Origin of the sequence: Janthinobacterium sp. BJB401 (assembly GCF_013372745.1) — a bacterium.
In the GTDB taxonomy this organism is placed as follows: Bacteria; Pseudomonadota; Gammaproteobacteria; order Burkholderiales; family Burkholderiaceae_D; genus Janthinobacterium; species Janthinobacterium rivuli.
The window spans coordinates 1-57,671 of sequence record NZ_JABXFH010000028.1 but is presented as its reverse complement, the minus strand read 5'-3'; the positions used below and the strand labels follow the sequence as shown (position 1 = coordinate 57,671).

General features: G+C 61.2%; 48 protein-coding genes and 2 pseudogenes (1 of these 50 running past the window's edge). 10 read left to right on the top strand and 40 right to left on the bottom strand.

The features are described 5' to 3' along the window. From HWE17_RS18045 to HWE17_RS18015, 7 genes are all read right to left on the bottom strand, one after another. A protein-coding gene (locus HWE17_RS18045; RefSeq protein WP_176389674.1) for an NAD-glutamate dehydrogenase domain-containing protein crosses the window boundary here: on the bottom strand, positions 1–3,390 show its 5' portion. Its footprint begins 1,338 nt before the window's first position; only the first 3,390 of its 4,728 coding nucleotides appear in the window; it begins with the start codon at positions 3,388–3,390; the stop codon falls past the left edge of the window. Between the two features lie 152 nt (positions 3,391–3,542). Then, on the bottom strand, positions 3,543–4,883 hold the full coding sequence (gene astB / locus HWE17_RS18040; protein ID WP_176389673.1) for an N-succinylarginine dihydrolase: 1,341 nt from the start codon (positions 4,881–4,883) through the stop codon (positions 3,543–3,545). 11 nt (positions 4,884–4,894) lie between these two features. Next, the gene (gene astD, locus HWE17_RS18035) at positions 4,895–6,391 is read right to left on the bottom strand and encodes a succinylglutamate-semialdehyde dehydrogenase (RefSeq protein WP_176389672.1); all 1,497 of its coding nucleotides are present in this window, start codon (positions 6,389–6,391) and stop codon (positions 4,895–4,897) included. Beyond that, entirely contained in the window at positions 6,384–7,448 is a 1,065-nt protein-coding gene (astA, locus tag HWE17_RS18030) for an arginine N-succinyltransferase (protein WP_099376232.1), read from the bottom strand. The genes astD and astA overlap by 8 nt, the downstream gene beginning before the upstream one ends. Before the next feature lie 13 nt (positions 7,449–7,461). Next, a complete protein-coding gene (locus HWE17_RS18025) occupies positions 7,462–8,493 on the bottom strand; it encodes an arginine N-succinyltransferase (RefSeq protein ID WP_099376231.1) in 1,032 nt (343 codons plus the stop codon). Positions 8,494–8,600: 107 nt separating this feature from the next. Further along, the gene (gene astC, locus HWE17_RS18020) at positions 8,601–9,842 is read right to left on the bottom strand and encodes an acetylornithine/succinylornithine family transaminase (RefSeq protein ID WP_099403994.1); all 1,242 of its coding nucleotides are present in this window, start codon (positions 9,840–9,842) and stop codon (positions 8,601–8,603) included. A gap of 139 nt (positions 9,843–9,981) precedes the next feature. Then, positions 9,982–10,926, bottom strand: a complete 945-nt coding sequence (locus tag HWE17_RS18015; RefSeq protein ID WP_176389671.1) for a GlxA family transcriptional regulator — start codon at positions 10,924–10,926, stop codon at positions 9,982–9,984. 131 nt (positions 10,927–11,057) lie between these two features. On the opposite strand from HWE17_RS18015, the gene HWE17_RS18010 reads away from it, so the two are divergent. The 3 genes from HWE17_RS18010 (at position 11,058) to HWE17_RS18000 (ending at position 12,816) form a co-directional block, all read left to right on the top strand. After that, positions 11,058–11,486 (top strand): MarR family winged helix-turn-helix transcriptional regulator, encoded by a 429-nt coding sequence (locus tag HWE17_RS18010; RefSeq protein ID WP_176389670.1) that lies wholly within the window; start codon positions 11,058–11,060, stop codon positions 11,484–11,486. 45 nt (positions 11,487–11,531) lie between these two features. Then, positions 11,532–11,816, top strand: a complete 285-nt coding sequence (locus tag HWE17_RS18005; protein WP_034745526.1) for a hypothetical protein — start codon at positions 11,532–11,534, stop codon at positions 11,814–11,816. A gap of 151 nt (positions 11,817–11,967) precedes the next feature. Then, positions 11,968–12,816: an HDOD domain-containing protein gene (locus tag HWE17_RS18000; RefSeq protein ID WP_035822834.1), complete on the top strand. Its 849-nt coding sequence runs from the start codon at positions 11,968–11,970 to the stop codon at positions 12,814–12,816. A gap of 4 nt (positions 12,817–12,820) precedes the next feature. Here HWE17_RS18000 and HWE17_RS17995 read toward each other — a convergent pair whose 3' ends face one another. From HWE17_RS17995 to HWE17_RS17970, 6 genes and pseudogenes are all read right to left on the bottom strand, one after another. Further along, positions 12,821–12,985 (bottom strand): hypothetical protein, encoded by a 165-nt coding sequence (locus HWE17_RS17995; RefSeq protein ID WP_158300282.1) that lies wholly within the window; start codon positions 12,983–12,985, stop codon positions 12,821–12,823. 186 nt (positions 12,986–13,171) lie between these two features. Then, a complete protein-coding gene (locus tag HWE17_RS17990) occupies positions 13,172–13,798 on the bottom strand; it encodes a glutathione S-transferase family protein (RefSeq protein ID WP_176389669.1) in 627 nt (208 codons plus the stop codon). Between the two features lie 74 nt (positions 13,799–13,872). Continuing rightward, positions 13,873–14,574, bottom strand: a complete 702-nt coding sequence (locus tag HWE17_RS17985; RefSeq protein WP_176389668.1) for a YafY family protein — start codon at positions 14,572–14,574, stop codon at positions 13,873–13,875. Between the two features lie 55 nt (positions 14,575–14,629). Next, positions 14,630–14,977, bottom strand: a pseudogene (locus HWE17_RS17980) (ATP-binding cassette domain-containing protein); the annotation flags it as partial. Positions 14,978–15,118: 141 nt separating this feature from the next. Beyond that, positions 15,119–15,205 (bottom strand): annotated as a pseudogene (locus HWE17_RS28725) (biotin/lipoyl-binding protein); the annotation flags it as partial. A 452-nt stretch (positions 15,206–15,657) separates the two neighbouring features. Continuing rightward, positions 15,658–16,059 (bottom strand): hypothetical protein, encoded by a 402-nt coding sequence (locus HWE17_RS17970; RefSeq protein WP_176389667.1) that lies wholly within the window; start codon positions 16,057–16,059, stop codon positions 15,658–15,660. A 613-nt stretch (positions 16,060–16,672) separates the two neighbouring features. Between HWE17_RS17970 and HWE17_RS17965 the strand changes: the two genes are divergently transcribed. After that, positions 16,673–17,032 carry a transposase gene (locus HWE17_RS17965; RefSeq protein WP_176389666.1) on the top strand — a complete coding sequence of 120 codons (360 nt, stop codon included), beginning with the start codon at positions 16,673–16,675 and terminating at the stop codon, positions 17,030–17,032. A gap of 218 nt (positions 17,033–17,250) precedes the next feature. On the opposite strand, the gene HWE17_RS17960 is transcribed toward HWE17_RS17965, so the two are convergent. From HWE17_RS17960 to queA, 6 genes are all read right to left on the bottom strand, one after another. Then, a complete protein-coding gene (locus HWE17_RS17960; RefSeq protein WP_176389665.1) occupies positions 17,251–18,000 on the bottom strand; it encodes a hypothetical protein in 750 nt (249 codons plus the stop codon). 74 nt (positions 18,001–18,074) lie between these two features. After that, positions 18,075–19,097 (bottom strand): protein translocase subunit SecF, encoded by a 1,023-nt coding sequence (gene secF, locus HWE17_RS17955; RefSeq protein WP_035822841.1) that lies wholly within the window; start codon positions 19,095–19,097, stop codon positions 18,075–18,077. Between the two features lie 90 nt (positions 19,098–19,187). After that, entirely contained in the window at positions 19,188–21,053 is a 1,866-nt protein-coding gene (gene secD, locus HWE17_RS17950) for a protein translocase subunit SecD (protein ID WP_035822844.1), read from the bottom strand. 97 nt (positions 21,054–21,150) lie between these two features. Further along, positions 21,151–21,483, bottom strand: a complete 333-nt coding sequence (gene yajC, locus HWE17_RS17945; protein WP_035822846.1) for a preprotein translocase subunit YajC — start codon at positions 21,481–21,483, stop codon at positions 21,151–21,153. Between the two features lie 196 nt (positions 21,484–21,679). Beyond that, positions 21,680–22,819, bottom strand: coding sequence for a tRNA guanosine(34) transglycosylase Tgt (gene tgt / locus HWE17_RS17940; protein WP_035822848.1), 1,140 nt, complete (start codon positions 22,817–22,819; stop codon positions 21,680–21,682). A 1-nt stretch (position 22,820) separates the two neighbouring features. Continuing rightward, positions 22,821–23,876 (bottom strand): tRNA preQ1(34) S-adenosylmethionine ribosyltransferase-isomerase QueA, encoded by a 1,056-nt coding sequence (gene queA / locus HWE17_RS17935; protein ID WP_176389664.1) that lies wholly within the window; start codon positions 23,874–23,876, stop codon positions 22,821–22,823. A gap of 178 nt (positions 23,877–24,054) precedes the next feature. Between queA and recG the strand changes: the two genes are divergently transcribed. Next, positions 24,055–26,157: an ATP-dependent DNA helicase RecG gene (gene recG, locus HWE17_RS17930; RefSeq protein WP_176389663.1), complete on the top strand. Its 2,103-nt coding sequence runs from the start codon at positions 24,055–24,057 to the stop codon at positions 26,155–26,157. A 109-nt stretch (positions 26,158–26,266) separates the two neighbouring features. Here the strand turns inward: recG and HWE17_RS17925 are convergent, their stop codons facing one another. The 15 genes from HWE17_RS17925 to HWE17_RS17860 all read right to left on the bottom strand — a co-directional run bounded on the left by HWE17_RS17925 (position 26,267) and on the right by HWE17_RS17860 (position 43,007). Beyond that, positions 26,267–26,758, bottom strand: coding sequence for a transposase (locus HWE17_RS17925; protein WP_176389662.1), 492 nt, complete (start codon positions 26,756–26,758; stop codon positions 26,267–26,269). 214 nt (positions 26,759–26,972) lie between these two features. Beyond that, positions 26,973–27,098, bottom strand: coding sequence for a hypothetical protein (locus HWE17_RS28720; protein ID WP_255206293.1), 126 nt, complete (start codon positions 27,096–27,098; stop codon positions 26,973–26,975). After that, the gene (locus tag HWE17_RS17920) at positions 27,098–28,312 is read right to left on the bottom strand and encodes an MFS transporter (RefSeq protein ID WP_080698372.1); all 1,215 of its coding nucleotides are present in this window, start codon (positions 28,310–28,312) and stop codon (positions 27,098–27,100) included. Before HWE17_RS17920 ends, HWE17_RS28720 begins: the two co-directional genes overlap by 1 nt. An 11-nt stretch (positions 28,313–28,323) precedes the next feature. Beyond that, positions 28,324–29,313, bottom strand: a complete 990-nt coding sequence (locus HWE17_RS17915; RefSeq protein ID WP_176389661.1) for a Gfo/Idh/MocA family protein — start codon at positions 29,311–29,313, stop codon at positions 28,324–28,326. A gap of 1 nt (position 29,314) precedes the next feature. Next, positions 29,315–30,133, bottom strand: coding sequence for a DUF3025 domain-containing protein (locus HWE17_RS17910; RefSeq protein WP_176389660.1), 819 nt, complete (start codon positions 30,131–30,133; stop codon positions 29,315–29,317). A 6-nt stretch (positions 30,134–30,139) separates the two neighbouring features. Further along, positions 30,140–31,204 carry a dihydroorotase gene (gene pyrC, locus HWE17_RS17905; protein WP_035822857.1) on the bottom strand — a complete coding sequence of 355 codons (1,065 nt, stop codon included), beginning with the start codon at positions 31,202–31,204 and terminating at the stop codon, positions 30,140–30,142. 119 nt (positions 31,205–31,323) lie between these two features. Next, complete coding sequence (locus HWE17_RS17900; RefSeq protein WP_176389659.1) at positions 31,324–33,459, bottom strand: dynamin family protein; 2,136 nt, start codon at positions 33,457–33,459, stop codon at positions 31,324–31,326. Positions 33,460–33,506: 47 nt separating this feature from the next. Further along, complete coding sequence (locus tag HWE17_RS17895; protein ID WP_176389658.1) at positions 33,507–34,346, bottom strand: hypothetical protein; 840 nt, start codon at positions 34,344–34,346, stop codon at positions 33,507–33,509. A gap of 24 nt (positions 34,347–34,370) precedes the next feature. After that, a complete protein-coding gene (locus tag HWE17_RS17890) occupies positions 34,371–35,864 on the bottom strand; it encodes a dynamin family protein (protein ID WP_176389657.1) in 1,494 nt (497 codons plus the stop codon). Continuing rightward, the gene (locus tag HWE17_RS17885; RefSeq protein WP_176389656.1) at positions 35,861–37,531 is read right to left on the bottom strand and encodes a dynamin family protein; all 1,671 of its coding nucleotides are present in this window, start codon (positions 37,529–37,531) and stop codon (positions 35,861–35,863) included. The genes HWE17_RS17890 and HWE17_RS17885 overlap by 4 nt, the downstream gene beginning before the upstream one ends. 186 nt (positions 37,532–37,717) lie before the next feature. Further along, entirely contained in the window at positions 37,718–38,443 is a 726-nt protein-coding gene (locus tag HWE17_RS17880; RefSeq protein WP_176389655.1) for an amino acid ABC transporter ATP-binding protein, read from the bottom strand. Between the two features lie 19 nt (positions 38,444–38,462). After that, positions 38,463–39,155, bottom strand: coding sequence for an amino acid ABC transporter permease (locus HWE17_RS17875; RefSeq protein WP_035822860.1), 693 nt, complete (start codon positions 39,153–39,155; stop codon positions 38,463–38,465). Between the two features lies 1 nt (position 39,156). Beyond that, entirely contained in the window at positions 39,157–39,906 is a 750-nt protein-coding gene (locus HWE17_RS17870) for an amino acid ABC transporter permease (RefSeq protein ID WP_035828381.1), read from the bottom strand. A 98-nt stretch (positions 39,907–40,004) separates the two neighbouring features. Then, positions 40,005–40,961, bottom strand: coding sequence for an amino acid ABC transporter substrate-binding protein (locus HWE17_RS17865; RefSeq protein ID WP_176389654.1), 957 nt, complete (start codon positions 40,959–40,961; stop codon positions 40,005–40,007). A 195-nt stretch (positions 40,962–41,156) separates the two neighbouring features. Then, positions 41,157–43,007 carry an ABC transporter ATP-binding protein/permease gene (locus HWE17_RS17860; protein ID WP_176389653.1) on the bottom strand — a complete coding sequence of 617 codons (1,851 nt, stop codon included), beginning with the start codon at positions 43,005–43,007 and terminating at the stop codon, positions 41,157–41,159. A gap of 136 nt (positions 43,008–43,143) precedes the next feature. On the opposite strand from HWE17_RS17860, the gene HWE17_RS17855 reads away from it, so the two are divergent. Next, entirely contained in the window at positions 43,144–43,509 is a 366-nt protein-coding gene (locus HWE17_RS17855; RefSeq protein WP_223278886.1) for an acyl-CoA thioesterase, read from the top strand. A gap of 36 nt (positions 43,510–43,545) precedes the next feature. Continuing rightward, positions 43,546–45,138, top strand: a complete 1,593-nt coding sequence (locus HWE17_RS17850) for an alkaline phosphatase (RefSeq protein WP_176389652.1) — start codon at positions 43,546–43,548, stop codon at positions 45,136–45,138. Here the strand turns inward: HWE17_RS17850 and HWE17_RS17845 are convergent. Beyond that, complete coding sequence (locus HWE17_RS17845) at positions 45,135–46,001, bottom strand: LytTR family DNA-binding domain-containing protein (protein WP_176389651.1); 867 nt, start codon at positions 45,999–46,001, stop codon at positions 45,135–45,137. The two genes, HWE17_RS17850 and HWE17_RS17845, sit on opposite strands and share 4 nt — an antisense overlap. A gap of 158 nt (positions 46,002–46,159) precedes the next feature. Between HWE17_RS17845 and HWE17_RS17840 the strand changes: the two genes are divergently transcribed. Next, positions 46,160–47,341, top strand: coding sequence for an acyltransferase family protein (locus tag HWE17_RS17840; RefSeq protein ID WP_176389650.1), 1,182 nt, complete (start codon positions 46,160–46,162; stop codon positions 47,339–47,341). A 112-nt stretch (positions 47,342–47,453) separates the two neighbouring features. Here HWE17_RS17840 and HWE17_RS17835 read toward each other — a convergent pair whose 3' ends face one another. From HWE17_RS17835 to HWE17_RS17820, 4 genes are all read right to left on the bottom strand, one after another. Continuing rightward, positions 47,454–49,136 carry a long-chain-fatty-acid--CoA ligase gene (locus HWE17_RS17835; RefSeq protein ID WP_176389649.1) on the bottom strand — a complete coding sequence of 561 codons (1,683 nt, stop codon included), beginning with the start codon at positions 49,134–49,136 and terminating at the stop codon, positions 47,454–47,456. Between the two features lie 55 nt (positions 49,137–49,191). Then, on the bottom strand, positions 49,192–50,874 hold the full coding sequence (locus HWE17_RS17830) for a long-chain fatty acid--CoA ligase (protein WP_035822872.1): 1,683 nt from the start codon (positions 50,872–50,874) through the stop codon (positions 49,192–49,194). A gap of 276 nt (positions 50,875–51,150) precedes the next feature. Next, on the bottom strand, positions 51,151–52,200 hold the full coding sequence (locus HWE17_RS17825) for an aminopeptidase (protein WP_176389648.1): 1,050 nt from the start codon (positions 52,198–52,200) through the stop codon (positions 51,151–51,153). 2 nt (positions 52,201–52,202) lie between these two features. Continuing rightward, on the bottom strand, positions 52,203–54,278 hold the full coding sequence (locus tag HWE17_RS17820; protein ID WP_176389647.1) for a molybdopterin-dependent oxidoreductase: 2,076 nt from the start codon (positions 54,276–54,278) through the stop codon (positions 52,203–52,205). Between the two features lie 206 nt (positions 54,279–54,484). On the opposite strand from HWE17_RS17820, the gene HWE17_RS17815 reads away from it, so the two are divergent. Beyond that, positions 54,485–55,678, top strand: a complete 1,194-nt coding sequence (locus tag HWE17_RS17815; protein WP_176389646.1) for a M20 aminoacylase family protein — start codon at positions 54,485–54,487, stop codon at positions 55,676–55,678. A 1-nt stretch (position 55,679) separates the two neighbouring features. Here the strand turns inward: HWE17_RS17815 and HWE17_RS17810 are convergent, their stop codons facing one another. Next, a complete protein-coding gene (locus tag HWE17_RS17810) occupies positions 55,680–56,564 on the bottom strand; it encodes an NAD(P)-dependent oxidoreductase (RefSeq protein ID WP_369681746.1) in 885 nt (294 codons plus the stop codon). A gap of 280 nt (positions 56,565–56,844) precedes the next feature. On the opposite strand from HWE17_RS17810, the gene HWE17_RS17805 reads away from it, so the two are divergent. Continuing rightward, a complete protein-coding gene (locus tag HWE17_RS17805) occupies positions 56,845–57,405 on the top strand; it encodes an acyloxyacyl hydrolase (protein ID WP_176389644.1) in 561 nt (186 codons plus the stop codon). The last annotated feature ends 266 nt before the right edge of the window (positions 57,406–57,671 follow it).

Genomic DNA, 57,671 nt, shown 5'->3' with positions numbered 1-57,671 from the left:
GGTGAAGATGCGTCCACCGGCCAGCGCGAACTCGATACGGCCCGCCTGCGTCGCACCGAGGTTACCGCCTTCGGCCACGACTTTTACGCGCAGCTCATTGCCGCTGACGCGGATGTGGTCATTCGCGCGGTCCTTCACTTGCGCGTGGCTCTCCGTCGACGCCTTGATGTAGGTGCCGATGCCGCCGTTGTAGAACAGGTCCACAGGCGACTTCAGGATGCGATGCATCAGTTCTTCCGGCGCCAGCGCAGTTTCCGCGATATCGAGCGCGGCGCGGATCTGCGGCGACAGTTCGATGCTGCGGGCGGAGCGCGGATACACGCCGCCGCCTGCCGAGATCAAGTCCTTGTTGTAGTCATCCCACGAGGAACGCGGCAAGGCGAACAGGCGTGCGCGTTCCTCGAACGAGACGGCGACGTCCGGTGTCGGATCGAGGAAGATGTGGCGATGGTCGAATGCGGCCACCAGTTTCAGCTGGCGCGACAGCAATACGCCATTGCCGAACACGTCGCCCGACATGTCGCCCACGCCGACCATGGTGATCGGGGTGGTATTGAGGTCGTGGTCCATTTCATAGAAGTGGCGCTTGACGGCTTCGAATGCACCCTTGGCGGTGATGCCCAGCTTCTTGTGGTCATAGCCGTTCGAGCCGCCCGAGGCGAACGCGTCGCCGAGCCAGAAACCGCGCTGCACTGCGATGCCGTTGGCGATGTCCGAGAACGTCGCCGTGCCCTTGTCGGCGGCGACCACCAGGTAAGGATCGGCTTCATCGAAGCAGACGGTGTCGACCGGCGGGACGATATTGCCCAGCGAGCGGTTGTCCGTCACTTCCAGCAGGCTGGAAATGAACAGACGGTAGACGGCTTCGCCTTCGGCCGCGATGGTTTCACGCACGGCGTCTTTCGGCATCATCTTGCAGACGAAACCGCCCTTCGCGCCGGCCGGCACGATGACGGCGTTCTTGACCATCTGCGCTTTCACCAGGCCAAGCACTTCGGTGCGGTAGTCTTCCATCCGGTCGGACCAGCGCAAGCCGCCGCGGGCGACGGGGCCGCCGCGCAGGTGCACGCCTTCGAAGCGGCGCGAGAAGACGAAAATCTCGCGGTAAGGACGCGGTTCCGGCACCAGCGCCAAGCTGCTGGTGTCGAACTTGAAGATGATCTTGTCGCCTTGTTGATTGTTCTGGAAGTAGCTGGTGCGCAGGGTGGCGGCCATCAGGTCGGCCAGCGCGCCGAGGATTTCCTCGGTATCGGCATGGTTCACGGAGGGCAGGCCGGCCTTGATGGCGGCGATGCTTTCCAGGGCTTGCGCGTGCTGCGCGTCGGACAGCGAAGGATCGAAGCGCTGCAGGAAGGCTTCGACCAGGGCTTTGACCTGGGCCGGCTGCTTGCGCAGGCTTTCGGCGATGTAGCGCACCGAGAAGCGGCTGCCCGTCTGGCGCCAGTAGCTGGTATAGGCGCGTACCAGTTGCACTTCGCGCGTCGACAAGCCGCCTTCGATGACGAGGCCATTCAGGCGGCCATCTTCGGCCGTGTCGTTGAACAAGGCGGCAAACAATTCCTGCGCCACGGCGACGACGGATGGCTGCGCCAGTTTCGCCGCGCTGGCGGCATCAACCGTCAGGCTGGTGATGAAATAGCGCGTGCCGTCGGACAGCGAAACGGAGTATGCCTGTTCGCGGTCGATGGCCACGCCCGCATTGTGCAGGGCCGGCAGGATGGTCGACAGCGGCGGCACCTTGTTGGCCGAGTACAGGCGAATCGTGGTGACGGCGCCCGTCTCGATGCGCACGGCCACGTGCGCCGGATCCGTATTGCGCAGGATGGTGTCGAGGTCGCGGAAGGCGACGGCCGGCGCGGTGGCGGCCACGTAATCGAGCGGCAAAGTCGCGCAAAGTTTGCGCAGGCTGCTGCGCAGGGCCACGTCGGGCACGGCGTCGGCCACGGCGGCAAAGCCGTTATGCCAGCCATCGAGCACGCTCAGCAGCGGCTGTTCGATATCCGTTTCCAGGTCCAGCGGGTAGCGCGCGGCGTGGGCGATCAGGTAGACGCGCGCCAGGGGGCCGTCGGCCACCAGGGTTTGCATACTCACGTGCGTGGCGCCGGAACTGGCTTGCAGGGCTTTCGCCAGGCTCGATGCCACGCTGGCGCTGTAGCGCTCGCGCGGCAGGTAGACCAGCACGTTCAGGTGGCGCGCATACACGTCGCGGCGCGCGAAGACCTTGGTGCGCGGCTGCTTGTACAGCGAGACGACGGCGCCGCACACTTGCGCCAGCCAGTCGAGGTCCGCTTCCAGCGCTTCCGTACGCGGCAGGGATTCAAGGATTTCGCGGAATTTCTCGGCGCGGAAGCCTTGCTGGCGCACGCCGGCCAGGCTCAAAACCTTGGCCACGCGGCCGCGCGCAAACGGCAGCGCCGCCAGCGGGGTGGAGTTGCCGGCACGGGTGAACAGGCCGACGAAGCAATGCTCGCCCAGGATCGCGCCTTGCGCATCCATGTCGCGCACGCCGATGAAGTCCAGCTGCTGGTCGCGGTGCAAAGTGCCCGCCACGTCGGCCTTGACGATGGACAGCGCCGAGTCGCGCTTGGCCAGGGTGTCGAAGTCGCCGGGGATGTTCGCCAGGCAGGTGCCGTAGACCGGGTGCGCCGTATCCTGCAGCACGCCGGCACGGCTAGGAATGTCGCGTTCGAGTTCGCGCACGCCCGGCTTGACGCGGTAGTAGGCGTAGCCGAATACTTCAAAGCCGCCGCTGCGGGCCCACTCCAGGAAGGCCGCCACTTCCGCGCCTTCTTCGCCATGCTGCGATGCAGCCGTGGCGACGGTGGCCAGGCGCTCGCTCATGGCGGCGGCATCGCGGCGCACGATGGCGGCGTCGCGCGCGACCGTCTCCAGGGCGGCGACCAGCGCGGTCTGGGCTTCCGGCGCCAGCTCTTCGTCGAGCAGCACCAGCACATACGATTCGAGCGGGTCGCCCGGCTGGCGCACCGCTTCGACGCTGCCATCAAGAGCGCGGCGCACGGGCAGCACGGTGTTCATCACGCCGCGCACGGCCAGGTGCTGGCGGCGCATGGTCATGACGATGGAGTCGACCAGGTAAGGCATGTCTTCGTTCAGGATCAGCAAGGCGCTCGCCATGCCGCCACGGCCATCCGCATAACGCAGGGTGGCGATCTGGCAGCCGTTGCCGGTGCGCTTGGCCGCTTGCGTGAAGCCGTCCACCAGCACGGGCGCCAGACTGTCGGGCGCGATGTCGGCCAGGTCTTCGGCATCGAGCGAGTCGAGCCATGCCTGCACCAGCTGCACGACAGGCGCCGCCGCCTTGCCTGCATTGCCAGCCGCGTTAATCAACTCCAGCGTTTGTGTACGCAAATCTTGTGGCGTGTGATTCATCTTGCATCTCCATTACGGTAATGTGAATGTCCAACGCTGTCGTTCGGGCTTGTGGCTGGGCGGCAGCGGTGTCAAGAGACGGGGGTCGCCCGTCCAATTCTGTCTGTGCTACGGATAGTTGTCTCGGATTTGTTCTGTGTTTTTTCTATCGCCTACAAGTCGTACAATCCAGGTAAGTTGAGGATGATCGTCAATTCTTCAAGCGCCGCATGCACTTCCAGCGCCAGCTGCGGGTCGGCCAGGTCGCCCGGCTCCAGATGGTCACGGTAGTGTTTTTCCACCCACTGCACCAGCCGATGGTACAGCGTTTCCGTCATGATCACGCCCTGATGCATGGCGCGCGCCTCGGTTTCCATCAGGGCCACGCGCAAACGCAGGCAGGCGGGCCCGCCGCCGTTGCGCATGCTCTGGCGCAGATCGAAATGAATCAGTTCGTCAATCGGACCACCGCTGGCCACCAGACCTTCCAGGTAGCGCGACACGGCGCGGTTTTCCTGACACTCCTGCGGTATCACCAGCGCCATCTTGCCGCCCTCTTTCGTCAGCAACTGGCTGTTGAACAGATAGCTGGTCACCGCATCCTGGATCGGTACCTGGCCCGTGTCCACGCGCAGCGCGTGCAACTCGGCACCCGTGGCGGCGACGGCGCGGTGCAGCTGCGACAAGCTGGCTTCTTCATCGGCAAACGCCTGTTCATGGTAGAACAGCACATTGCCATTGCCGACGGCGATGACGTCGTTATGGAACACGCCCTGGTCGATCACGTCCGGGTTCTGCTGCACGTACACGGTGCGCTTCGCGTCCAGGCCATGCAGGCGCGCCACGGCTTGCGACGCTTCCAGCGTCTGGCGCGCCGGATAGCGCTTCGGCGACGGCGCCGATGGGTCGAACTCCACCCGGCCATACACGAACAGTTCAACGGATGGCGCGCCGTGGCTGGCGCCCAGACGCGTGTGGTTGGCCGCGCCCTCGTCGCCAAAGGCGGGCGTGGACGGCAACGCGTCGTGCACGGCAAAGTGCTTGTCATCGCTGAAAATGGCGCGCAGGCTGCGCGCCGACTGCGCGTGCTCGAAGGCGCGGTGCAGCTTGTTATTCAGATTGGCGGCCGTGAAATGCACGCGGCCATCTTGCGTGTCGGCCGACGGGCTGACCGTGGCGGCATTCGCCGTCCACATGGGCGAGGCGGAATACGCGCAGGCCAGAATCACAGGGGATTCCTTGTAGGCGCGCGCCAGCACCTCGGCATCCGTGCCCGTGAAGCCGATGGAGCGCAGCAGGCGGAAATTCGGCCGGTCCTGCGGCGGCAGCAAGGCTTGCGCAAAGCCGCGCGCGGCCAGGGCGCGCATCTTGGCCAGGCCCTGCAAGGCGGCCTGCTTCGGATTCGAAGCGCTTTTCACATTGCTGAACGAGGCCACGTTGCCGAACGAGAGTCCGGCATAGTTATGCGATGGCCCGACCAGGCCGTCAAAATTGTATTCACGCGTGCTGTGCATGGGGAGTTTCCTTAAAAATTCAGGCCGGGCGACAGCTTGGCCGGCATTTCCAGCGCGCTGTTCTCGATCGAGGCGACCGGGTAGGCGCAGTAATCGGCCGCGTAATACGCGCTCGGACGGTGGTTGCCCGACTTGCCGACGCCGCCGAACGGCGCCGTGCTGGCCGCGCCCGTGGTCGGACGGTTCCAGTTGATGATGCCAGCGCGCGCGCGTACCTGGAAGGTTTGCCACAGGGCCGGGTCGTCGGACAGGAGCGCCGCGGCCAGGCCGAATTCGGTGGCGTTGGCGACCTTCAGGGCCGCGTTGAAATCGGCCACGCGTATCACTTGCAGCAACGGGCCAAACCATTCCTCGTCGGGGATGCCGGTGGCGTTGGTGACGTCGACGATACCGGCCGTGACAAAGCCCGCCTCGGGATTCAACTGACGCATCTGCAGCAAGGTGGTGCCGCCCTTGGCGACCATGTCCGATTGCGCCTGCACCAGGCGCGCGGCCACGGCGCTCGATACCACGGGACCCATGAATGGCTGCGGCTGCGCATCGGACGCGCCGATGCCCAGTTTCGCGGCCACTTCCACCAGGCGCGCGATGAAGGCGGCACCAAAGGCATTATCCTGCACCACCAGGCGGCGCGCGCAGGTGCAGCGCTGGCCGGCCGAAACAAAGGCAGAGAAGATCGCGTGGTGCACGGCCGCGTCCACGTCCTTGACGTCCCACACCACCAAAGCGTTATTGCCGCCCATTTCCAGCGCCAGCATCTTGCCCGGCTGGCCGCCGAACTGGCGGTGCAGGCTGATGCCCGTCTGGCACGAACCCGTAAACAATACGCCGTCGAGGTGTGGATTGGCGCCCAGCGCCACGCCCGTATCGCGCCCACCGTTGACGAGGTTGACGACGCCATTGGGCAAGCCGGCCTGCTGCCACAGCTGCACGGTTTTGATGGCCGTGCGCGGTGCATATTCGCTGGGCTTGAAGACGATGGTGTTACCGGCGATCAGGGCCGGCACGATGTGGCCGTTCGGCAGGTGGCCGGGGAAATTGTACGGGCCGAACACGCCGAACACGCCATGCGGGCGGTGGCGCAGCACGGCGTCGCCATCGGCGATCTTGCTTTGCGTGATGCCCGTGCGCGCGTTGTACGACTGCACCGAGATATCGATCTTGTTGGCCATGGTGGCCACTTCCGTGCGCGACTCCCACAAGGGTTTACCCACTTCTTCCGAGATCAGCAGCGCCAGCGCTTCCGCATGTTCCTTCAGCAGTTCGCGAAAACGCACGCAGATGGCGATACGCTCTTCGACGGGCGTATCGGCCCACGCTTCAAAGGCGGCGCGGGCGGCCTGACAAGCCTGTTCGACTTCATTCTCTGTCGCTTCCAGGCTGGCCCAGGTCTGCTTGCCGGTCGACGGGTCGATGGTGAGCAGTTCGCGGCCCGTGCCCGGCAGCCAGGCGCCGTTGATGAAGTTCGATGCTGCGGTAGATGAATTAAGGTTGGACGATTTAGACATGGGGATGCTTCCTCGGGTTGAGTGACAAGGTGCGCACGGTGTCGCCGTGATGGCAGCGCAGCAGATGCAGTTCATCGTCGTCCAGCGCGATCTTGCCGCTGTGCGGATTGGCGCCGGTGACGATCATGCGGAAATCTTTCAGGTCGGTGTTCGACACCAGGTAAGGTTCGGCCAGGGCCGTGTCGCCGCACACTTCCGGCACAGGCACTGGCACAGTCGCGGCGTCGAGCACGGCCGGCATGCTGTCGCGCATGGCGCGCAACTCGGACACGCGCGCCTGCAGCACGGGACCGGCGTCGAAAATATCGACATAGCCTTCGAAGTGCAAGCCTTCCTGTTCCAGCAGGCGGCGCGCGGGCGCCGTGCTCAGATGCACCTTGCCAATGACTTCCTGCGCCTCGTCGGGCAGGTAGGCCACGTACATCGGTTGGCGCGGCATCAATTCGGCGATGAAGGATTTCTTGCCCAGGCTCGTCAAGTCGTCGACGTGGTGGAAATCCATCTTGAAGAAGTGGCGCCCCAGGCCTTCATAGAACGGCGAGCTGCCGTCCGGCGCCTGGTAGCCGCGCATTTCGGCGATCAGCTTTTCCGTGAACAGGTGCGGGAACTGGGCGATGAACAGGAAGCGGCTTTTCGACAGCAGCTTGCCGTTGTTGCCGCTGCGGTAATCAGGGTGCAGAAACAGCGAGCACAGTTCCGTGCTGCCCGTCAGGTCGTTCGACAGGTACAGCGTTTCCATGCGCGTAAACACATCGAGTTCGCGGCTGGAGTGGACCAGGGTGCCGATGCGGTAGTTATAGAACGGCTCTTCCAGGCCCACGGCGCCCTTGATGGCGCACACGCCGGCCAGGCGGCCCGTATCCGTATCCTCCATGACGAACATGTAGTCGCGCTTTTCGGGCGGGATGGTTTCGGCGAACGAAGCGCAGGCGATGGCCAGGCGGTCGCCCAGCATTTTCATGTCCGGCTTGAGGGTGGTCATGCCGGTGCCGACCTGGCTGGCCAAGCCGTACAGGGCGTCCAGGTCAGAAGCGTTGATGGCGCGTACTACTAGCATAATGTTCTCTCGGTTAAATGCGCACGCAAATGACGCTGTCGCCTTCGGCCACGGCCAGCGCTTCAAGCAGCTCGGGCGGCAAGCCGACGGTGTCCTGCGCTTCGAGCGCATCGCAGGTAAAGGTGACGGCGCGGAAGTTGCGTTCCGCGCCCGATGCGACCGCGTAATGCACTTTCAGGCCCGTGCGGCTGGGCGTGACGCCTGCGACGACGCGGCGCGTGAGCGAGCCCGTAAACGAGCGCAGCGCATGCTTGTGTGCCTGCAGGATCGGACCGCCATCGAAGATGTCGATGTAATCGTCGGCTTCAAAGCCTTCTTCCGTCAGCAAATTGAATGCCAGTTCGCCGCTCGGATGGATCTGGCCCATGGCCGCCTGCGCGTCGCCGGGCAGCAGCGGCACGTACACGGGGTAATGCGGCATCAGTTCCACGATCAGGGTGCGGTTGCGCGCGCCGCCGATGACTTTTTCGGCATCGAGGAAATCCATCTGGAAGAACTTGCGGCCCAGCGCATCCCAGAACGGCGACTGGCCGTTGGCGTCCGTGATGCCGGCCAGCGGCACGAAGAAGCGGTCGCCGAAGCGGTGAGGCGCCAGTACGGCGAACAGCAGCCGCGCGCGCGACAACAGGGCCGCTTCCAGGCCCGCCTGCTCCATGTTGCGCACATAGAAACCGGACAGCTGCGAGTATGCCGTCAACTCCGAGCACAGGGTCAGCGCATGCACGCTGTGGCTGATGTTCAGGTCGCGCGAGACTTGCTGGATGACGTCGTTGCGAAAGGAAAAATAGGTGCCGTTCGAGCCGGCCGAGGCAAAGATGGCGGCCGTGCCGGCAATGCTCTTGTCGAGCAGGGATTCAAGCACGAAGAGATACGACTCTTCGCTGGGGATGTCGACATGGGCGGCAAACGAGGCGATGGAGCGCTCGACGGAGGCGGCGATTTTTTCGCGCGTCTTCGGCAGGGTATGGACACCCGGCATGGTTACCGCGGCCAGCGCTTCGAGGGCTGCGATATCCGCAATTTCTACCGGACGGACAACATACATGGGTACTCCTTCAATGCTGACGATACTTGGGCTAAATACCCGGGTAGAACCAAGCCGGCCCGCAGCAAAGCGGCGGGCCGGTGATCAAACAGGGAGCGGGGCTAGCTTCAGGCTTTCAGCATGCCGTCGATGGCCACGCGCAGCAGACGGCCCGCTTCGGCGATTTGCTCGTCCGAGACGATCAGGGCCGGCGCCAGGCGCACCACGTCCATGCCGGCGATCAGCACCATCAAGCCTTGCGCTTCGGCCGCTTTCTGGATGTCTTTCGCGCGGCCTTTGTAAGCATCGCTGACTACCAGGCCCAGCAGCAAACCGCTGCCGCGCACGATGGAGAACACTTGCGGGTAATCCGTGATCAAGCCTTGCAGCATGGCGATGGTGTTGACGCTCGCTTCTTTCACGCGCGCCAGGAATGCCGGCGTGTTGATCGTCTCCAGCACGGTCAAGGCCACGGTGGCGGCCAACGGGTTACCGCCGTAGGTGGTGCCGTGGGTGCCGACGGCCAGGGTCTGCGCCAGTTCATTCGTGGTCAGCATGGCGCCGATCGGGTAGCCGTTGCCCAGCGCCTTGGCGGCCGTCAGGATGTCCGGCGTGACGCCGTAGCCCATGTAGGCGAACAACGCGCCAGTGCGGCCCATGCCGCTCTGGACTTCGTCGAAAATCAACAGGGCGCCCGTCTTGTCGCACAGGGCGCGCAATTCCTTCAGGAACTCAGGGTTGCCCGGCACCACGCCGCCTTCGCCTTGTACCGGCTCGACGATCACGGCGCACACGTCATCGCCGATGGCGGCGCGCGCCGCTTCGATGTCGTTGTAGGCGATGTGGTCGATCGACGGCGGCAGCGGCTCGAAGCCTTCCGTGTACTTGGCCTGGCCGCCGACGGAGACCGTAAACAGGGTGCGGCCGTGGAAAGAGCTGAAGCACGAGATGATACGCGACTTGTGCGCGCCAAACTTGGTGTGCGCGTACTTGCGCGCCAGTTTCAGGGCCGCTTCGTTGGCTTCCGCGCCCGAGTTGCAGAAGAAGGCGCGGTCGGCGAAGGTCGCTTCCGTCAGGGCCAGCGCCAGGCGCAGGACAGGCTCGTTGGTATAGCCGTTGCCCAAATGCCACAAATTATTGATTTGCTTGGTCAGCACGTCGACCAGGGCCGGATGGCAGTGGCCCAGGCTGTTGACGGCGATGCCGGAGGTGAAATCGAGGTAATGCTTGCCAGTCTGGTCCCACAGATCCAGACCGGAACCGCGCACGGGCACCATGGCTGCAGGGGCGTAGGTAGGAACGAGGACCTGGTCAAAGGTTTCCCGGGTGACTGGACGAGCCGTTACGGTCGAATCAAGCTTGGCATTCATAGCATTTCCCCATCAATATGTTAGGTACTCCGCAGCTACGACAGCTACGTGTGTACTGCATTATAAAAAGCGGGATGCTAAAACTCTTTTGGATCTGCGACAAGGATTTTCACAATTCATCACAGCCAGGCTTGCTTAATTACGCGGGAGGCATGAGCTTGCGCTGCCGCTCTTCCCGCGGCGTATTGCCAAACAGGGTGCCAAAGGCCGTGGAAAAGTGCGAACCGGAAGAAAAGCCGCACATCAGGCCGACTTGCACGATGGAATAATGTGTATCGAGCAACAGTTGCCGTGAGCGCTGCAGGCGCAGCTCCAGGTAGTAGCGCGACGGCAAGCTGCCCAGGTATTGCTTGAACAACCGCTCCAGCTGGCGCCGCGACAAGCCCACCAGGCTGGCGATGTCGTCCGTCGACAGCGGCTCCTCGATATTGGCTTCCATCAAGGTCACCGCTTCGGACAATTTCGGCTGCAGCACGCCGAAACGCGCCTGCAGGGCCACCCTCTGGCGCTCTTCCTTGCCGCGCACCTTGTCCACACACAGCGCTTCCTTGACGAGGGCCTGCACGTCGGCGCCAAAGATCGTTTCGATCAGGGTCAGCGAAAAGTCGATGCTGGCCGCGCCGCCGCAACAGGTGATGTGCGGGCCGTCGATATCGAACAGGTGCGGCGTTAAAATGGCCCGTTCGGCCTTGGCTTCCGCATCCGCGTACAGGGCCCACGGCAAGGCGATGCGCACGCCATCCATGACGCCCGCGTCGGCCAGCCACAGCACGGCCGCGCCCACGCCGCCCCAGAATGGCGCCGAACGGCAGCGTTCGATCACGGCCCGGCACAGCTCGGCGCGCAGCGGCGCCTCCGTTTCGTCGGCCACCAGCAGCGCGATATGCCAGTTGCCGCCCTGCGCGGCCACCTGTTCCGGCGTGCGCACGTCCAGCCGCAGGGCCTCCGGCCCCAGCGCCCGCGCGCACAGGCGCAGCGGCTGCACCAGGCCGGCCCAGGTGATCGACTCGGCATCGCCGGCATGCACCAGCAGCAAACGCAGCGGTTTGTCGAGGCCGATACGGGAAAGATTAGCGAAGGACATCGGCGAGGCGGGCCAGGGGCAAGGGCTGAGTTGCCCACATGATACCGGACTTCCGCTCCATCGAGACCCGCGTGCAAGGGCGCATCCCGGCGCGGCGGAAAAAAGCGGGGCGGAAGGATATAATCACCCCCATGGGTGAACGATATTTAAAAAGTATCCGGCTGCTGGCCGAATGCATGCAAGGCTTCGAGCGGTTTTCTGGCGACTTCGTGCGCCAGTACGGCTTGACGCATGCGCAATTCGACATCATCGCCACGCTCGGCAACACCTCCGGCATGTCCTACAAGGAACTGGGCCAGAAAACCCTGATTACCAAGGGTACTTTGACGGGCGTGGTGGACCGGCTGGAACAAAAGGGGCTGGTAATCCGCGAACGTTGTCCGCGCGACAAGCGTTCCTATTACGTGCGCCTGAGCTGCGAGGGAGAACAGGTGTTCCATGACGTGTTCCCCAAGCTGACAAAACAGGGCCAGCGCCTGTTCGACGGCTATACCGAAGACGATTTCATACGCCTGGAAAGCACCCTGGCGGGCTTGAAACAGGCCATCGCCAACGGCTGACCATTCACCAAGCACAGACATTCAAACAAGACAAAGGAAACCAAGTTGAAAACCTCACTGCTCGAAGGCAAAAAGCCTGCTCATTTCGATAAACACATCATCGGCAACCTGCTGCTCAACGCCAGCACGCCGGAACTGGTGCGCCAGGAAAAACTGATCATCGGCGTGCGCAACGAAGACGGCGAAATCTACCGCCTGATCGGCGCCACCAAGCACAACAGCTTCATGAACGCCGTCGAGGAACTGTTCGATCTGGGCTTGACGGATGAACTGGAAGACAGCGATGAGCTCGTTGAAGGCTGCGACGCGATATTTAGCGAAGCAGACTGATAACGCTCGCGTTATCAAAAGAGGCATGCCACCGATACCGGGGCATGCCTTTTTCCGTTTACGGGGCTTTGCTTGCCTTTTGCTAAGCTGTTTGCGAAAAGATCATGGTTAAAAAGTTCCGTACGGAAATATTGCGAGTATAATTTTTTCAATGAACAGACTCGACGCCTTTAAAAGCATCGCCGCACAAGCCGCTCGTGGCGAGCTGACCTTTCCTGCCAATGTGGACGCTTCGCTCAAGCTGCAAGAGGCGCTGGCCGATCCCGACTGCCATATCGAGGCCGCCGCCAAGCTGGTGCAGGCCGACCCGCTGCTGGCCGCGCGCACGGTGGCCATCGCCAATTCCGTGGCGTTCAACCGTTCCGGCAATGAAATCACCAGCGTGCGCAACGCCGTGCAGCGGCTCGGCGTGCGTACCCTGCAATCGGTGGTGGCATCGCTGATCGTGCGCCAGCTGGGCAGCACCATCACCGATCCCGTGCTGCAAGCGAAGGCCAATCAGCTGTGGGAGCACACGGCCCACGTGGCGGCCCTGTCGCAGGTACTGGCCCGCCGCGTCACCAAGGTGGACCCCGATACGGCCCTGTTTGCAGGCATCATGCATGAAGTGGGCGGGTTTTATCTGCTGTCGCGCGCGGCCGAATTCCCCGGCATCCTCGACGGCGAACCGGAAGACTGGGTCGAACATGGCGAACAGGCCATCGGCCACGGCGTCCTGGCCAAACTGAAGGTGCCGGAAGCGGTGATGGGCGCCATCGGTGCGCTGTGGGAAGGCTTGCGCGCCATTCCGCCCGAATCGCTGGGCGACACCCTGCTGCTGGCGAATGACCTGGCGCCCGTCTCGTCGCCCCTCAACGAAAGCCCGGCCGCCATCGCCGTGCGCGCCGCCCGCGCCGCTGGCAGCATCGATTGCGTGATCGGCGACGATGCGACCCTGTCGAGCATCATGGAAGAATCGGACGATGAAGTGCAGTCGCTGCTGAAGGTGCTGGTGCACTAAGTAATTAGCCTGCAGGCTTCTTGATGACAGGCGGCGGCGCCGCCGGCTTGAGCGTATCGACGATCAGCACATGCTTGTCCATGGCCTGCGTTCCCTGCTTTTGCTGGACGACTTGCGTGGCGACCGCCCTGGTACTCAACAGGGGTTTCGGATGGCGTGGCATGAACATGGCGTACCTGCGGAAGTGGGGTGCGTCCCATCTGCGCAGCGATTGGCAATTTATCAAGCCGCTATTCAAAAAAAAACCCGCTCGAAAGCGGGTAAAGTCCAAAGCTAGGGATGTCCTGAAAGAGACAGCCCTATCTTATGCGTTGCGCCGCACCAGCTCCGTGCGCTGGCACACTTAGCGCGCAGATTATCCCGGCAACAGTTCCACATCCGTTTCCTGCCAGGCGCGCAGCTGCCGCACGCGGGCAAACCACGCCTGGATATGCTGGTACTGCGCCAGCGGCAGCCGCACGGCCTCGCTGTACATCAGCGGCGCGGCCACGGCGAAATCGGCCAGTGTCACATCGTCTCCGTGGATCCAACTGCGCCCCGCCAGATGCGCGTCCAGCACCACGGCGCACTCATGCAGGTCGCGCTCGCCGCGCGCCTCTTCCAGCGGATCCGCCGGACCATTGCCCGTCATGCCCTTCCAGGCGCGTTCCCAGGCCAGCACGCTGATGGCCGGCGCGAAGTGCTGCGCGGCCCAGAACAGCCAGCGGTTGACGTCGGCGCGCGCTTGCGGCGCCTGCGGATAAAGCGTCTGACCCGGCACCTGCTCGGCCAGGTATTGCATGATGGCGCACGATTCCCACAGCAGGAAATCGCCATCGGCCAGCACGGGCACCTTGCCGTTCGGGTTCAGTTCGCCCAGGCGGCGGCGGTCGTCCGCATTCATCAGGTCGACTTCGGCCAGTTCCAGCGACAGGCCGAGGTGGATCGCCGTCATCAGGGCACGGCGGGCATTCGAGGACATGGGGTGGTGGTACAGGCGCATGGTGCATAACTCCGGTGAGTAAGGAAGCCACCATCGTAGTCGCCGTCACTGACAGTTTTTGTCAGGAGCGGATATCAGGATTCCGGATCAATCTCGTGCGCCTTGCGCCAGGCATCGAGCAGCACGTGGCGCCGCGTGGGATAGCGTTCCTCGTGCTGCCGCACGCTGACGATGCGGTCGATGCGGAAATGCCGGTAATCGCCGCGCAGCTCGCACCAGGCGGCCAGCAGGCGCTTGCCTTCGAAAAAGGCCAGCGCAAACGGCCACACCGTGCGCGAGGTGGCGCTGCCCTGCTCATCCTGATAAGCGAGCGTGATTTTCTGTTCGTAGCGGATCGCTTCGCGCACGGGCTGCACGTAACGATCGGCCGCCTGCGTGCCATCGGCGGGGCGCCCCAGCGGCACCCACAAGCTGGTCTCGGCCATGCTGTCGCGCAGGTCGCGCGGCGAGGCGGCCGCGATCTTGGCCAGGGCATTGCTGGCCGCCTGCGCCAGGCCCGCATCGCCCTGCCGACGCACCCAGCGCGCACCCAGCACCAGCGCCTCCAGTTCATCGGGACCGAACATCAGCGGCGGCAGGAAGGCGCCACGGCGCAGCACATAGCCAATGCCGGCCTCGCCCTGCAGGGGCGCGCCCAGTTCGGCCAGGGTCTGGATATCGCGGTAAATCGTGCGCTCGGAAACGCCCAGCTGCTGCGCCAGCTGGGCCGCCGTGACGGGCACGCGCCTGGCGCGCATGGCGTCCATCAGCAGGAACAAACGGCCGCTGCGGCTCATGGCAATCTCATAAAAAAACAATTACTCAATAATCAAACGAAACGGCATACAACAGTTACGCCGTACACTTTACCTCTTGCATAACATCCTGGGAAATTGCCCCTTGACACAATACCACCACCCGCTGCGCCATGGCGATAGTTTCCGGGCGGTGCGCAACGATCACGCGCGTGAGCGCGATTGTTTGGATTGCCGCGTTCACGGCCTGTTCGTTCCGCGTATCGAGGTGGCTGGTCGCTTCGTCGAGCACCAGCAGCTTCGGCTTCTTGTACAGGACGCGCGCCAGCAGAATGCGCTGTTTCTGGCCGCCGGACAGGCCGCTGCCTATGTTGCCCACCAGGGTATTGAAGCCCATCGGCATAGCGGCGATTTCCCCATGCACGGCGGCCAGGCCGCATTCGGCCGCTTCCGTTTGCAGCAGGACGGGCAGGCGCGATTGCAGGCGCGACTGCTGCAATTCCGCGTCATAGCTGTCGCGCCGGCTTTTCAGCAGGTTCGAGACGACTTGCTGGGGCGCCCCCGCATTGGCACTGCTGCGCTCGCCCGACAGCACGAACAGTACCTCGCCCGCGCGCACCACCTGCCCCTCCTTGACGCGTACCCCGGCAATGACGCCCGCCTGGCCCGGCATGATGCGGATCACCCCGCCGGTCGGCAACAGCACGCGCTGCGACTGCGCCTTGCGCGTGGTGCTGAAGAAGATGAAGAAAGCGACGATGGCCAGCGTGATGGCAAGGAACAGCCAGGTCAGGAATACATGGCTGACAGGGCGCGCAAGCAGCACCGTGCCGTATTGTTTATTGCCCAGATGCTCGATGGCTTGCTGGCGGAACAGCGCTTGCATAGGCGGGCTAGGGCTTGGTGCAGTAGCGTTTGATTGGTTACACAAAATAGTTTTTTTGAATAGCAATCAAACTTCGGTTTCGATCGTGATACCTACCGGGAAAGGACTGAAATACGACATCGCCGGAAAGTCTTACTCTGTCTGTTACATTGAATGATCACGCGACAGAACTACGGAATGTGCCGGATGAATAAGTGATATGCCAGCTCTATGGAAGGGCATAATTTTAGATCAATAAACTAGCTTTTGAATGCGGCTTCAGCATTTTGTCCTGCAGCGCAGGCAGCAATAATATGAATGGCACTGACACTTCTTGGTTCGAAACCAAACCATAAAAGCGCCGATATTTCAACTATTGCCAACAGAATTGGTGCTGACAGCAAAAACTTTACTGCTGCTGAGCTTGGATCAATTTTAGCATGGTCATTTTTTTCAAAAATGGTACCGCGAAATCGTTTTGTTATGGCTTTTATGCCAAAGAAGGAAGCCGCCATACCTAAAGCGGCAAAACATGCTGTGTTTAATGTGGGTGTACCTGGTGCAACTAATGAATAGGCCAAGATCCCGGCAAGACAGCATCCTGTATTGATGAACAATGCCAGTTTATTCAGTTTGATACTTGTCATCTTGATTTTTTCCATAGAAGCACCCGGCATTGCCATAAAAATATAATCATTAGATAATTATTATTTTAATTGATTTTGCATCCCACTTAATTGATTTTGCATCCGACTACCCAGCCAGCCACCACCTCCACTGCCGATATAACCGCCTAGCTGACGGCCGATGACATAGCCTGCCATGCCTCGGCAGGGCCAAAGGCGGAGCCGATGACTGCACCTGCGACGCCACCATACATGTGGCCAGCAATACCTCCGGCTACGGCGCCTATCGCAGCTCCTGCATCTCCAGCACCGCTTACTGCATCAATTTCCGCTGATGTCATAACCTGCATTTTTGACTCCGTGTAGTAAGTTAAATGAATCGACTCACGATCTGTGGGACGGTTAAATATTCAGAATTTTCACCAAGACCTATATGGTTTGCAATATTTTTATATAAAAACGATCTTTGAGATGGCGGGTGAAATACGTTTTTATAAAAATATTCCTGGTGAGCTGAACTGAAAATTATTGTCCAAAAGATCATGGGAGTGAGATATAGGATTACTCCTAAAAATGCGTCGCTAGGGAACCTCAAAAAACTGGGCGGATCATGACATGATGCCGGCACAATGATTCTGCCTCAATTTTTATGATCAAAACCAGTTTGTTTGCCAACCAAGAGCGCGAAGCGAAGCTGAACAAGCCTGGCGATACGCTGCGGTTGATGGGGCGGCATCGTGACTTCGCCACGCTGGCGGATGCGGTCAATAGTGCCACGCCACAGCCGCGAGCAAGGCGGCCGCCCACCATTCCCGAGCGGGTGATGATTCGGATTCTGTTGATCGAGCAATTATTTAACCTGAGCGACGAGCAGATGGAGTTCCAGTCAAGCAGGGCCAGAAAAACGTCGATGCGCGCTGGAGCACGAAGCATGGCCGGTCCTGCTTCGGCAACAAGGTCTCGGCCAACGTCGACAAGCATTACAAGCTGGTGTGCAGAATCAAGGTGAGCACGTCAGCAAACACGACACACTGCACTTTGAAGTCGTACTTGATCCGAACAGCTCCATTGGAATGTCGCCGCCCACAATCTACGGCGTCTGATTTCTCTGAAGGAGGTCAGAGCCGAGGCATTCCGACGCCTCCAGTGCGTCTGGGCTGCCAAATGGAAGGTGATGGCCCGAAAATCGCCGAGATAAATGCGTGCTCGAGGCCCTGTGGACTCGTTTCATAAACAGTCAGGCAAGCCCTGGTCACCCATAACGAGCGCCGACAGGGCCGGCACGTACACGTAGCCATCGGGCGCCAGGCGCGCCGCGCGCGTCCCTTCGTCCACATCGCCGATACCGTAGCAGCGCCGCAGCCGGGTGCCGGCCGGCCACCAGTAGACGGCCGCCTCCTGGTCGGGAAAGCGCTGGCGCACGCTCTCGGCCTGCGCCGCCACTTGCCGGAAGTCGCGGTAAAAGGCAGGGGCGATGCCCAGATCCAAGGCAAACGCCGCTTCCAGCGCCGCCGTCTCTGCCAATTGAGCTGCCAGCGCTTGCGTTTCACTGTCCAGGTCCTCGGCCGCCACGCCCGCTTCGACCAGGGTGCGCCGCAGCTGCACCCGGTCCGCCTGCGCGCGAAGGAACGCCGATTCCTGCAGTGCCAGCACGGCGCCCATCGGAATGCGCTTGCCGCGAGCAGCGGGAAAAACGTACAGGGCGCAGCTGCCTGCGCACACGGTGTCGATGGCGATATCGAGCCGCAGCTGGCGCACCAGGCGTCCCAGCTGCATCGCCGCCTGCGCATCGCCAGCATCGCTATTGACGCGCAACAGCCTGGTGTCCGGCGTGGCCAGCCGCCGCAGCTTGTCCACGTCGCCCTCGGCGACCGGGCCGCGCATGGCAATGCTGCCGCTGCCAGTACGGCTGAAATCGGCGGCGCCGGCCAACGCCGTCAGGCCCGCCATCACACCTGCCCATAAAAAACGCTTCATCGTCATCCGCCATAAAAAAAACGACCACCGCAAACGGTGATCGTTCTTCATTCGACCTGAAAAAAAACCTGCGCTTACACCACGGCGCCGTCGGTTTCGTCTTTTTCCTTGATCGGCTTGATCAAGTCTTCGCGCTTGACGCCCAGCCACATGGCGATCGAGGCCGCGACGAACACGGACGAGTAAATACCGAAGCAGATACCGATGGTCAGCGCCAATGCGAAGTGGTGCAGGGTCTGGCCGCCGAAGACCAGCATCGACAGCACCATCATCTGGGTCGAGCCGTGGGTGATGATGGTACGCGAAATGGTGCTGGTGATCGCGTTGTCGATCACTTCATGCACGGTTGCCTTGCGCTGCTTGCGGAAGTTTTCGCGGATACGGTCAAAGATCACCACCGATTCGTTGACGGAATAGCCGAGCACCGCCAGGATCGCCGCCAGTACCGTCAGCGAGAATTCCCACTCGAAGAAGGCGAAGAAGCCCAGGATGATCACCACGTCATGCAAGTTGGCGATAATCGCCGAGACAGCGTATTTCCATTCGAAGCGCACGGCCAGATATGCCATCACGCCCAGAATCACCACCACCAGCGCATTCAGGCCGTTCTGCGTCAATTCGTCGCCCACTTGCGGGCCGACGAATTCGACTTTCTGCAGCACCAGCGCTTCATTGCCGGCAGCATCCATACAGGCGCTCTTGATCACATGCTCACCCTTGTCGGTGACGGTATCGATGCCCTTGGTCGTGCCTTGCTCGACCTTGCACAGGGTTTCGAACACGCGCTGCGAGGTATTCGCGGCAGTCACGCCCTTTTCCACCGGCAGGCGGATCATGACGTCGCGCGCCGTATCGAAGCTGGTCACGCCAGGTTCTTCGTAGCCCATGCCGATCAGGGTGCCACGTATGCCTTCGAGGTTGGCCGCTTTCGGGTACTTCACCTCCAGCACGGTGCCGCCCTTGAATTCCACGGACAGGTGCAAGCCCTTGTGGAACAGGAAGAAGACGGCGGCAATGAAGGTCACGGCCGAAATCACGTTGAAAATCAACGCATGGCGCATGAAGGGAATATCTTTTTTGATCCGGAAAAATTCCATGAAATCCTCTGAGTTCTTTTCTGTGCGTCCGGCGGCTGTGCCACCGGACGCTATCGCTGTTGTCGCTATGGAGTGAGTCTGGGCCGCCGTTTATTTACTGGCGCCCGGTACCCACACCGTGCCGATCGACAAGGTCGTCAGCTTTTTCTTGCGGCCATACCAGAGGTTGACCACGCCGCGCGAGACGAAGACGGAGGAGAACATCGAGGTCAGGATGCCCAGGCAATGCACCACGGCGAAGCCGCGCACGGGACCGCTGCCGAAGGCCAGCAGTGCCAGGCCGACGATCAGGGTGGTCACGTTCGAGTCCAGAATCGTGGCCCAGGCGCGGTCGAAGCCGGCGGCGATCGCCGCTTGCGGCGTATTGCCGGCACGCAGCTCTTCACGGATACGTTCATTGATCAGCACGTTGGCGTCAATCGCCATGCCCAGCGCCAGCGCGATAGCGGCGATACCTGGCAGTGTCAGGGTCACCTGGATCATCGACAGCAAGCCGACCAGCAACAGCAGGTTGGTGGCCAGGGCCAGCACGCTGAAGGCGCCGAACAGCATGTAATAGGCGATCATGAAGATGGCGATGGCGATGAAGCCGTACAGGGTCGAATGGAAGCCCTTGGCGATGTTTTCCGCGCCCAGTTGCGGTCCGATCGTGCGTTCTTCGATGACGGTCATCGGTGCGGACAGGGCGCCCGAGCGCAGCAGCAGCGCCAGTTCGTTGGCGTTTTCCGCGCCGCCCATGCCGGTGATCTGGAAGCGCGAACCGAGTTCCTGCTGGATGGTGGCAACCGACAGCACTTCCGGCTTGCCCTTTTCAAACAGCACGATGGCCATGCGCTTGCCGACTCTTTCGCGCGTCGCTTCGCGCATCTTGCGTCCGCCGTCGCCGTTCAGGTCGATCGACACGGCAGCCTGCTGGTTCTGGTCGAAGCTGGCCGTGGCGCTGGAGATATAGTCGCCCGTCAGGATCACGTCTTTCGCCAGCACGACAGGCACGCCCTTGCCGACGGTGAACAGTTCCGAGTTGAATGGAATGGCGCTCGACAGTTCGGTGCCAGGCACGATGCTTTCATCGACCAGGCGCACTTCCAGGGTCGCCGTGCGGCCGATGATGGCTTTCGCGCGGGCCACGTCCTGCACGCCAGGCAATTGCACCACGATGCGGTCAGGGCCTTGCTGCTGGATCAGCGGCTCGGCCACGCCCAGCTCGTTGACGCGCTTGGACAGGGTGGAGATATTCTGTTTCACGCCTTCGTCGATGGTCGCCTTCAGGGCGGCAGGCTTCAGGGTGATGTTCAGTTTCAGGTCGCTGCCTTCGCCCGCATCGGCAAACGTCAGCTCCGTCATCTGGTCGGACAGGACATTTTTAGCTTTCACACGCGTTTCCGCATCGCGGAAGTTGATCTGCACGCTGTCGCCCACGCGCTCGATGCCGGCGTGGCGGATATTCTTGTCGCGCAACACGCTACGCGAAGCGGACTGGACGCCCTGGACTTTCTTGTTCAGTACTGCTTTCGCATCGACCTGCATCAGGAAGTGCACGCCGCCGCGCAAGTCCAGGCCCAGGAACATGGGCAAGGCATGCAGCTTTTGCATCCACATCGGGGTATTGGCTTGCAGGTTGACCGTCACGATGTACGCGGGATCGGTGGAATCGGGATTGAGGTCCTTTTCCAGCACCAGTTTCGCCTTGAACTGGGTATCGGGATCGGCGAAACGCACGCGCACGGAGGCGAGGTTGCCGGCGCCATCCATGGTGACACCTTCCGACTTGACGTTTTCTTTCGTCAATATTTGCTCGACTTGCGTCATCAGATCGCCCGTCACTTTGACGGTCGACTTGCCGCTGGTTACTTGCAGCGCCGGTGACTCACCGAAATAATTGGGCGCCGTATAAAGTGCGCCCAGCAATAAGGCGACGACGATGATGATGTATTTCCAGGCAGGATAGCGATTCATAGTGATTCAGCGTTCAGTGTTGAGCGTCGGAGGCGTCCCGAGGGGCGGCGGATAGCCGCCCCGGGTCTGTCATTGCAGAAGCAATGACAGCGAGGAATTACAGTGCCTTCAGGGTGCCTTTAGGCAGCAAGGTGGTAATGGAGCTCTTTTGCACCGTGATTTCGGTGCCGGCCGCCACTTCGATGGTGACGTAAGCGTCCACTACCTTGACAACACGGCCCAGCATGCCGCCGGCGGTGACGACTTCGTCACCCTTGGCCAGCGCGTCCATCATCGCCCGTTGTTCTTTGGCGCGTTTTTGCTGTGGGCGGATCATCAGGAAATACATGACCACGAACATCAATACCAGCGGCAGGAAGCTGGTCAGGTTGCCGCCGAGGCCCAGGGCTTCGGTTGGGGCTTGCGCATAAGCGTTGGAAATGAAAAACACGGTGACTCCAGTTCTAATCAGTTTGAAAAAATAGCGCTGTATTCTAGCATTGGCTATACGTCATAACCCGAATTGCAGCCATGGCAACTTTAAATGGGGCTAAAAAAGCATTATGCAATGCTTTATCGCCCCAGTCCAAGCACCAATACACAAAACTTCCGGCCATGCCGCCGCCGGGACGCAAGCTAAGGTTTTCTTAAGTTCCGCGTGCGCGTTCCGCATGGAATTGCAGCGTAAACGCGTGGAAACGGTCTTCGTCCAGCGCTTCGCGCATCTGGCGCATCAGGTCCAGGTAGTAATGCAGGTTGTGGATGGTATTCAAACGCGCGCCGAGGATTTCCTTGGAGCGGTGCAAATGGTGCAGGTAGGCGCGCGAGAAATTGCGGCAGGCGTAGCAGCTGCAGGTCTCGTCCAGCGGCGCCTGGTCTTCCTTGTACTTGGCGTTCTTGATCTTGATGTCGCCAAAACGGGTGAACAGCCAGCCATTGCGGGCGTTACGCGTCGGCATGACGCAGTCGAACATGTCGATGCCGTTCGAGACACCGGCCACCAGGTCTTCCGGCGTGCCCACACCCATCAGATAATGAGGTTTGTTGGCCGGCAGGCGCGGGCCCACGTGGGCCAGCATGCGCATCATGTCTTCCTTCGGCTCGCCGACGGACAGGCCGCCGATGGCGATGCCGGGGAAATCGATTTCTTCCAGCTTGGCCAGCGATTCGTCGCGCAGCATTTCGAACATGCCGCCCTGCACGATGCCGAACAGCGCATTCGGGTTTTCACCGCGGTGGAACTCGTCCTTCGAGCGCTGCGCCCAGCGCAAGGACATGCGCATGGACTTGGCCGCTTCCTCGATGGTGGCCGGGCGGCCCTGGATTTCGTATGGCGTGCATTCGTCGAACTGCATGACGATGTCGGAATTCAAGACGCGCTGCACCTGCATCGACACTTCCGGCGAGAGGAACAATTTATCGCCATTGATGGGCGAATTGAAATGCACGCCCTCTTCCGTGATCTTGCGCATGGCGCCCAGCGAAAACACCTGGAAACCGCCCGAATCCGTCAAAATCGGCTTGTTCCAGCCCATGAAGCCATGCAAGCCGCCGAATTTTTCCATGACGGTGTTGCCAGGACGCAACCACAGGTGAAAGGTGTTGCCCAAAATGATCTGCGCGTCGATCTCGTTCAGTTCCAGCGGCGACATGGCTTTCACGGAGCCGTAAGTGCCCACTGGCATGAAGATCGGCGTCTGCACGACGCCATGGTTGAGTTTCAAGGTGCCGCGGCGTGCCTTGGTCAGGCCGCTCGTATCGGTCTTGAGTAGTTTAAATTCCAGCATGTCAGTCTTTCACGGGAGTATCAAGGTTCAACGGAGCGCGCGATTGCGTGGTGAGCAGCATCGCGTCGCCATAGCTGAAGAAACGGTAATTCTGCGCGATCGCATGCGCGTAGGCGCTGCGGATCGGCGCATAGCCGGCAAAGGCCGACACCAGCATCAGCAGGGTCGACTTCGGCAAATGGAAGTTGGTGATCAAACGCGTCACCGTTTTAAACGCATAGCCGGGCGTGATGAACAGGGCCGTATCGGCGCTGCCCGCCACCAGCTGGCCGCTTTGCGAGGCCGATTCCAGCGCGCGCAAGCTGGTCGTGCCGACGGCCACCACGTCGCGCCCGGCAAGTTGGGCGGCGCGCACGGCGTCGACGGTTTCCTGCGGCATGGTGTACCACTCGGTATGCATCTTGTGTTCGGCCAGCACTTCCGTGCGCACGGGCTGGAAGGTGCCCGCGCCCACGTGCAGGGTCACATAGGCAAAGTTGACGCCCTTGGCCTTCAACTGGTCGAGCAGGGCCTGGTCGAAATGCAGGCCGGCCGTCGGCGCGGCCACGGCGCCGGGCACCTTGTTGAAGACGGTCTGATAGCGCGTTTCGTCGAATTCGTCCGCATCGTGTTCGATGTACGGCGGCAGCGGCAAGCGGCCATGCGCCTCGATCAGCTCGAACACGTCGGCCTCGAAGTGCAAGGTAAAGAATTCGCCGGCGCGCTGGCCGACCGTGACATCGAAGGCATTGGCCAGGCGGATGCGGCAACCGGGCGGCGGCGACTTCGACGCGCGCACCTGGGCCAGCACGGTACGGTCATCGAGCACGCGCTCGACCAGCGCCTCGATCTTGCCGCCGCTTTCCTTGACGCCAAAGAAGCGCGCCTTGAGTACGCGCGTATCGTTCATCACCAGCAGGTCACCCGCCTGCAACAGCCCGACGATGTCGGCAAAGCTGCGGTCGACCAGGGCGTCGCCGTCCAGATGCAACAGGCGCGAGGCGCTGCGCTCGGCCAATGGAGTTTGCGCAATGTTTTCTTGCGGCAAATTAAAATCGAAATCGGAAAGCGAATACATGCGTTTTGCTTCAAAAGTACGTCAAAAATGATTAGGAGTGCGCAATGGAACATCTGGCACTATACTGTGCGCCTATACAGGCATTACAATAATCCGCCGCAACAATTTACAACTGCGGTACGCACAGGGTGTGCCGGACAACCCTCTATTTTACGCTAGCGGCACCAAAACCTTGCATATGTCCGATCCAAAGCCCGATCTTCCTCCCGCAGCCAAGCCGGCCGCGAAGCCGAAAGCCGTCAAAAAAGTGGTCAGCACGGAAAGCCGGCTGGCCAAACTGGGCTTGCGCACGGATATGGACCTGGTGCTGCACCTGCCGATGCGCTACGAGGACGAGACCAAGGTCTACACCATACGCGACGCCTGCCTGCGCGGTGGCGAGTCGTGGCAAGTCGAGGGCATCGTCACCAAGTGCGAAGTCAATTTCAAGCCGCGCAAGCAATTGCTGGTGACGATCGCCGACGAAACGGGCAATTTGCTGCTGCGCTTCATGAATTTTTATGGCAGCCAAGTCAAGCAGCTGGCCGAGGGCACGCGCGTGCGTGCGCGCGCCGAACTCAAACACGGCTTTTTCGGCGCCGAGATGGTGCACCCGACGTATAAGGTCGTCAACGAAGGCGCGCCGCTACCGACGGCCCTGACGCCCGTGTACCCGTCCGGCGAAGGCCTGTCGCAGCACGTGCTGCGGCGCGAGATCGCCGACGCCATGCGTCGCATCGACTGGCAGGACACCTTGCCGGACGAGCTGTTGCAGCAGATGCAGCTGTCGCCGTTCCGCGCCGCCGTGCACCTGCTGCACTATCCGCCGCAGGACATCGATGAAAGCGCGCTGATGGACCGCTCGCACCCGGCCTGGGTGCGCATGAAGTTCGATGAACTGCTGGCGCAGCAGCTGTCGCTCAAACGCGCCCAGCGCGCGCGCCGCTCGAAGGGCGCGGCCTCCCTGCCCATCGTCGGCAATTTATCGAATGCCTTCGGCGCCGCCCTGCCCTTCAAGCTGACGGGCGCGCAGGCGCGCGTGCTCGAGGAAATCCGCGCCGATCTGCACCAGCCGTACCCGATGCAGCGTCTGCTGCAGGGCGACGTCGGCAGCGGCAAGACGGTCGTCGCCGCGTTGTCGGCCACGCAAGCGATCGACAGCGGCTACCAGGCCGCGCTGATGGCGCCCACGGAGATTCTGGCGGAGCAGCACTTCCGCAAGATCGCCGCCTGGATGGAGCCGCTGGGCGTGAAGGTGGCGTGGCTGACGGGCAGCCTGAAGAAAAAGGAAAAGACGGCGGCGCTGGCCCTGATCGAATCGGGCGAAGCGCAGCTGGTGATCGGCACGCATGCGCTGATCCAGGACAACGTGCTGTTTGCCAAACTGGGCCTGGTCATCGTCGACGAGCAGCACCGCTTCGGCGTGGGCCAGCGCCTGACCCTGCGCAACAAGGGCGACAGCGCGGCCGTGCCGCACCAGCTCATGATGTCGGCCACGCCGATCCCGCGCACCCTGGCCATGACGTATTACGCCGACCTGGAAGTGTCCGTGATCGACGAGCTGCCGCCCGGACGCAGTCCCATCGTCACGCGCGCCGTCGACCAGAACCGGCGCGATGAAGTCATCGCCCGCGTGTATGCGGCCGCGCTGGAAGGGCGGCAGGTGTACTGGGTCTGCCCGCTGATCGAGGAGTCGGAAGCGCTGCAGCTGCAGACGGCCACCGACACCTACATGATGCTGGCCGAAGCCCTGCCCGCGCTGCAGGTGGGCCTCGTGCACGGCCGTTTGAAACCGGCGGAAAAGCAGGAAGTGATGGATGCCTTCATCGCCGGGCATATCCACGTGCTGGTGGCCACCACCGTTATCGAGGTGGGCGTCGACGTGCCGAACGCCTCGCTGATGGTGATCGAGCATGCCGAGCGTTTTGGCTTGTCGCAGCTGCACCAGCTGCGCGGCCGCGTGGGCCGCGGCACGGCGGCCAGCGTCTGCCTGCTGCTGTACCAGGGTCCCTTGGGCGGCGTGGCGCGCCAGCGTTTGATGACCATGCGCGAGACGACGGACGGTTTTGAAATCGCGCGCCGCGACCTGGAAATCCGCGGCCCCGGCGAATTCCTCGGCGCGCGCCAGTCCGGCCAGGCCATGCTGCGCTTCGCCGACCTGGAAACGGATCAATGGCTGGTAGACCAGGCCCGCGACGTGGCGCACGATTTGCTGCACGCCACCACGGCCGCCGCAGCGGCCACCGTCGAAGCGCACCTGGCGCGCTGGCTGGGTGGGAAAGAGGAATTTTTGAAGGTGTAGCTCTTACATTGCATGTCGGATTACGCGCTTTGCGCTAATCCGACCTACTCACGACGCAAACGGTAGGTCGGATTAGCGTAGCGTAATCCGACAACATTGTTGACCCCGCCTACTCCCGCCCGACACCCGCCACATCCACACCATCTCCGCCCCAATCCGCGGCACACCATCCCTGCCTTGCATACCGGTGAAAACTGGAATACGGCCAATCGATGGCTTTACTCACAAGACCATGCTTGACGGGGTTGTAGTGGATGTAATCGACGTGGTTTGCGAAGTCGCTCTCGTCACGCAGCACATGCTCCCAGAAGCGGTGCTGCCAAACGTCTTTAAATTCTGCATGCTTGCTGAACCACGTCTTGATCAGCCTCCAGCGCGTCATGAAATCGGCATCACTATCCGGCAAGGTCCAGATGCAGTGCAGATGGTCAGGCAGGATGACGATGGCATCGATAGCGAATGGCCGTTTATGGCGCACGGCGCGGAAAGCGTCGCGCAGCAAATTCACGGCTGTTGTCGATGAAAAAACAGGCCGGCGGTGGGCCGTCACCACCGTGAAGAAAAAGCTGCCGCCTGGCTGGGATGCGCGTCGGTATCGCATGGTTTCGCATAGTTTCCGAGGATTGTCGGATTACGGCCTTCGGCCTAAGCGCCGTTGGTATTGTTTATTTTCGGGTGTTGTCGGATTACGGCCTTTGGCCTAATCCGACCTACGCGATATACGCGGCGGCAGGTCGGGTAGGTCGGATTAGCGTAGCGTAATCCGACTCATAGCGTAATCCGACTTTTCACAAAGCGCATTGCGCCCGCGCAGCCTACATGCACATCCAGAAGCGGTTCGCCAGGTCGAGCATGAAGTCGGGGCGCAGATAGGCCAGGAAGACGAGGGCCAGCAGCGCGGCGCCAGCCAGACGCCACAGCCATGTGCGCCAGCTGGCCATTACGCGGCCACCGCCACGCGCTTGACGGCGCGCTCGTCGATGGGCAGGTTGATCAGCGCGGCCAGCAAGCCCAGACCGATGGTGATCATCCACACGATGTGGTAACTGCCCTGGTGCTCGTACAGATAGCCGCCCAGCCAGGCACCGAGGAAACTGCCCACCTGGTGCGAGAAGAACACCATCCCGGCCAGCATCGACAAATGCTTCACGCCGAAGATGCCGGCGATGATGCCGTTCGTCAGCGGCACGGTCGACAGCCACAGCACGCCCATGCCGGCGGCGAACAGGTACACGGACCACGCCGACAATGGCGCCAGCAGGAACGCAGTGATGACCACGGCGCGCGTCACGTAGATGGCCGACAGCAGGTAGCGCTTGGCGATCTTGCCGCCGAGTTTACCAGCGTAGTAGGAGCCGACGATGTTGAACAGGCCAATCAGCGCCAGCGCCGTGACGGCGACGTTCGGGTTCATCAGGCCTTGATCCTTCAGGTAGGCCGGCAAGTGCACGCCGATGAAGACCAGCTGGAAACCGCAGACAAAATACCCTGCCAGCAGCAGCCAGAACGAACGGCTGGCGATGGCTTCGCTGAAGGCGGCGCCCACGCTTTGCTGCGGGCCGCTGGCGTGTGAGACGGGCGGCTCGCGCAGGTAGAAGGCCATCGGGATCATGGCCAGCAGCACCAGCGCGGCCAGCACATAAAAGGCGTTTTGCCAGCCCACGGCGGAGATCAGCTGCTGCTCCACCGGCATCATCAGGAACTGGCCGAACGAGCCAGCCGCCGACGAAATGCCGAAGGCCCACGAGCGCTGCTCGGGCGGCGCGCTACGGCCGATGATGCCGCTGATGGCGCCAAACGCCGTGCAGGCCAGCGCCAGGCCGATAAAGATGCCGGAACCGACGATGAACAGGGTCGGCTGCGTGACGAGCGCCATCCACACGAGGCCCGCCATGTAGCTGATGGCGCCGACGATGACGACGCGCATGGTGCCGAAACGGTCGGCCGCCATGCCGGCGAACGGGCCGAAGACGCCCCACATCAGGTTTTGCATGGCCAGCGCCAGCGAATACGTTTCGCGCGTCCAGCCATTCGCTTGCGAGATTGGCTGCATCCAGAAGCCCAGGCCGTGGCGCACGCCCATCGCCAGGGTCAGGACGACGCCGCTGGCGATGAGAACAGTTTTCAGGCTGGGACGGGATGAGTGCAATGTCATGGGGTTCCTGTTTACGCCTGGTCGGCTTGGTAGACGAGGCCGATCTGGCGGCGCATGGTGTCAAGGTTGTGCATCAGCGCCACGCTGTCGGCGTGCGGCATGAGGGGGCTTTCCAGCAGGCCGGCGCGGATGCAGCGCATCGCTTCGATGGCCTCGTGCGCATAGCCATTGCCCAGGTGCGGCGCGGCGACAACGCGGCGTGCGCCATCCATCGCTTCGACGATCAGGTGGTCGGGCTTGTAGAAACGGCTGGGCAGGCGGATGCGTCCCAGGCTGCCGGAAATGGTCATTTCCGTCGGCGTCTGCGCGCGCAGGCTGCAGGCGCAGGACGAGGTGCCGCCGCCGGCGTGCAGCAGCGAAAACACGACCTGCTCATCGACACCGGTGGCGCCCATCTCGGCCAGCGCCTGCACCTGCGTTACGGGGCCGAGGAAGAAGGCCGCCATCGACAGCGGATAAATGCCCACGTCGAGCAACGCACCGCCACCCAGTTCCGGGTTGAACATGCGGTGTTCGGGCGGGAAATTGGCGACAAAGCCGATATCGGCCTGCACCTGCTGCAGCACGCCGATCTCGCCGCTGGCGATGATTTGCTGCGCTTCCTGCACGGCGGGCAGGAAGCGGCTCCACATGGCTTCCATCAAAAACAGCTTTTTCTCGCGCGCCATGTCGACCACGGCCTGCGCTTCGCGCGCATTCATGGTGAACGGTTTTTCGCACACGACGTGCTTGCCGGCGGCCAGGCACAGCAAGGCATTTTCAGCATGCAGGGTGTGCGGCGTGGCGATGTAGATCACGTCCACGTCAGGGTCCATGGCCAGCGCCTCGTAGGAACCGTGGCAATGCCCGATGCCGAATTCGGCGCCGAAAGCCTGTGCGCCAGCCTCGCTGCGCGAGGCGACCGCCACCAGTTGCGCACCGGGCGCGTCACGCAAGCCATTGGCCATCGCGCGGGCGATCTTGCCGGTGCCGAGGATGCCCCAGCGGACGGTATTTTCCATGCTATTGATCTCTTTCTGCGCCAGCCACCTTGCGCTTCGGGCGGAACACCGCCGCGTCATTGTAAAAATCGTCGTCCTGGCCTTCGCACCAGCCGGGCAAACCCAGTACGGGCAGCGGCGTGAAGTCCGCCGTGGTGAGGCCTTGCTGCGCCAGGTCTTGCGCCACCCGCTCGTCGAGCCAGGCGCGGCGTGCCGCATCGTCGAGCGCAAAGTAGGCGTCGCCGGCGAAGATCACGCGCGTGTGCGCCGTGATGGCCTTGCGCGGCGCTACCAGTTTTTCCATCAGCGCGTGGCCAAACAGCCAGACATCGGCGTCGCCGCCCGCGCCAAATTTGTCGCGCTGCGCGATGAACGCGCTGCGCCAGTCGTGCCCGCGCAAGGCCGCGTCCAGCGCGCGCCCTGCGTCGCTGTCGCGCAGCACCACCAAGGCGGAGTTCTCGTCAAAGATCGTCGCGCCATCGCGCGCGGGACCACGCGATTTTCCGACGCCGGACAGGGCGATCTGCGCCGCCTGCAGCGCGTTCAATTGCCGCTTGATGCGGGGGAAGGTGAGCCACACGAGCGCGTTGAAAAAATCGTGCAGATTGTCGCGCGTGGGCACGCCGCCCGTCGCGCCGATGAACTCTTCGTAGGCCACGCCTTCGGGCAGGTCCGCTTGCGGCACGAAAGCCAGCGGCAGGCCGGTGGGATTGCGCAAGTCCAGCGCCCGCGCCCGTGCGTTCAGCGCGGCAATCACCGTGTCGCGCTGCAGATCCAGCTGCCGTCGCGCCGGCAGCACCGTGGCAAACCAGGGGCGGGTCCAGTCTATCGATGGCAGCATGAACGCTTAGACCATTTTCCAGTTGATCTGCTCGCCCGCGTTGAGCGGAATGACATGGCTGTCGCCCAGCGGCAGCGAGGCCGGCAAGGTCCAGCTTTCGCGCTTCAGGGTGATGGTGTCCGTGTTGCGCGGCACGCCGTAGAAAGCCGGGCCGTGGAAGCTGGCAAACGCTTCCAGTTTATCGAGCGCGCCGGCCCGTTCGAACGCTTCCGCATACATTTCCATCGCGTGCAGGGCCGTGTAGCAGCCGGCGCAGCCGCAGGCCATTTCCTTGGCGCCCTGCGCATGCGGCGCCGAATCCGTGCCGAGGAAGAATCGCTCATCGCCGCTGGCGGCGGCCGTCATCAGTGCCAGGCGGTGCTCTTCACGCTTCAGGATGGGCAGGCAGTAGTAATGGGGGCGGATGCCGCCCTTGAAAATCTCATTGCGGTTGTACAGCAGATGATGCGCCGTGATGGTGGCGGCGATCGGGCCTTCCGCTTCGGCCACGTACTGCGCCGCATCCTTGGTGGTGATGTGCTCGAACACGACGGACAGGGCCGGGAAGGCGCTGCGCAGCGGACGCATCACGCGCTCGATGAAGACGGCTTCGCGGTCGAAAATGTCGATTTCCGGATCCGTCACTTCGCCGTGCACGAGGAAGGGCATGCCCACTTCCTGCATTACTTCGAGCACCTTGTAGCAATTCTTCAGATCCGTCACGCCCAGGTCGGAATTCGTCGTGGCGCCAGCCGGATACAGTTTCACGGCCTGCACGATGCCGCTATCTTGCGCGCGGCGGATTTCGTCGGGCGAAGTGTTGTTCGTCAGGTACAGCACCATCAGCGGATCGAAGTTTACGCCTTGCGGCACGGCGGCCAGGATGCGCTCGCGGTAGGCGCTGGCATCGGCCGTGGTGGTGACGGGCGGTTTCAGGTTCGGCATGACGATGGCGCGGCCGAACTGGCGCGCGCTGTGCGGCAGCACGCTGGCCATGACGGCACCGTCGCGCAGGTGCAGATGCCAGTCATCCGGCCGGGTGATGGTGATGGAAGATGGAACGGCGACTGGGGTGTGATCGAGTGTGGACATGGCGGCTGCTCTCAGGCGGTCATTGCGAATAGCGCCATTTTACCAGTCGCGGGGCAGCCTTTGCCGGCCAGTCACCCGCCTGGGCGATAAGCGGTTTCAGGTGCCTGACCGCTTGATTGTCAGGCTTGAGTCTCAAGGGTGGCAAGCACGCCGGCCGCGAGCACGGCAATCCTGGCGCCAATCGCGAGCTCATTTTCCTTGTCTGCAAACGCCTGCCGCAAGGACGACAACTCCTGCCGTAGATCCGCCACCATTTGCTGCTCCAGCGAGGCACGAACGCCATCGAGCTGCTGACACAACTGCGCTACGCCAAGCTCAAAAGCACTACCAATATCCTGGAAGACATCCTGCAAGGCTTGGGTCAGCGACGCCCTCAAGCGCGCCATATGCTCGGGGTCACGTATTTCACCCTTGAAACGGCTACCGATACCGGCACCGATACCGCTGACCTCCAGTTGCAGCTCGGGTAACACCAGGCGCTCCATCGACGCTTGCAAGGTTCGGCGAAAGTGGCCTGGATCGAAAGCCGCATCATCGGTATCGAGGGCGCGTAACAATGCGCTGCGCAAGGCAGCCAGCAGTTCCCCGCGGTTGACGACGCGGGCGAAAGCCTGCTCGATATCGGCGGCGCTGGTGCGGCCATACGTCAACACTTGTTCCACAGCATCGGCCGCAGCCATATATGTATAGCTGCTGGTATAGCTGCGATAAACGGTCTCGGTATTGCCCCAGGAAAAAGGGTTATACCAGCGCGAGGTGCTCACTTCATGCGATGTGGTATGGGTTTCCGTTCCCGATTTTTCTTTCAGGTTGGAAAAGTCGGCCATGGCGCCTTTCAATTGCGCCAGCATGGTGTCTCTGGTGCGCCGTGCGGCCTGTGTATGCTTGTCAATTTCCTGTGTCAGGCAGGTGACGATATCGGCGATACGGTGCTCACAGGCCTGGCGCTGGCGCTCCAGGGTGGCAAGATCGCCTGTTTGCAGTTGCTGGGCGCGCCGTTGCACCGCATCCGTCAACTCACGCAAACACATGCCGAGTTCACGCCGTGCACGCGGCAAGACGTCCTGGCGCTGCTGCTCCAGCAGGTCGTGCTTGTCGAGCCGTGCCTGCTCATATGCGGCCTTGAGCGCATCAAAGTTGGCCAGCCGGGCCCAGTCTTCGTTGCTGATGACTGCGCCATTCCAGCATTGCCTTGCCATCGCCTGCATCTGGCCATGCACATGATGCATGTTCTTGTTCCAGCGATGCTCCGGCCAACTGGCAAAGCCATGCGCAAAGGTACTGGCAAAGACGGGCGCACGCAGGCCATGGAGCATGGCCGCCAGTTCGCCACGGCCTTGCGCCTGGCGTTCATTGGCAAGCTTGTCCATTGCCTGCGCCGCACGCCGCGACAGCCGCGACTTGATATTATCTTCGGTGGCGGCGAGCGAGCTGCGGTCATAGCCATCATCGAGCAGCACGGAATCGTACTGCCCGGCGACCAGTACGATGCGCTTGACGCCTTTGCCTGGCAATTGCAGATGCAGCAGATCGGTATCGGACTGATCCAGGAACTGGCTGCAGCGCGACAGGAAAAACACCACGTCGCACTGCGCCATGTATTCCTTGGTCTTTTGCGTGCGGCTGATCACCGGATCATTCATGCCCGGCGTGTCGACAAGATCGAGCCCGCGCAGTTCCTCCATGGGCAGTTCAAGGCTGGTGGCCTTGACCAAGGCCGTATAGCGGCCGTTCTCGCCTGCGTAGTCATTGAGCGGCAGCTGTTCCGCATGCGTGGCGACCAGCCGCTCGCTGCCCTTGTCCAGGGTGGCGGCGATATCGACACCACTGTCACGGGCCATGCTGACCAGTTCACGCGCGACCCTGGCGCCATCGTCTTGCGCCACGCCTGCCGCCATGTCAACGACACCGGCCCATTCCTGCGGGCTGTAGTATTCCACCGTCAGCACCGGCGCCGGGCCATGCGCAATGCGCGTCAGATTGGCCGTCTTCGGCGTGGCAGCTTCGGGCAGCACGGGGCGGCCATCAAACAGCAAGGCATTCAGAAAGCTGCTTTTCCCTGCCTTGACCTGGCCGATGATGCCGATGCTTAAATGCTGCCGTGCCTCGTCGAAGCGTGTCATTTGCGTCAGGAAATCCTGGCGCTGTACGCCAAGCGCACTGATTTCGTGCTGAAAATGCGTGCTGCGCCAGGCTTCCAGCGCTGCGCACACGCCGTTGAGCTGGCGCTCGAAATCCATCAATTGATGATTCATTCAATTCTTCCTGCGATGATAGGTATGGGGAAAGCTGATGCAGCACCTTACGGTGCGACTGCGGGGATCCCCACGGCCTCGCGCCACACCGCATAGGCTGGCGAAAAAGGCAGGAATGAGGCAGCGAGCTCGCCGCCTTTCAGGAAGTCCCCCTTTTTCAATAGTACTTTGTGCAAGTAGCCCGCCCGCCTGCTGCTCGCTTTTCGGACAAGCATTTTTTCACCTTGAGCAATCTCATTGGAGATCAAAATCAGTTGCTCCGCGGCCAGCATTTCGCCGGGTTGAGCAAATTGCTTTTCAACCTCAAAGCCATGAAAAAGCATGCTGCCAGATCCGCCGGAAACGTGGTTTTTTTGCCCGCTGTGCATAGTGACAAAAACGGAAACAAAGCAGTTCTCAGGCAACGCCGTATCAAACGGCAGACCCAATATTTTCGATGCCCAGAAAGTCAGTACCAGCAATTCATCCTCGGGCAGCTGCAACAATTCGGCCAGCTCTGACAGCAAAGTCAGCTGCGGTTGCGACAGCGGGCCGTCCAGCCGGCACAGGACCAGGACGTCGAGCATGAAGCTGGACGCCAGTTGGTGCTGCTGGACCGCCTGCAAGAATTCACGCAGGCTATCCCGGTTCAGATCGGCGGCCATCTGCCAGACGGTATTTCGCCGCTCAGCCAGCCCCAGCGAGGTCAGCAACATATCGAACAAGCGGCCTTCCGTCTCGCTGATGGGTTGATCGGCCAACAGCGTCGCGGCCACGGCGCTGGCATGGCACAGGCGCGTATATTCATCGCAGGCGATTGCAAAATGCGGCGGCAAGGGAAACATTTCCACTTTGAGGGCATCGGTATCGCGCAGCAATCGCGGCAAGTCAAAATGATGGGAATTCATGATTTTTCCTGAGGGTGTAGCGTATTAAAAAGACAGGATGCGCACGGTGGCCGGGCGGCTTCCCAGGTGCAGCAAGCGCGCGGCATTGCTGGCTTCAGCAGCCGCCGAGTAAGGCTGCAGCAGTGGCAGGTAGCGCTGCGACGTACGCCGCAACAGCGACGGCCGCCGTGTCGCGTCAGCCGGGCGGCTGAGCAAGGCAAGATGGCGGCGATGCACTTGCGATGCATGGGCGGGTGCATGCAATGCACGCAACAGCGATAGCAAGTCGAGCGGGGGAAGGCAGCCCTGTCCCGCACCGGCACCGGCCGGCACCGCCATGCCGCTGACCTGCACCAGCGTATGCAAGTGAGCAAAGAAGCGCTGCTGGAACGCCTGCAGGTCCGCCGCCTGCCTGAGCGCCCATTCCAGCGCGAGCTGCATCTCGGCAAGCAGCTCGCCGGCATCGTGCTGCGCTTCCACCTCGGTGGACAAAGCCAGTATCCGCTTCATCAGGCCCAGCTGGCGGCGGCGCTGCTGTGCTTCATGCGCAAGGTAACGCTCATAACGAAAAAACTGGCTTTTGAAGCGCTCGGCAGGACCTATTGCAGGCAGCTCATCATTCCAGCGCTGCAATTGTTCGCGCACGGCTGACAAGGGATAAGCCTGACTGTCCCGCGTGGACACAGGCACCACGGCGAGCACCGCAATGCCGCGTGCCGATACGGCCTCGCCAATACCCTTCACGACCGCCGCCACGGACTGCGGGTCGCGCTTGTCGGCACGGCTGACGACAATCAGGCATGCCATCTCACGGGGCAGCGACGCCAGGAACACCAGGTCTTGTTCCGAGATGCCGCCAGCTTCGACCGATACGACCCAGATCACGGCCTGCGCCGCACTCAGTTGTGCGTGGGCGATCCTGGCATCGGTACGCGCTTTGAGAACGTTGCCATCTGGTTTGGAATAGCCAGGCACGTCAATCAGGGCCAGCTCAGGCCATGGAAATTCCGGTACCGCATACAGGGCGCTTTGCAACATCACCCCTGCATTGCTGCCGTACGCTTCCTGCTCACCATGCGTCAGGCTGAGAAACTCCGACTTGCTCAATTCGACCTTCTGCAACAGGCAATTGAGCGCAAGAATCGCGCTTTGTTGATGTTGCAACAAATAGGTCGGCAGCGCGGTGGTGGGATCGATCTCGACGGCCAGCAATTGCTGACCAAGCAGGGCGTTGATCAGGCTGGATTTACCGGCGCTGAACGAGCCACCGACGCCGACGGTCTTTCTCCCGGCCAGCAGAGGAAAGCCACACAGCTGCTGCAACTGTCCCAATCCCTCTTCCAGTGCCGCGACGATCTGGCTGAAATCAGACGGTGCGCCATGCCGCGCCAGTTCCATCAAATCGTGTCGGACAAGCTGCTGCAGCGCATCGAACTCGTCATTGATGACGGCCGCGCCTGCGGCGGCTGGCTCACCAGCGGTGACGCGACATAACAGACGATATCGCGCTTCGATCTCGTCTGGCGACAGCACGCTCATGCCTGCTCACAAGCGTCGATAATGGACTGGACCGTGTGGCGATCAGTCTCATACTGCCGACGCTTCTGCTGGAACGCCATATCGCCTTGCGCCAGGTCGGCATCAAGCATGGCCAGCGCTGCCTGACGCTGGGCCAGTTGCTGTTCTGCTGCAGCAACAATACCAGCTTTGGCCTGCTGTACATGCGCCTGCAACGTCGTTTGCAAGGCGGTACGCGCGGCCTGCTGTATTTGCGGGAAAACCTGGTTGAGCAGATGCATGCGAATTTCCTCATGACGCTGCGCTTGAGCAACTTCAGCCTTGCCGCGATTGGCAAAGATCCGCTGCAGCATGTCTATCAAACCCAGCAACAATGGCTTGAGCACTTTTGCAACAGGAAACCGGTTTGCAAGCAAATCGATGGCTTGATCCGCCACCATTTGTATCATCGCGCGATCAAGACCCGCATCCGTGTCTTTCGCCACCGAAGCACCTTCAGGAATACGCAGGTCGATATCCAGCACAGCCGGCGTAAAATCTCCGACACGCTCGAAATAGCGGCGCATGACCACATCAAATTCGGCCTGGATGCCACTGGTCATGCCCAGGCGGATGGCCTGGTCAATCTGCACGCTCACGTCACGACCAGCCAATGCGGCAACCGTCCATGCCTCAAGCTGCTCGTGCAAACGATTACGCACATGCAGGAGGATGGCTTCCAGGACGGCAGGCAAGCTGGCGTCGAGCTGTGCGGTTTCTTGCCCCAGCCGCGTTTCAAACAGTTTTATTTCCTCTGCAACACGCATCTTTTCGAGAACGATTTTTTCCCGGTCCAGATCTTCTCGATTGAGCAATACATCCAGATACTGGACCAATGGGCGCAGGCGGGCAACGAAGGGCCTGGTGACCGAATGCAAGAACAATGGCTCAGCCAACGCTTCGAGTTCCTGCAGCGCATCATCGAGCTCGTGCACCATATGCGTGCGCGCTGAAACTGTCACTACCCGTAAAGGTGCCCGTCCAGAAATGCCTTCAATCTCCCGGGCCACCTGGCGCGCCACCTCCTGCACATCGTCAGGCGACTTTTTATCAGCCTTGCTGATGACCGCGATCACCGGCATGTCATGCAACTGCAACTCCGCCAGGGCAGCACGGATACTTGCATGCAGACCACCTTCCTCCGCGCTGACCACGATGCAATAAGCCAGGCTGCGCTCGACGTAATCGTCGATGGCGCGTCCGTGCTGCCCATTGCCCGAGTCCCAGCCTGGCATGTCGACCAGTTTCAAATGGGGCAGCCGAGCCAAGGTATCGCATTCCACATGCAAGTCCAGCCAAGTGCCTGCCGGTGCCTGGCCAGCTTGCAGCTCCAATACCTGGCTGCGCGCCAATGGCCTGACTGTGTTATCAGGAAAACATAAGGTAAAGCGTTCCGGCTTGCCGTATGCGAGTTCCGCAGGAATTGAGGTCTGCGGATCGACATTCGTCGACAGCAAGCTTTCCCCCATCAAGGCATTCAACAAGCTCGATTTTCCGCTACTGAACGCCCCCACGAAAGGTACACGCACCAGGAAATGGCGCGTTTGCTGTTCCACGCCGGCCAACCACTCTTGCGGCTGCTGATAAGTCTGGAGCAATTGCCTGATGGTAGGCAGTACCTCAAGAAGATGGATTTGCGGTGAAAACATGTAATGATCCCATTCAGATGAAATGAAAAAAGTAGCGCGGCATGACGCGCACATTGAAATTTCTTCAATGCAACTAATTTAACATGGGGATACGACAAGATGTGTCGCTGGAGACATAACTCCAGCGACGGACAGAAGAAACGCAGGTACGATCAGGGCCGCCGGTAGCGGACCTGGCTCAATCTGTTAGTGAATGATCTTGGCCAGGAAATCGCGCGCGCGGTCCGAGCGCGTCGTGTTGAAGAAGTCGTCCTTGCTGCAATCTTCGATGATCTTGCCCTGGTCCATGAAGACGATGCGGTTGGCCACGCGCTTGGCAAAGCCCATTTCGTGCGTGACGACCATCATGGTCATGCCTTCCTGCGCCAGGCCCACCATCACGTCGAGCACTTCGTTGATCATTTCAGGGTCGAGCGCCGATGTCGGCTCGTCGAACAGCATGGCAATCGGATCCATCGACAGCGCGCGGGCGATCGCCACGCGCTGCTGCTGGCCGCCCGACAGCTGGCCCGGGAATTTGTCCTGCTGCGACAGCAGGCCCACGCGGTCCAGGTATTTCAAGCCCTTGGCATTGGCTTCGTCGGCGCTGCGGCCCAGCACCTTGATCTGGCCGATGGTGAGGTTTTCGCGGATCGACAGGTGCGGAAACAGCTCGAAATTCTGGAACACCATGCCGATGCGCGCGCGCAGTTTCGACAAATTCGTTTTCGGATCGTTGACGCTGATGCCGTCGACGAAGATCTGCCCCTGCTGGATCGGCTCGAGGCCGTTGACGGTCTTGATCAGGGTCGACTTGCCGGAGCCGGACGGGCCGCAAATGACCATCACGTCGCCCTTGGCGACCTCCGTGGTGCAGTCGGTCAGTACCTGGAACTGGCCATACCATTTGCTGACGTTATTGAGTTCAATCATCTTGTTCTTTCTTTTACGGTTAGCGAATGATGGCGACGCGTTTCTGCAGGCGTTTTACCAGGAACGACAAGGCATAGCACAGCACGAAATACACGACGGCGACAAACACGTACATCTCCACCAGGCGGCCGTCGCGCTGGGCGATCTTCGAGGCGGCGCCGACGAAATCGGGGATCGACAGCACGTACACGAGCGACACGTCCTGGAACAGCACGATGGTTTGCGTCAGCAGCACGGGGATCATGTTGCGGAACGCTTGCGGCAGCACGATGAAGGCCATGGTCTGCGAGTAGTTCATGCCCAGCGCCTGGCCGGCCCAGACCTGGCCGCGCGGGATCGACTGTATGCCGCTGCGCATGATCTCGCAATAGTATGCCGCCTCGAACATGATGAAGGTGATCAGCGCGGAGGAGAACGCGCCCACTTTCACGGGTTCTTCCGCGCCGATGATCCAGGCGGCGATGTACGGCACCAGGAAGTAGAACCAGAAGATCACCAGCACCAGCGGGATCGAGCGTATCAGGTTGACGTAGCTCGACGCCACGCCCGAGATGAGGCGGCTGCCGGACAAGCGCATCAGCGCCAGCAGGGTGCCCAGCACAATGCCGCCCACCATGGACAGCGCCGTCAGTTTCAGGGTGAAGATCATACCGGTCTGGAACAGGTAGACCCACGAGCGGGAGATGACATCGAAGTCGAAATTACCGAACATATCAATGTCCTCCCGTCTTGGCGCCGGCGACGATGAAGCCCGGAATGGCGACCTTTTTCTCGATCAGGTACATCAGCACCACCACCAGCAGATTGACGACGACGTAGATGATGGTGGCGGCCGAAAACGCTTCGAATACCTGGAACGAGAATTCCTGGATGGCGCGCGCGCTGGCCGTCAGTTCGATCAGGCCGATGGTCAGGGCCACGGAACTGTTCTTGATGATGTTCAAAAATTCGCTGGTCAGCGGCGGCATGATGACGCGTGCGGCCATCGGCAGCAAAATGAAGCGGTAGGTTTGCGGCAGGGTCAGGCCCAGCGCCGTGCCGGCCAGTTTCTGCCCGCGCGGCAGCGCCTCGATACCCGTCGTGACCTGCACCGCCACGCGCGAGGAGGTAAAGAATCCCAGGCACAGCACGGCCGTGACGAACGGCGCATTTGGCAGCGACTTGACCCAGGCGCCCAGGTCAGGCGGCAGCAGTTCCGGCATGACGAAATACCAGAGGAACATCTGCACCAGCAGCGGCACGTTGCGGAACAGTTCGACGTAGGCATTGGCCACGCCCACCAGCCATTTGTTCGGCAAGGTGCGGATGGTGCCGATCACCAGGCCCAATATCAGCGCCATGATCCAGGCCGTACCGGCCGTGGCCAGGGTCCAGATCAGGCCGGACCACAGGGTGTCCATATACGTGCCCACGCCATCGGGAGAAATCTCCCAGAAAATGCGCCAATTCCAGTTGTAATTCATGATCATCCTTCGCATGCAGCCCGAGGACAGCGGCCAGCCGGCCACCCGCCCCGCAAATAAAACGGGAGGCTTGCGCCCCCCGATTTGTTACGCAATCTTTACTTTTTCCGCTTGTCCGACGTCTTCTGCGCTTCCGGTACGGCCGCATAGGCCGCCGGGTCACCGGAGTCGGTCGGGTTGGCAAACACGGCCTTCAATTGCGGCGGCATGGGGAATTTCAGGTTGATGTTTTTCGGCGGGATCGGCGAGGTAAACCATTTCGCGTAAATGCGGTTGATGTCGTCGCTCTTGTACAGGCGGGTCAAGGCATCGTCGACCACTTTCTTGAAAGCGGGATCGCCCTTGCGCAGCATGATGCCGTACGGCTCGACGGACAGCGCTTCCTTGGTGATTTCGTAGTCGTTCGGGTTTTTCGAATTGGCCACTTGCGACGCCAGCAAAATGTCGTCGTTGGCTTCGGCCACCGCGCGGCCCGTTTCCAGCATCAGGAACGATTCAGGATGGTCCTTGCCGACGGCGATATTCATGCCCAGGTTTTTTTCCTTGTTCAGGATCGTCATCTGCTTGATGGTCGAGGTGCCGGCAGTGGCAACCAGGGTCTTGCCGCGCAAGTCTTCCAGGGTTTTGATGTTCGAGGATTTTTTCGCCAGCACGCGGTTGCCGATGACGAACATGGTGGGGGCGAATGCCACCTGCTGCTGGCGCTCCAGGTTGTTCGTCGTCGAGCCGCATTCGAGGTCGATGGTGCCGTTGGCCATCAGCGGGATGCGGTTGGCCGAGGTGACGGGGCTCATCACCACTTTCAGTTCGCTCAGGCCCAGATGCTTTTGCAGGGCCGTGACGACTTTCATGCACAGGTCGATCGAATAACCCTGATATTGCTGCTTGTCATCGAGATAGGAGAAGGGCACGGAGCCGTCGCGCACGCCGAGGGTGACGGAACCGGCTTTCTTGATCTTGGCCAAGGTGCCGGTCAATTCCTGAGCCTGGACTGGCGACATGCTGCTGATGACACCGACGCTAAGCAGCGTGGCGATTATTTTGGTCAATTTCATAAATTCTCCTGGGCGGACAAACCGGATGGACTCCGAACGAAACAACTGTGGTGCAGACGCCACCATTGGAATTAATTTTATTTCATTTTCAGCACCGGACCAGCCATTTTCTGCGATTGCCCGCAAATAGGCGCTATACCCGCGCCGGAATCAGCGCGGCTGTAGCATTTTTCCTACTGATTTCACATTCCCGATTTATTTTGCCGGCGCCAGACCCGCCAACTCGTCCTCTTGCGCCTCATCATCCATATTCGCCTGCTGGCGTTGCCACATCTGCGCGTACAGGCCATTCGCGGCCAGCAATTGTGGATGCGTGCCCCGCTCGACGATGCGGCCATGGTCGAGCACCAGGATTTGCTGGGCGTCGGCCACCGTCGACAAACGGTGCGCAATCACCAGGGTGGTGCGGTTTTTGGCGATCTCTTTCAGCTGCGACTGAATCGCCTGCTCGGCCTTTGAATCAAGCGCAGACGTGGCTTCATCGAAGATCAATATCGCCGGGTCTTTCAGCAAGGTGCGGGCAATCGCCACGCGCTGCTTTTCGCCACCCGACAGTTTCAAGCCCCGCTCGCCCACCATGGAGTTGTAGCCATCTGGCAAGCTTTCAATAAAATCATGGATCGATGCCGCCTTTGCCGCCGCCACGATGGCGTCCTTGCTGGCGCCCGGCTTGCCATAGGCGATGTTGTATTCGATGGTGTCGTTGAACAGCACCGTGTCTTGCGGCACGATGCCGATGGCCGCGCGCAGGGAATCCTGCGTGATGCCGCGCAAGTCCTGGCCATCGATGGTGATGCCGCCGCCATCGACTTCATAGAAGCGGAACAGCAAGCGCGACAAGGTCGACTTGCCCGAGCCGCTGTGGCCCACCACGGCCGTCGTCGTGCCTGCAGGAATCTGGAAATCCACGTCGAACAGGATTTGCCGCTTGGCTTCGTAGCTGAAATCCACGTGGTCAAAACGCACGGCCGCGCCCCGCGTGACGAGCGGCTTGGCTTCCGGCGTATCGGCGATTTCACGGTTTTCGTTCAGCAAGGAAAACAGGCGCTCCATGTCGGCCAGGCTTTGCTTGATTTCGCGGTAAATGACGCCCAGGAAATTGAGGGGAATATACAGCTGGATCATGAAGGCGTTCACCAGCACCAGGTCGCCCAGGGTCATCGTACCGGCGATCACGCCCACCGTGGCGCGCCACAAAATCAAGGTGACGGCCGTGGCGATGATCAGGGACTGGCCCGTGTTCAGCAGGGAGAGGGAAGTCTGCGATTTCACGGCCGCCGATTCATAGCGCTGCAAGCCTTCATCGTAGCGCTTCGCCTCGTAATCTTCGTTGCCGAAATATTTCACGGTTTCATAGTTGATCAGCGAATCGATGGCCTTGGTATTGGCTTTCGAGTCGAGGTCGTTCATGGTGCGGCGGAAATGCGTGCGCCAGTTCGTCACCAGCACGGTAAACGCGATGTAGGACACCAGCGCCACGGCCGTGATCACGGTGAACCAGATGTCGTAATGCAAGACCAGGTAACCGAGCACGAGGGTGATTTCCACCAGGGTCGGCAAGATGTTGAACAGGGTGTAGGAAATGAGCGAGCCGACGCTGCGCGTGCCCCGTTCGATGTCGCGCGTCATGCCGCCCGTCTGTCGGTTCAGGTGAAAGCGCAGGGACAGCGCATGCAGGTGGCGGAACACTTGCAGGGCGATGGTGCGCACGGCCCGCTGGGTGACCCGGGCGAACAGGAATTCGCGCAATTCCGTAAACAAGGTGGTCGACAGGCGCAGCAAGCCGTAGGCCACCAGCAAGCCGACGGGCAGCACCAGCAGCGCTTGCGGATGGGCCGCTGTGATCGTCATGGCGTCGACGAGTTTTTTCAGGATCAGGGGCACGCCCACGTTGGCCAGCTTGGCGCCCACCAGGCATAGCAGCGCCAGCAATACTCTCCATTTGTAGACCCAGAGATACGGCAACAAGGTCTTGATGGTGGCGAAATCGCTGTGGCTGGCGGAGGCTGGCGAGCGGGGCGGAGGGGGAGTCTGGGAACGGCGCATGGCGAATGTCGGCTTTTTATGGTTCAATCGGGGCAATTGTAGCCTTTCATGAGAATAAAAGATGAGCACCTCCCCCGACCGCCCCGACAACTGCCTCGCCTCCGGCCTGCCCGCCGGAAAAATGCCGGAATTGCGCATGATGCCCGCGCCATCCGACGCCAATGTGTACGGCGACGTCTTCGGCGGCTGGATCATGGCGCAGGTCGATATCGCCGGTTCCCTGCCGGCCACGCGGCGCGCCAACGGCCGCGTCGCCACCATTGCCGTCAATTCCTTCGTCTTCAAAAACCCCGTCTTCGTCGGCGATCTGCTCTCCTTCTACGCCGACATCGTCAAGGTCGGCAATACCTCGATCACCGTCAATGTCGAGGTATATGCCGAGCGCAACCGCCTGCAGGCGTGCATCGTGAAAGTCACGGAAGCAACCCTGATCTACGTGGCGACGGACTCCGACCGCAAGCCGCGCAAGGTGCCGCCGATCGAGACCTTGCTGTCGTCTTGATTGTCGCAATAATCCCACGTTTTATTTTCAGACGGCATGGATAGCCTGCGCCGCATTTTCCTGCAGAGCGCTGCGCGCATCACGGCGCTGGCCGCCGCCGGCAGCGTGCTGTCCGGTTCCAGTGCGAGCGCCGCCACGCGCATGAATGGCACAGGTTATCCGTTTGCGCTCGGTGTCGCTTCCGGCTCACCGTTACCTGATGCGGTGGTGCTGTGGACGCGCATCTGCTACGACCCACTGCACGCAGCCGCCACGCCCGCCATCGCCCTGAACGTACGCTGGGAAGTGGCCGAAGACGAGGCGTTTCGCCGTATCGCCGCCAAGGGCCAGGCCACGGCCATGCCCGCTCTCGCGCACAGCGTGCACGTCGACGCGGGAGGTCTCGCGCCCGGACGCTGGTACTGGTACCGGTTTATCTTTGGCGACGCCGTCAGTCCCGTGGGCCGCACGCGCACGGCGCCCGAGCCCGGCGCCATGCCTGCCTCGCTGAAACTGGCCGTCGCTTCGTGCCAGCACTGGGAATTCGGCGCGTATGCGGCGCACCGGCACATCGCCGCAGCCGCGCCCGACCTGGTGGCCTTCCTCGGCGATTACATCTATGAATGGGGGCCGTACCAGCTCCAGCATCCAAGCCGGGCCGTGCGTACGCATGAAAGTTTCAGCCTGGACGACTACCGCGCCCGTTACGCGCAATACAAGAGCGACCGCGACTTGCAGGGCGCGCACCTGGCCGCGCCGTGGATCGTCACCTGGGATGACCATGAAGTGGCCAATGATTACGGCAATGACCGCGACGAGTTGCTCACGCCCACCTTTTTGCAGCGCCGCGCGGCCGCCTACCAGGCGTTTTATGAACACATGCCGCTGCGGCTGCTACCGCTGGGACGGCGGGGATTTGTCGACATGCGCATCTACCAGCGCTACGACTGGGGTCGGCTGGCGCGCTTTCACATGCTGGACGACCGGCAATACCGCGCCCACCACGCGTGCGCCAAACCGGGCCGCGGTGGTTCGAATTCCGTCACCACGCGCAACTGTCCCGACTTGCTGAAACCGCAGCGCACCATGCTGGGCGAGGAACAGCAGCGCTGGCTGCAAGCCGGCCTCGATGATTCCCCCGCGCGCTGGAATATCCTCGCCCAGCAAACCCTGATGGCGCAATCGAGCCAGGTGCCCATCGTGCGCCCCGGCGACGAGCGCATCTGGACCGATGGCTGGGATGGCTACCCGATGGCGCGCCAGCACCTGCTCGACGCCTTGCGCAGCAGCAAGGCCAGCAACCCGCTGGTGCTGTCGGGCGACGTGCATACTTTCTATGCCACCGAACTGAGCCGCAATGCCATGCGGCCCACCAGCAAGAGCAATCCTGTGCTGGCCACCGAATTTTGCGGCACCTCCATCACGTCGAGTTCCCGCCCGCAGGCGCGCACGGAGCAGTACGTGGCGATGAACCCGCACATCCGTTACGGGCGCAGCGACAAGCGCGGCTATATGTTGATGGAGATCACGCCGGAGAAAACCACGACCCTGTTCCAGGGCCTGGACAACGTGCGCGACGGCGCATCGAGCATCGCGACACTGGCGCGCTTTACCGTCCAGAATGGCAAGGCTGGCGTGCAACGCTTCTAGCACATGCTTTTCAAGGCATCGCGGTAGCGCCGGCTGACGGGCACTTCACCGCCCGTGGACAGCACGGCGCGCGCATCGCCCGATTCCAGCGGCACGATGCTCTGTACAAATGCAAGGTTGACGATATAGCTGCGGTGCACGCGCACAAAGCGTTTACCATCCAGGCGGCGCTCGATGGCGGCCATGGTCGAGCGCAGCGGATAATCGTGGCCGCGCACGTGCAAATTCACATAATTGCCCCAGGCCTGTATCCATTCGATGTCGCTGGCGGGCAAGAGAAAATCCTTGCCCAGCTTGCGTACCAGGAATCGTTCCGGCTGCTGCACCGGCTCCACGGCCGGGCCGTCATCGGGTTCGCCCAGCAGAGTCGCCTCGCCTTGCCAGCGCATCAGCAGCAGCTGGTAAAAGCCCGTGAACAATAAAATGGAGAAGTAAGTACGCACATCCTTGACGTATTCGTATGGCAATTCACGCCACCAGTTACCGAAATCGTAATCGCTGCCGGCGCTCCAGTAGGCCAACTTGCGCAAGGCCACCATGGCCAGCACATGCACGAGGCTGTAGACCAGCGAGGCGGCCAGGTGCCAGCGCAGGTTCTGGCGCTGGAACACCAGGTGCAGCGGCCGCAGCTGGTTGGCCAGGATCACCAGCGGCACCAGCGCCAGCAACACCAGGTTGCTGCTCCACTCCCACACGGCCACTTCCCAGAAAGGCGTAGCGAGCCCCGCGCGCTGGCGGTCGGTCCAGCTGATCCAGCAGTTGAGCGACGTTTGCAGCAGATACAGGACGATCCAGAAAGCTGGTTCGGCGATCTGGCGCCAGCGTTGATATCGTTGCAACAAATCGGTGGAAGACAGGCGCATGGTGTCGGACGGTGGATGAGTTGCATGATTGTAAGGTCCCAAAGCCGTCCCAGCATCACCGCTCGTCACAAACAGCCCGCAATTGGTCACTTTTCGCTGGTTCGGCCTGCGCGGCCTGCCTATGCTGGGGCCTTCCCTGACCAATGGATCCCGCGACCATGACCACCAATTCTCGCCGTTACGATATCGATGCCTTGCGCTTTCTTGTCTTCAGCCTGCTGATCGTCTACCACACGGCCATGCTGTACCTGGACGGCGCCGCCTTCCACATGAAGAGCAGCTACCTGACGGAAACGTTGAACTATCCCATGGTCTTTATCAACCGTTGGCGCATGGAAATCGTGTTCCTCATTTCCGGCGTGTCCTGCGCCATGATGACGCAATCGTCCAGGCGGGCCTTCCTGTGGCGCAGGGTCAAGCGCCTGTTGCTGCCCCTGCTGTTTGGCGTGCTCGTGGTGATACCCGTGCAGCCGTATTGCGAAGGCGTCACGAACGGCCTGGTCGAGCCTGGCTATGGACAATTTCTGCTGGATTACTTTGGCGGCCATGCCTGGCCGGCCGGCGCATTTACGGGCTGGAAGACCAGTTTTACCTGGAATCATCTGTGGTATCTCGTGTATTTGTTGCTGTACACCATCGTGCTGGTGGCGCTGCAGCCCCTGCTGGCCAGGGCAAGGCCGCTGTTTACGGGGTTGCGCGGCTGGCGCCTGTTGATCCTGCCAGCCCTGCCGGCGCTGGCGGCAACGGCCTTCCTGAAACTGCGCTATCCGGAAAACCACGCGCTGGTGAAGGACTGGTACGCGCACGCCATCTATTTCACCATGTATCTGTATGGCTGGTGGCTGGGCAATGACAAGGGAGCGTGGCAAGAGCTGGCGCGCTTGCGCTGGCATGCGCTGCTGCTGGCGCCCTGCGCGTTTGCCGTGTATCTGGGCTTTGACCTGGTGTATTCGGAGAACCTGCTGACCTGGGCCTCGTTCGGCTCCTGGCCCATGCGCAACCTGTACATGTGGCTGGCCATCTGCGCCATCCTGGGCTGGTCGCACACCTTGCTCAATACACCGTTTGCCTGGCTGCCATGGGCGCGCCAGGCCGTCTTTCCCTGGTACATATTGCACCAGAGCGCGATCATCGTGCTGGCCTACTGGCTCGTGCCCCTGAAGCTTGGGCCAGTGGCGGAACCGCTGCTGATACTGGCCGGCACGGTGGCGACTTGCTGGCTGGGGACGTCGCTGCTGATCAGCAAGGTGAACTGGTTGCGCCCCTGCTTCGGCTTGCCCGCCCGCCCAGGCCAAAACCTGGCGGCAGACACGGCCCTGGCAGCGAATCAGAACGCCTAACAAAACCGTAGCGAGCGGATGCGCGTCGTGGTTGAGAAGCGGAACTGTGCGAATGCACAGTGAGCATCAGAAACCGCGACCCGCGACGCGCAGTAGGTTTTGATAGGTGTTCTTAGGCAACCTTCTTTTCGTCGCGTAATTGACGGCGCAAGATCTTGCCAACGTTGGTCTTCGGCAATTCATCGCGGAACTCGATGTATTTCGGTTTCTTGTAAGCCGTCAATTCATGCTTGCAATGCTCGCGGATCTGTTCCACCGTCAGGTTTGGATCCTTGCGCACGACAAACACTTTCACGGCTTCGCCAGCGTTGGCGTCCGGCACGCCGATGCAGGCACATTCCAGCACACCAGGGCAGGAAGCGACCACGTCTTCCACTTCGTTCGGATACACATTGAAGCCGGAGACGATGATCATGTCTTTCTTGCGGTCCACGATTTTTACGTAGCCGCGCTCATCCATGACACCCACGTCGCCCGTCTTGAAGTAACCGTCGGCCGTCATCGATTTGGCCGTCTCGTCCGGACGCTGCCAGTAGCCGGCCATCACTTGCGGGCCGCGCACGGCGATCTCGCCCGGCTCGCCCAGCGCCACTTCCACGCCATCGTCGTTGAGAATCGCCACTTCCGTCGAGGGGAAAGGCAAGCCGATGGTGCCCGTAAATTCCGTGATATCGACGCGATTGCCCGTCACCACGGGTGACGTTTCTGACATGCCATAGCCTTCGATCAGCGGGCAGCCCGTCAGTTTCAGCCAGCGCTCGGCCACGTTGCGCTGCAAGGCCATGCCGCCGCCATTGCACACTTTGTAGCTGGAAAAATCGAGCTTGGCGAAGTCGGCATTGTTCAGCAGCGCGTTGTACAAGGTGTTGACGGCCGGGAAGACGACGATCTTGTGCTTGGACAATTCCTTGACGAAACCGGGAATGTCGCGCGGGTTGGGAATCAGCACGCTCATGCCGCCCAGGCGCATACCCATCAGGGCGCTGACGGTCAGCGAATAGATGTGATACAGGGGCAAGGCGCACATGAATCCCATCGAGGTGGCGCGCATTTCAGGCGTCATCACGGGCGACATCCACGCCTCGTTTTGCAGCACGTTGGCGATCACGTTACGGTGCAACAACATCGCGCCCTTCGACACGCCCGTCGTGCCGCCCGTGTATTGCAGGAAGACGATGTCGTCATGGCCCTGCTGCACCGGCGTCAGGCTCAGGCGTGCGCCTTCAGCCAGCATCTTGTTGAAACTGATGGCGCCCGGCAAAGAAAACGCGGGCACCATTTTATTGATCTTGCGCACGACGAAGTTGACGATGGTACCCTTCAGTCCACCGAGCATGTCGCCCATGGTGGCGACGATCACATGCTTGACCTGGGTATGCGGCAACACCTGCTCGACCGTGGTGGCGAAGTTTTCCAGCACGATGATCGCTTCGCTGCCCGAATCGGTCAGCTGATGCTGCAATTCTCGGGGCGTGTACAGCGGATTGACGTTCACCACCGTATAGCCGGCGCGCAAAATCGCCGCCATCGCCACCGGATACTGCAGCACGTTCGGCAGCATGATCGCCACGCGCGCGCCCGTCTTCAGGCCCTTGCTTTGCAGCCATGCGCCCATCTGCAGCGACAGCTTGTCCAGCTCGCGGTAGGTCAGGAATTTATCCATGCACACGAACGCGTTGCGGTCCGCATATTTCTGGAACGACTCTTCCAGCAAATGCGTGACGGAACGGTATTGCGTGCAATCAATCTCTGCGGGAACGCTGTCCGGGTACGAATTCAACCAAATCTTGTCCATCTCGCCTCATCTTTATCTGTAAAAGGGACGCGCCTCCTGGCGCATCCCACACTGTTTATGCTGCTGTCTTCGTTTCGTCACGCAGGGCGCGACGCAAAATCTTGCCGACGTTGGTCTTCGGCAGTTCATCGCGGAACTCGATGTATTTCGGCCGCTTGTAGCCTGTAAATTGTTCCTTGCAGTACGCGGCCAGCACGGCCTGGGTCAGGTTCGGATCCTTGCGCACGACAAACACTTTCACGGCCTCGCCCGAGTGCTCATCTGGCACGCCCACGCAAGCGCACTCGAGCACGCCCGGATGGGCCGCGATGACGGCCTCGACTTCGTTTGGATACACATTGAAGCCGGAGACGAGAATCATGTCTTTCTTGCGGTCGACGATCTTCACGTAGCCGCGCTCGTCCATGATGCCCACGTCGCCGGATTTGAAGTAGCCGTCTGGTGTCATGACCTTGGCCGTTTCATCGGGACGGTTCCAGTAGCCGCTCATCACTTGCGGACCGCGGATGGCGATCTCGCCCGTCTGGCCCAGCGGCACTTCCTTGCCGTCATCGTCGAGGATGGCGATATCGGTCGAGGGCACGGGCAAGCCGATGGTGCCGGAAAACGCCGTGCTGTCGGCGCGGTTGCAGGTGGCGACCGGTGACGTTTCCGACAAGCCATAGCCTTCGATGATGGACACACCCGTCACTTGCAGCCACTTGTCGTTGACGGCTTGCTGCACCGCCATGCCGCCGCCATTGGCGATCTTCAAGCCCGAGAAATCGAGCTTGGCAAAGTCGGGGTGATTCACCAGCGCGTTATACAGGGTATTGACCGCTGGCAGCAGATTGAATTTGTACTTACCCAGCTCCTTGATCAGGCCCGGTATATCGCGCGGATTCGGGATCAGGATATTCAGGGCGCCCACGCGCGTGCCCCACATGGCGCACGCCGTCAGGGCAAAGATATGGTACAGCGGCAAGGCGCAGACGACGATCATCTGTTCCGTGCTGTTCTGGTCGAGCGCCGCGCCCGACCACGCTTCGCTTTGCAGCACATTGGCGATCACATTGCGGTGGCTCAAGGTCGCGCCTTTCGACACGCCCGTCGTGCCGCCCGTGTATTGCAGAAAAGCGGCGTCATTGATGCTCAGCTCGACAGGCGTGAGTTTCATGCGGCTGCCCAGCGCCAGCGCCTGCTTGAAACGCATGGCGTTCGGCAAGGAATACGCGGGCACCATCTTCTTGACGTTGCGCACGACAAAATTGACGATCATGCCTTTCAAACCGCCCAGCATCTCGCCCATGCTGGCGACGACGATGTGCTTGACGGCCGTCTTGCCCAGCACTTGCTCCAAGGTATGGGCAAAGTTTTCCAGCACGATGATGGCTTCGCTGCCCGAATCGTTGAGTTGATGCTCGAGTTCGCGCGGCGTATAGAGAGGATTGACGTTGACCACCGTGTAACCGGCGCGCAGGACGGCGGCGATGGCCACCGGATATTGCAGCACGTTCGGCATCATCAGGGCGACACGCGCCCCCTTCTTCAGGCCACGGCTTTGCAGCCAGGCACCGAGCTGGCGCGAATAGGTGTCGAGTTCGGCATAGGTGAGAAATTTGTCCATGCAGACATAGGCATTGCGATCCGCATATTTTTGAAACGCTTCTTCCAGCACATGCACCAGCGAACGATATTGATCAGGATCGATGTCGGCGGGAACGCCGGGAGGATACGACTTCAGCCAAATTTTTTCCATCCTGTGCCTCTTGTCTCGAATAATCGTGGGGGAGCCGGCGCATCTTGCCGACGCGGATCATTGCTGCGGATTCTGTCGTCCTGCAGTCAGTTTGAGCATTCTGACGAGCAATTGCTCTATGCTACTAATGCGATGCTATCGGGCGCCGGGCTTCCATGCAAGCGCTTTCAACAGTATTCGAGCGGCAACTCTAGGGGTATTTTATGCTGCAATGCAACATGATAAATACACTGTTGCAGGATCGTCCGGCTCGGCATACTGGACAATCTTTACGGGTCACGGGCTGGACAATTGTTCCAGCGCACGCCTGCGCTCAGGCTTCTTGATCTGGGCCATTGTGTGCACTGCAGCATAAAAAGCACGAAAGTTCTTTTTTTCTTCCAGCAATTTTTTGAGGGCAGGCAAAAATTCATTGTAGGTCGACACGGAAGCGAGGTGCGCATTGCTCAATGGCTGCTCGAACCAGCGGTCGTAACCGGCAAAACCACCCCAGTTTTTCTTCAGTACCTGATACGCGTCTTGCAATGCCGCAAACACCTGCGTCTTGCGCGCGCGCTTTTCCGCATCGCTGGCATCGCTCGCATACACGGCTTCCAGTTCACCCCGATATGTCAGCAGCAAGGCGAGGAAATCCTGGCGCCGCGCCGCGTACTGGGCGTACGCGGCGCGCATCGCGTCATTGCCCTCGCGCGCCAGCCAGCGCTGCACGCCCGCCTCTTCCACGGCGCTGGCAAACGACTCGTTGAAGGCCGAATCGCCGGGCACGTACACCACCTGGTGCGCCAGTTCATGGAAGATCAGGCGCGCCAGTTCCGCATCGTTGTAATTGATAAAGGTCGACAGCAAGGGATCGTCGAACCAGCCCAGGGTGGAATACGCGGGCACGCCGCCCACCTGCACGTCGTAATGCTGGGCGCGCAATTCGTCGGCATACGCGAGCGCCTCTTCCTTGCTGTAGTAACCACGGTAATTCACGCAGCCAGCGATGGGGAAACACCATTGCAGCGGCTGCAACGACAGTTCCGGCGTGGCCACCACGTTCCACAGCACGAAGGGGCGCCGCAGGGAGGCGTAGTTCTTGTAGCTGCCATTGTCCGGTAAATCCAGCTCGCTGACGGCAAAGCGGCGAATCTGCTGCGCCTTGGCCAGGCGCACTTTCAGGCGCGGCTCGGTGGCCGGGTCGTCGAGCCAGTCACCGATGGGGCGCGCGCCCGACCACAAGGCATATTGCCCCTGCGCCGCCTGCGTGTAGTAGCGCAGCTGCGTGCAGCCGCTCAGCGGCAGGCACAGCATGCCGACAAGCAAGCGGGCCGGCCAGCGGGCCATGCTCAGCCAGCCTTTTCCACTTCGACCAGCGTATCGTAGAAGGTCGGTGCGCGGCCCATGTCCGTCAGGCGCTGGCTCGTCACTTCATTGGCGTTCTTGCCGTCGCTGGCGAGTTTCTTCCACCATACGGACAAGCCCACCACCAGGCCGCGTCTCGCCTTGTCGGTCACCCTGGCCTTGGCGGTAAAACTGCCGCGGTCATTAAAAATGCGCACCATGTCGCCGGCGGCGATGCCGCGCGTGGCGCAATCGTCGGGGTGGATGTCCAGATGCGGTTCGCCTTCGGCCGCGCGCAGGCTTTTCACGTTCACGAACGTGGAATTGAGGAAATTGCGTGCCGGCGGGGAAATCATGGCCAGCGGAAAACGGGCCGCCAGCGCGGGATTGCTGGCCAGCGATTCGTGCGGCGCGATATACGTCGGCAAGGGGTCGAGTCCCGCCTGCGCCATGGCGCTGGAATAAAACTCGCACTTGCCCGATGGCGTGGGGAAACCGCCTTCGGCAAATGGCGCTTCGGCCATGGCCAGCTTTTGCCAGCCCGTGCGTTTCAGCGATTCCCAGTCGAAATGCACGGCGCGCGCATCCGTCGTATCGAAGGCTTTGGCCGCCAGCGCATCGTCGCTTTCCTGGAAGCACGGGTCATCAAAGCCCATGTGCTGCGCCAGCAAACGAAAAATTTCCGTATTCGCCTTCGCTTCGCCCAGCGGCGCCACGGCCGCGTTGTTCGCCATCATGTACAGGTGGCCGTAGGTGGAATGCGCATCGACGTGTTCCAGCTGCGTGGTGGCGGGCAGCACGATGTCGGCGTAATCGACAGTATCGGTCTGGAAATGCTCGAGCACGACCGTAAACAAGTCTTCGCGGGCAAAACCCTGCGCCACTTTCGAGGAATCGGGCGCCACGGCAAGCGGGTTCGAGTTGTAGACGATCACGGCTTCGACTTGCGGGCCGAACTCGGGCGAGCTGGTTTTCAGCAGATCGTCGCCGATGGTGCTCATGTTGATGGTGCGCGGCGTGCCTTTCAGCAAGTCCGGACGCTGCAGGGCCTTGCGGTTGACGGGGAAGGAACCCGAGCTCGACAGCTGCATGCCGCCGGCAGGATGGCGCCAGGCGCCCGTCAGCGCGGGCAGGCAGGCAATATTGCGCACGGCCATGCCACCGCCATGCACGCGCTGCACGCCGTAGTTGGTGCGGATGGCGGCGCCGTCACCGGAGCGGCAAGCCTGGCCGTACAGGCGCGCCAGTTCCACCACTTCCGTGGCCGTGATGCCGCACACCTCGGCCACGCGTTCGGGTGGCCATTCCAGGGCCCGCTGTTTCAGTTCAGCATAGCCGACCGTGTACTGGGCGATATAGTCATGGTCGAGCAAATCTTCCGTGATCAGCACATGCATCAAGCCCAGCGCCAGGGCCGCATCGGTACCCGGCAGCAAGGCGATATGCTGGTGGCACTTTTCGGCCGTCAGCGAACGGTACGGGTCGATGGCGATCAAGGTAGCGCCATTGCGCTTGGCCTCTTGCGCGCGCATCCAGAAGTGCAGGTTCGAGGCGATCGGGTTGCCGCCCCAGATGATGATCAATTTCGCGTTCTGGAACTGCTCCATGTCCGTGCCGATGCTGGCGCCCACCGTGTAGCGGTAGCCGGTGGCGCCGGCCGAGGCGCAGATGGTGCGGTCCAGCAGGGACGCGCCGAGCTGGTTGAAGAAGCGCGAGGACATCGATTCGCCCTGCACCAGGCCCATGGTGCCGCAGTAGCTGTACGGCAAGATCGCCTGCGGATCGCGCGCGGCGATCGGTTTCAGACGGGCCGCGATGGTCTGCAATGCCTCTTCCCAGCTGATGCGCTCGAACTTGCCTTCGCCCTTCTTGCCCACGCGGCGCAGCGGATGCAGCAGCCGATCCGCATGGTAGGTGCGCTCCGTGAAGCGCGACACCTTCGTGCACAGCACGCCAGCCGTGGTCGGGTGGTCGGGATCGCCCTTGACGGCGGTGGCCACGCCATCGGTCACGGTGACCAGCAAGGCGCAGGTATCGGGGCAATCGAGCGGGCAGGCGGCGCGCACTTGGGTGGTGGTCATGGGGCAATCCAAAAACGTTGGGGGAAGGCGATACTGTAAACCATTCCGCGCGCTTGCTGTTGGCGCCGTGGCAAGCACGTCCGTGCGCTGGATTTACCCGGCAAACAAGGGCTACAATGCACTATTAGCCGCGTCTGTTTTCGATCAAACAAACGCGGTACGGCGCGCCATACATTGCTGCGTGCCAGCATCCACAGGAGAGTCCCATGAAACTAGTTGATCCGATCTTGGCGTTTCAATCCGAGCTGCAAGGTATTCGCCGCGACCTGCACGCGCATCCCGAGCTGTGCTACGAAGAACAGCGCACTTCGGACGTGGTCGCCGCCAAACTGACGGAATGGGGCATCCCCGTGGTACGCGGCCTGGGCCGCACTGGCGTGGTCGGCATCATCAAGAATGGCACGTCGACACGCGCCATCGGTTTGCGCGCCGACATGGATGCCTTGCCGATGCAGGAAATGAATACCTTCGAGCATGCTTCACGCCATCCGGGCAAGATGCACGCCTGCGGCCACGACGGCCACACGGCCATGCTGCTGGGCGCGGCCCATTACCTGGCGCAGCACCGCAACTTCGACGGCACCGTGTATCTCGTCTTCCAGCCAGCGGAAGAAGGCGGCGCCGGCGCGCGCGAAATGATAGCAGACGGCTTGTTTACGCGCTTCCCCATGGATGCCATCTACGGCATGCACAACTGGCCGGGCGCCGAAACGGGCACCTTGAGCGTGGTGGAAGGGCCCATGATGGCGTCCAGCAATGAATTCCACGTCACCGTCAAAGGCAAGGGCGCCCACGCGGCCCAGCCCCACAAGGGCATTGACCCCGTCATGGTCGCTGTGCAAATCGCGCAAAGCTGGCAAACCGTGATCACACGCAACAAGAGTCCGCTCGACACGGCCGTGCTGTCGATCACGCAAATCCACGCGGGCAGCGCCACCAATGTGATTCCCGATGACGCCAGCCTGGTCGGCACCGTGCGCACCTTCACCACGCCCGTGCTGGACTTGATCGAAGAGCGCATGCGCGACATCGCCGTGCACACGGCCGCCGCCTTTGGCGCGGAAGTGGATTTCCACTTCAAGCGCAACTATCCGCCACTGGTCAATCACGCGAAAGAAACGGCGTTTGCCGTCGAAGTCATGAAAAGCGTGGTCGGTGCGGACAAGGTCAACGCGAATGTCGAGCCGACCATGGGCGCGGAGGATTTCGCCTTCTTCCTGCAGGAAAAAGCCGGCTGCTACATCTTCATCGGCAATGGCGATGGCGAGCACCGCGATGGCGGCCACGGCCTGGGTCCGTGCGTCTTGCACAATGGCAGCTACGACTTTAACGACAATCTGCTGCCGATCGGCGCCAGTTTCTGGGTCAAGCTGGCCGAAGCGAGCCTGCCCATCGCTTGAATCAGCTCAGTTGATCCGGAACGGTGCCCAGACGCTGGCCCGGATTCAACGCTTCCAGTGCCAGCAAGGCGGCCGAGTGATCGGCCGTCGGATGGCTGATGGCCAGGGTTTCATAGCGCTGCGTCACCAGTTGCGTCACCGGCAAGGTCACGTGGGCCGCTTCGGCCGCCGCGAGGATGTTGTGCATATCCTTGATCTGACTTTTCACCTGACCGCCGGCTACAAAATTGCGCTCCAGCATACGCTGGCCATGCACCTCCAGAATCTTGCTCTCGGCAAAACCACCACGGATGGCCGCCCGCACGGCGCTCGCATCGGCGCCGGCCGCCTGGGCCAGCAGCAAGGCTTCCGCCACGATATTCAATGTCGCACCGACGATCAGCTGATTGCACAGCTTGGCGACCTGGCCGCTGCCGGCCGGCCCCACCAGCGTCGGGCGGCCCATTGCCGACAGAATCGTTTCAACCCGTGCGTAATCGCCAGCGCTGGCGCCAGCCATGATGGCCAGGGTACCCGCCTGCGCCCCGCCGACGCCCCCCGATACGGGTGCGTCGATGAAACCATGGCCTGCCGCATGCAAACTGGCGTGAAATTGCTGCGCTTCCGATTGTTTGGTGGAGCTCATATCGATCCAGATCGCACCAGTTGGCAAGGCCGGTAGCGCCTCTTGCAGCACCGTTGCCACGATGGGACCGGCTTCCAGCATCGAGATGATCACGTCCGCGCCCTTGACAGCCTCAGCCACGGAAACAAGCGGCTGCGCCCCTGCCGCACGCAGGACTTGGGCCTTGCTGTGCGTGCGATTCCAAATTGTGACAGAATATCCAGCGCGCAGCAGGCACCGGACCATCGGCCCTCCCATTAGGCCAATACCGAGAAATGCGATTTTTGTAGACAATGTCAATTCAACCTCTGAGATCAAACAGGTGGCGGGAGTAGTATGCAAGACTAAGTAATCCTCGGGAAATTAGTGTGAATTTATGACGAACAGAACCGGATGCTATGCAAGGCGCTCGCTGCGACGCAGTGCAAGCACTGCTAGCAGTGAGCCACGCCGCAGAGCGCCGGTTATGGAAGTCAGAAATCACAATAATTTATTGTGGGGTTACTTGGGTGCCTGCGCAAACAAGACAAGCCTGACGGCCAATTTTACGATGAAAGTCTCTATGTCCTTCAAGAAGAATCTCCTCAAATCCATCGCCGCCGTTGCCGCGCTGATGGCGGCCAATGCCGGCTTTGCCGCCGACGACAAACTGATCGACTCCGTCTATGGCGAATATGCCAAGGGCGTGAAGGTACAAATGGTACGCGCCGGCGTAACCTCGAACTGGGATAAGGCCTGGTTTGTATCGAATGGCACGCAGCTGAGCGGTTACTGGGATGCCAGCATAGGCGGCTGGGATGCCAAGAGCTATCAGAATGTCTCTGGCCAGCATCAAAAGCTGTGGGATCTGGGCTTTACCCCCGTGTTCCGTTTTGAAAATACCAACAAGCTGGGTTTTTATGCGGAAGCCGGCATCGGCGTGCACATGCTGTCGAAACTGTACAACAACGACGATGACCGCCTGTCGACCCACTTCCAGTTCGGCGACCATATCGGCGTCGGCTATATCTTCAATAACAAATGGGAAGTCGCTGCGAAGATCCAGCATTTCTCGAATGGCGGCTACAAGAAACCGAATAGCGGCGTCAATTACCTGAACGTCAAAGTCGCTTATCACTTTTAATGAAGGTGATACATGACAAAGGCAGCGCGTAGCGCTGCCTTTTTTTCGTCTGTTGCATTGGCGATTATTTTTACGTTGGCGGTATGGAGGGTCTGACCGTAGGTCGGCTTAGCGCGCAGCGCGTAAGCCGACACCACCCACGGCATATCAAACCGCCAGACGAAAAAAAACCCCACCATTGCTGGCGGGGTTTTTCTCTACTGCAAATAACAAGCCTGACGATAACCTACTTTCACACTGGTTGCAGCACTATCATCGGCGCAAAG

What these genes read in the sequence shown, in the direction of transcription:
- HWE17_RS17920 (WP_080698372.1), bottom strand. Translation starts at nt 28,312, where the DNA reads ATGACATTGCACTCATCCCGTCCCAGCCTGAAAACTGTTCTCATCGCC.
- astC (WP_099403994.1), bottom strand. Translation starts at nt 9,842, where the DNA reads ATGAATGCCAAGCTTGATTCGACCGTAACGGCTCGTCCAGTCACCCGG.
- astD (WP_176389672.1), bottom strand. Translation starts at nt 6,391, where the DNA reads ATGTCTAAATCGTCCAACCTTAATTCATCTACCGCAGCATCGAACTTC.
- HWE17_RS17820 (WP_176389647.1), bottom strand. Translation starts at nt 54,278, where the DNA reads ATGACCACCACCCAAGTGCGCGCCGCCTGCCCGCTCGATTGCCCCGAT.
- HWE17_RS18010 (WP_176389670.1), top strand. Translation starts at nt 11,058, where the DNA reads ATGGGTGAACGATATTTAAAAAGTATCCGGCTGCTGGCCGAATGCATG.
- astA (WP_099376232.1), bottom strand. Translation starts at nt 7,448, where the DNA reads ATGCTAGTAGTACGCGCCATCAACGCTTCTGACCTGGACGCCCTGTAC.
- recG (WP_176389663.1), top strand. Translation starts at nt 24,055, where the DNA reads ATGTCCGATCCAAAGCCCGATCTTCCTCCCGCAGCCAAGCCGGCCGCG.
- HWE17_RS18015 (WP_176389671.1), bottom strand. Translation starts at nt 10,926, where the DNA reads ATGTCCTTCGCTAATCTTTCCCGTATCGGCCTCGACAAACCGCTGCGT.
- secD (WP_035822844.1), bottom strand. Translation starts at nt 21,053, where the DNA reads ATGAATCGCTATCCTGCCTGGAAATACATCATCATCGTCGTCGCCTTA.
- HWE17_RS17805 (WP_176389644.1), top strand. Translation starts at nt 56,845, where the DNA reads ATGTCCTTCAAGAAGAATCTCCTCAAATCCATCGCCGCCGTTGCCGCG.
- HWE17_RS17840 (WP_176389650.1), top strand. Translation starts at nt 46,160, where the DNA reads ATGACCACCAATTCTCGCCGTTACGATATCGATGCCTTGCGCTTTCTT.
- astB (WP_176389673.1), bottom strand. Translation starts at nt 4,883, where the DNA reads ATGCACAGCACGCGTGAATACAATTTTGACGGCCTGGTCGGGCCATCG.
- HWE17_RS17860 (WP_176389653.1), bottom strand. Translation starts at nt 43,007, where the DNA reads ATGCGCCGTTCCCAGACTCCCCCTCCGCCCCGCTCGCCAGCCTCCGCC.
- HWE17_RS17815 (WP_176389646.1), top strand. Translation starts at nt 54,485, where the DNA reads ATGAAACTAGTTGATCCGATCTTGGCGTTTCAATCCGAGCTGCAAGGT.
- HWE17_RS17865 (WP_176389654.1), bottom strand. Translation starts at nt 40,961, where the DNA reads ATGAAATTGACCAAAATAATCGCCACGCTGCTTAGCGTCGGTGTCATC.
- HWE17_RS17915 (WP_176389661.1), bottom strand. Translation starts at nt 29,313, where the DNA reads ATGGAAAATACCGTCCGCTGGGGCATCCTCGGCACCGGCAAGATCGCC.
- HWE17_RS17850 (WP_176389652.1), top strand. Translation starts at nt 43,546, where the DNA reads ATGGATAGCCTGCGCCGCATTTTCCTGCAGAGCGCTGCGCGCATCACG.
- queA (WP_176389664.1), bottom strand. Translation starts at nt 23,876, where the DNA reads ATGTATTCGCTTTCCGATTTCGATTTTAATTTGCCGCAAGAAAACATT.
- HWE17_RS17845 (WP_176389651.1), bottom strand. Translation starts at nt 46,001, where the DNA reads ATGCGCCTGTCTTCCACCGATTTGTTGCAACGATATCAACGCTGGCGC.
- HWE17_RS17995 (WP_158300282.1), bottom strand. Translation starts at nt 12,985, where the DNA reads ATGTTCATGCCACGCCATCCGAAACCCCTGTTGAGTACCAGGGCGGTC.
- HWE17_RS17985 (WP_176389668.1), bottom strand. Translation starts at nt 14,574, where the DNA reads ATGAGCCGCAGCGGCCGTTTGTTCCTGCTGATGGACGCCATGCGCGCC.
- pyrC (WP_035822857.1), bottom strand. Translation starts at nt 31,204, where the DNA reads ATGTCCACACTCGATCACACCCCAGTCGCCGTTCCATCTTCCATCACC.
- HWE17_RS17855 (WP_223278886.1), top strand. Translation starts at nt 43,144, where the DNA reads ATGATGCCCGCGCCATCCGACGCCAATGTGTACGGCGACGTCTTCGGC.
- HWE17_RS17835 (WP_176389649.1), bottom strand. Translation starts at nt 49,136, where the DNA reads ATGGACAAGATTTGGTTGAATTCGTACCCGGACAGCGTTCCCGCAGAG.
- HWE17_RS17900 (WP_176389659.1), bottom strand. Translation starts at nt 33,459, where the DNA reads ATGAATCATCAATTGATGGATTTCGAGCGCCAGCTCAACGGCGTGTGC.
- HWE17_RS17990 (WP_176389669.1), bottom strand. Translation starts at nt 13,798, where the DNA reads ATGCGCCTGTACCACCACCCCATGTCCTCGAATGCCCGCCGTGCCCTG.
- secF (WP_035822841.1), bottom strand. Translation starts at nt 19,097, where the DNA reads ATGGAATTTTTCCGGATCAAAAAAGATATTCCCTTCATGCGCCATGCG.
- HWE17_RS17925 (WP_176389662.1), bottom strand. Translation starts at nt 26,758, where the DNA reads ATGCGATACCGACGCGCATCCCAGCCAGGCGGCAGCTTTTTCTTCACG.
- HWE17_RS17910 (WP_176389660.1), bottom strand. Translation starts at nt 30,133, where the DNA reads ATGCTGCCATCGATAGACTGGACCCGCCCCTGGTTTGCCACGGTGCTG.
- HWE17_RS17970 (WP_176389667.1), bottom strand. Translation starts at nt 16,059, where the DNA reads ATGGAAAAAATCAAGATGACAAGTATCAAACTGAATAAACTGGCATTG.
- HWE17_RS17875 (WP_035822860.1), bottom strand. Translation starts at nt 39,155, where the DNA reads ATGTTCGGTAATTTCGACTTCGATGTCATCTCCCGCTCGTGGGTCTAC.
- HWE17_RS18000 (WP_035822834.1), top strand. Translation starts at nt 11,968, where the DNA reads ATGAACAGACTCGACGCCTTTAAAAGCATCGCCGCACAAGCCGCTCGT.
- HWE17_RS17870 (WP_035828381.1), bottom strand. Translation starts at nt 39,906, where the DNA reads ATGAATTACAACTGGAATTGGCGCATTTTCTGGGAGATTTCTCCCGAT.
- HWE17_RS17825 (WP_176389648.1), bottom strand. Translation starts at nt 52,200, where the DNA reads ATGGCCCGCTGGCCGGCCCGCTTGCTTGTCGGCATGCTGTGCCTGCCG.
- HWE17_RS17880 (WP_176389655.1), bottom strand. Translation starts at nt 38,443, where the DNA reads ATGATTGAACTCAATAACGTCAGCAAATGGTATGGCCAGTTCCAGGTA.
- HWE17_RS17965 (WP_176389666.1), top strand. Translation starts at nt 16,673, where the DNA reads ATGATCAAAACCAGTTTGTTTGCCAACCAAGAGCGCGAAGCGAAGCTG.
- HWE17_RS17895 (WP_176389658.1), bottom strand. Translation starts at nt 34,346, where the DNA reads ATGAATTCCCATCATTTTGACTTGCCGCGATTGCTGCGCGATACCGAT.
- HWE17_RS17890 (WP_176389657.1), bottom strand. Translation starts at nt 35,864, where the DNA reads ATGAGCGTGCTGTCGCCAGACGAGATCGAAGCGCGATATCGTCTGTTA.
- HWE17_RS17960 (WP_176389665.1), bottom strand. Translation starts at nt 18,000, where the DNA reads ATGAAGCGTTTTTTATGGGCAGGTGTGATGGCGGGCCTGACGGCGTTG.
- HWE17_RS18025 (WP_099376231.1), bottom strand. Translation starts at nt 8,493, where the DNA reads ATGTATGTTGTCCGTCCGGTAGAAATTGCGGATATCGCAGCCCTCGAA.
- HWE17_RS17830 (WP_035822872.1), bottom strand. Translation starts at nt 50,874, where the DNA reads ATGGAAAAAATTTGGCTGAAGTCGTATCCTCCCGGCGTTCCCGCCGAC.
- HWE17_RS28720 (WP_255206293.1), bottom strand. Translation starts at nt 27,098, where the DNA reads ATGGCCAGCTGGCGCACATGGCTGTGGCGTCTGGCTGGCGCCGCGCTG.
- tgt (WP_035822848.1), bottom strand. Translation starts at nt 22,819, where the DNA reads ATGCTGGAATTTAAACTACTCAAGACCGATACGAGCGGCCTGACCAAG.
- HWE17_RS17885 (WP_176389656.1), bottom strand. Translation starts at nt 37,531, where the DNA reads ATGTTTTCACCGCAAATCCATCTTCTTGAGGTACTGCCTACCATCAGG.